This window comes from Streptomyces monomycini, from assembly GCF_022271435.1.
Classification (GTDB): Bacteria; Actinomycetota; Actinomycetes; order Streptomycetales; family Streptomycetaceae; genus Streptomyces; species Streptomyces monomycini.
The window spans coordinates 283,680-340,314 of the sequence record NZ_JAFIQY010000006.1 but is presented as its reverse complement, the minus strand read 5'-3'; the positions used below and the strand labels follow the sequence as shown (position 1 = coordinate 340,314).

Here is a 56,635-nt window from a genome sequence, read left to right as displayed (position 1 = left end):
AACTCGGTGGCCCCGATGCCGGCGATGGCGGCCCGGCCGCCGAGGGTGTCCGCGCGGTGGAGGGTCATGGGGTGGGCTCCGGGGTGGTGCCTGTGACGGTGACGGTCACCGTGCCGGTGACGTGGTGGCCGAGGCTGTTGGCGCCCACCACCCGTACGTCCGTCGTGTCACCGTCCCGGGCGAGGACCGTTCCGCGCAACTCCATCGCATCGCCCGGGTAGTTGGGCGCGCCGAGCCGGATCGCCACCTTGCGGAGTACGGCGCGGGGGCCGAAGAAGTCGGTGATGTAGCGGCCCACGAGGCCGTTCGTGGTCAGGATGTTCATGAAGATGTCGGGGGAGCCTTTGGCCCTGGCCGCCTCGGCGTCGTGATGCACGTCCTGGTAGTCGCGGGAGGCGACCGCGCCCGCGACGATCAGGGTGCGGGTGACGGGGACGGTCAGCGGGGGCAGTTCGTCGCCGGGCCCCACCGGTCCCGGCAGCCCGCTGAAGACGGGCAGTACGAGGTCCTCGTCCACCGTCCGGAAGTCCAGCCGCACAGGCATCCCGATCCGCACCTCCTCCGGCCGCAGACCGGCCAGCCCGGCCACCACCCGTACGCCTTCCTCCAGTTCGACCAGGCCCACCACGTACGGCGGATCGAAGGCCGGGAAGGGCGGATGATGCATCACGACGTAGGAGAAAACCGTGCCGGAACCGGCGGCCGCCACGGTGTCCCAACCCTCCCCGCCACAGCTGTTGCAGCCTGGCAGCCAGGGGAAACGCAGCGTCGCACAGTCCGTACAGCGCTGAATGAGCAGCTCGTGGCGGGCGACTCCGTCCCAGAAACCGGCGTTGTCGCGGTTGATCACGGGGCGGGGGTGGGGGCCGCGGGGCCGGTCGCCGCTCCCGCGGCCGCCCTGGGAGCGGGGCTCCCGTCGCGCGGCAGGCGCGTACTTGAGAATACGGAAACGGTGCGTCCCGGCCGGTTCGCCGTCCGCCCACACGTCCGTCCGCGTCGTGACGAAGTACCCCGCCCCCAGCTTCGTCGTCTTGCGCGGGGACACCGACTCGATGACGGAGTCGAAGGTGATGCGGTCGCCGGGGCGGAGCGGACGCAGGTACTCCTGCTCGCAGTCGGTCGCGACGACGGAGGTGCAGCCGGCCTCGTCCAGCAGGGCGAAGAGCGCCTCGTGTGCCGTCGAGCGGCCCGGGTGCCCGGAGAGGCCGCCCATCGTCCATGCCTGCAGCATGGTGGGCGGGGCGACGGCGTCGGGGCCCTGGTACGCGGGACCGGTGTCGCCCATGGCCTCGCACCAGTGGCGGATCATCGGCTCGTTGACGGGGTCCTTGCCCACGCCGACCGCCACGGCGGCCTGTCCTTCGAAGGCCTTCAGCCGGACGTAGAGATCGTCGTCGGCTATTCCACCGGCGCCTCTGGGCCCACGGTCACCGTCAACACCGTTCTGCCTGTCGCTATGTGGTGCCTGGCGCGCGACCACATCCCATCCCTCCCACCCCCATCTACCCGCAGTCTCAACGTTTCCTGACTGTCCGTCAGGAACTTTTCAAAGTCAAGAGCGGAGTGGACCGGGCGGCGTTCGAGGCTCCGGGGCCATTCGCGACCTGCGGCGAAACGTTCCCGTACCGTTCCGGCCGTTCCTGGCCCGGGCCCCGCGCACCCCTTCCCCGAATCGAACGCACATACGAAAATGGACCCATGGCCTCTCCGCACCCCACAGATACCGCCACAGCCACCGCCGCAGCCACCGCCACCGGAAGCCACCCCTCCCGCCCCGACGACCAGCCCGCCCGGCCGCTCACCCGGCGGCCCGCCCGGCGGTCCACCCGGCCCGCTCGCCCCGGAGACGCCCACGCCACGGCCCTCACCCACGCCCTCGTCGCAGCCGGCCGCGGCTACTCCGTCCTCCCGCTCACCCGCGCCAAGCTCCCCGCCGTACGCCCCCCGCACCACGCCGACCCGTCCCCCACCCCCACCCCCTGCCGCGGCGAATGCGGCCGCCCCGGGCACGGCATCCACGACGCGACCTCGGACCCGCTCGCCGTCCGCCGCCTCTTCGCGGCCGCGCCCTGGGCCACCGCGTACGGCATCGCCTGCGGCGTCCCTCCGCACCACCTCATCGGCATCGACCTGGACACCAAGAACGGCGCGGACGGCCTCACCGCCCTGCACCTCCTCGCCGCCCAACACCGCTTCACCCTCCCGCCCACCGTCACGGTCCGCACCCCGAGCGGCGGCCGCCACCTCTACTTCTCCGGCCCGCCGGCCCCGCCCGTACCCAACTCCGCGGGCCGCCTGGCCCCGGGCATCGACATCCGCGGCACCGGCGGCTACCTGGTCGGCCCCGGCTCCCGCACCTCCCGCGGCGAGTACCACCTCACCCCCGGCACCCCACGCCTCCCCGCCCCGGCACCAGCCCCCCTCCTCTCCCTCCTCCCACCCCAGTCACCACCCCACCCGCACCCCCACGCCCTCCACCACCCCTCCGCCCTGCCCTCCCCACTCCCACACCCCAACCCGGCCCCCGCCCTCCTCCGCTTCGTCCGCACCTCCCCGGACGGCCAGCGCAACGCCCGCCTCTACTGGGCCGCCTGCCGCGCCCACGAATCCGGCCTCGGCCAGGAAATGACCACCGCCCTGACCACCGCGGCCCTCCACACCGGCCTCACCGAACGCGAGGCCCGCGCGACGATCGCTTCGGCGGCCCGGCACTGAGGGCAAGAACTGAGCCATTGTTACGTCAGCTCAGTGGCGGGCCACCTGGTCCAAGGCTTACGTGAACTGCTGAGGACCGTCAGTCGACCGATACGCGCGCCACCGCTTCACCTTTCGTCACAGACGTCCTGCTGACCTGCGGGGCGTGAAGCCCACCAAGATCTGAAAGCAGGCGATGCCCTGCCCCGCACCATGCCCGCTGTCGGGTCGCCAAGACCTTTCTCCGAGTACACCGGCTCTCCCCCCAGGGCTGGCCGATAGGGGTGGCTGGTTGAGTGACACCCGTCGCTTCGTATTAGTGCACTGCGTAACCTTCTCGGACGCAGCGAAGGCATCAGCGCCGGGGGGACGCATGACGCAATTCCAGAGGCTCGTGTGTTTAGCGAACTCTCGCAAGGGTGGGGGGCGATGTGTCGCGGGCGTGCTTGTCGATTCAGGGGAATGGGTGCGCCCCGTCAGCGCACGAATCAACCACGAGATATCCAGACAAGAACGGCAATACAAAGACGGGTCGGACCCGAGAGTCCTCGACATCATCGACGTCCCGCTCCTCCACCACCAGCCGAGCTGCTACCAGAGCGAGAATTGGCTTCTTGACCCCCGCTCTCACTGGCAGCGAGCCGGCCGGGCCGAGTGGAGCCAACTGTTGACGATGGAACAGCACCCTGACAGCTTATGGATCAATGGGCACAGCACGCCGGGCCGCCTCAACGACCGAATACCGATTGAAGAAACAGAAACTTTACCGGACTCCCTCAAGCTCATCCGGGTGAGCCGCATAACGTTGCGCGCGCCCACCCCGCGCGCAGGTTCCGACGACGCGAAGCGCCCCCTGGACGCAGTGTTCAGACACGCCGGCCGCCTTTACATCATGCGAGTGACCGACCCCGAGTACGAACAGCCTCACGTGAACAACCCTCGAAGGGTTCACGAATTAGGCGAATCTTTTGTCACGGTGAGCCTAGGCGAAGAGTTCAAAGGCTATGCTTATAAATTAGCAGCATCCATCACCGAGCGAGCCAGGATCGAAGCAGGCAGCAAAACATGACGACAAGCACCGTGTACACAGTCGGCCATTCCACACACAGCATGTCCCAGTTTTCAAGCCTGCTGCAAAAACATGGGATCACAGCAGTTGCCGATGTACGGTCGACGCCCGCCAGCAGATTCACCCCCCAGTTCAACCGGCACTCGGTGACGCCCGCCCTGCACGACGCCGGCATCAAATACGTCTTCCTCGGCAAGGAACTCGGAGCGCGCCCGGACAACGGCGCTTGCTACGTCGACGGCCAGGTGCAATTCAGCCGTCTCGCACAAACCACTGACTTCAATAGCGGCATCGACCGCCTGCTGAATGGTGCACAGAACGAGCGAATCGCTGTCATGTGCGCCGAACAAGAGCCTCTTGACTGTCATCGTTGCATACTCGTATCGCGAGTGCTCGAAGAACACGGAACCACAGTCGAACATATTCACAGCGACGGACACATCGAGAGTCACACCATGGCCATGCGGCGCTTGCTCGCCCTTTTCGGTCTGGATCAGGCCGAACTGTTCCGTACGTCGGCCGAGCGACTCCAGGAGGCGCTCGGCCGCCAGGAGAAGCGGATCGCATACGTCGACGAGGAACTTCACGACAATGGGGCGCCGAAAAAATGAAGCTTTACACTATCGGCTTCACAAAAAAATCCGCCGAAAGGTTTTTCGGGTTACTGCGCGAGGCCGGAGTGTCCACGCTGGTCGATGTGCGGCTGAACAACGTCTCACAATTGTCCGGCTTCGCCAAACGTGATGACCTGAAGTATTTCCTGAGTGAGCTTTGCGGTACGCAATACACCCATCGTAACGATCTGGCACCTACCCAGCACATGCTCGACGACTACAAGAAGCGAGGCGCCGGCTGGGCCGCCTACGAAGCACAGTTCCTGGACCTGATGCAGAGTCGCCGCATCGAGGACACCGTCACGCACGAACTGCTCGACAACGCGGTCTTGCTGTGCAGCGAGCACAGTGCGCAGCACTGCCATCGTCGACTGGTCGCGGAATACCTCGCACAGCAGTGGGGCGACGTCTCCATCGATCACCTGACATGAGTCCCGGCCACCGCGGTCCGGGGCACCGGGGACGACGGGTCCCGGCGCGCCGCTCCGGAAAGCGAGCGGCCCCCGACCGAACTCGCTGGTCGGGGGCCGTTCCGTGGTGCTGAGCTGCGGAGGCTGTGGGATTTGAACCCACGGTGAGGGGTTACCTCACGACAGTTTTCAAGACTGTTCCCTTAGGCCGCTCGGGCAAGCCTCCCCGCGCACCGCCGCGACGGTGGCGCGGGGATCAGACTAGCGCGTCACTTGTCGCCCGTGCGTTGGCCCAGGGTCACCTCGGCGGTGTGCTCCTTGCCGCCGCGCTTGTAGGTGAGGGTCACCTTGTCGCCCGGCTTGTGCTGGTAGATGGTGCTGATCAGGGTGGGGCCGCTGTCGATCACGGTGTTGTCGAGCTTGGTGATCGTGTCGCCGGGCTTCAGGCCGGCCTTGTCGGCGGGGCCGTTCGGGGTGATCGCGGCGGAGCCGTCGGCGCCGCCGTTCTGGGGGATGGTCGCGCCGTCGCCGGTGTCGCGCATCAGGACCTGCGCGCCGATCTGCGGGTAGACCGGCTGGCCCTTCCTGATCAGGTCCTCGGCGACTCGCTTGGCCTGGTCGATCGGGATGGCGAAGCCGAGGCCGATGCTGCCGGACTGCTGGCTCTCGCCGCCGAAACCGCCGCCGCCGTTGCCCGCGGACTGGATGGCCGAGTTGATGCCGATGACGCTGCCGGAGGCGTCCATCAGGGGGCCGCCGGAGTTGCCCGGGTTGATCGAGGCGTCCGTCTGCAGGGCGCTCATGTACGAGGGGGTGGCGCCGCCGCCGTCGCTGGAGGCCACCGGGCGGTTCTTGGCGCTGATGATGCCGGTGGTGACGGTGCCGGAGAGGCCGAAGGGCGCGCCGATGGCGATCGTCGCGTCGCCCACCTGGACGTTGGCGGACTTGCCGAGCGGGAGCGGGACGAGGTTGGCGTCGGAGGGGTTCTTGAGCTTGATGACGGCGACGTCGTAGCCCTGGGCCCGGCCGATGACCTCGGCGTCGTACTTCTTGCCGTTGGAGAACGTGGCGGTCAGTTTGCCGCCCTGGGCGGCACTGGCGACGACGTGGTTGTTGGTGAGGATGTGGCCCTGCTTGTCGTAGACGAAGCCGGTGCCGGTGCCGCCCTCGCCGGTCGCGCCCTGCGCCTCGATCGTCACCACGCTGGGCAGCGCCTTCTGCGCTATCCCGGAGACGGAGGTGGGCTTGCGGTTGAGCGCCTCGGGGTCGCCGGAGGCGGAGACCGTCGTGGAGTTCGTGTCGGCGCGGTTGGCGGCCCAGAAGCCGATGCCGCCGCCGATGCCGCCGGCCACCAGCGCGGCGACGAGTACGGCGGCGACCAGGCCGCCGTTGCGGCGCTTCTTCGGCGCGGGCGTGCCCGGGGCGCCCCACACGCCGTCCGGGCCGCCCGCGCCGCCGCCTCCGTAACCGGGCGGGGGGCCACCCCAGCCGCCCGCGGAGGCGCCGTGCGCCGCCGTCGCGTACGAAGGCGGCGTGGTCTGGTGGGTGGGGGAGCCGCCCGGGTGGGGGGCGCTGCCCGGGTGGTGCTGGGTGTCCGAGTAGGGGTGGGCGCCCGGGTGGGACTGGGTGCCCGGGTGGGGCTCGGTCTGGTTTGTCTGGCCTGCCGGGGGCGTCTGGCCGGCCGTCGGTGCGAATTCCGGCGGTGGCGGCGCGGAGGGCGGGGTGGCGGCAGGAGCGGGCGAAGGGGCGGGGGCGGAGGGCGCTCTGGGCGCGTCGTGCGCCCCCGATGCGCCCGGCGCGTCGTGCGCCGCTGGTGCGCCCGGCGCGCCTGCCGTGTCCCGTGCGCCCGCGCCGTCCGCAGAACGCGCACCGGACTCGGGTGCGCTGTCCGACGCCTGGGGCGCCGACGGCGGCTGGGCCTCCGGCGGGACGGCGGCGCCCTCGTTCTCGGTGCTCACGGCTCTCTCCTCAGCTTCACGACGGTGCCGGGCCACGGCCCGGCCTCTCCTTCAGGATGCGGTCCGGTGTCCAGGATGCGGTGCGGAACCCTGGCGTACGGGCGACGGGCAGGCTGTACCGGCTGTACCGGCGACTGTCACAGGTGCAAGCCTTTCCCACCGCGCGTCAGGGCGCTGTAAGCCGAGGCTGTGACTCCGTCTCCATCCTTTATGCCGGACAAAAGCGGCGCATCTATTGTTATGCGGATCAGGTAGTGCACAAGGCGATCCTCCCGCGGGCGATGGCACGATAACCCGGTGACCACCGCGCACCCGCTCCGGGACCGCACCCCGGGCTCCTCCCCCATTTCCGTCATCGCCCATCGTGGCGCGTCCGAAGACGCTCCGGAACACACCCTGGCCGCCTACCGCCGGGCGATCGAGGACGGCGCCGACGCACTGGAGTGCGATGTACGGCTCACCGCCGACGGCCATCTCGTCTGCGTGCACGACCGCCGGGTCAACCGCACCTCCAACGGGCGCGGCGCGGTCTCCGCACTGGAGCTGGCCGACCTGGCCGCGCTGGACTTCGGCTCCTGGAAGGAGGACGAGGACGCCACCTGGGAGGCCCCGGACCGCCAGCACGAGGACCCGGAACGCACCTCCGTCCTGACTCTGGAACGACTTCTCGAACTCGTGTCCGACGCCGGCCGCCGCGTCGAGCTGGCCGTCGAGACCAAACATCCCACCCGCTGGGCCGGTCAGGTGGAGGAGCGGCTCGTCGCCCTACTGGCGAGATTCGGCCACACCCGGGCATCGGCCGAGGGTCCGCCGCCCGTCCGCGTCATGAGTTTCTCGGCCCGGTCGCTGCACCGCGTACGGGCCGCGGCCCCCGACATCCCTGGTGTCTACCTGATGCAGTTCCTGACACCGCGCCACCGCGACGGGCGGCTGCCGCCCGGCGTGGGCATCGCGGGGCCGGGCGTCCGGATCCTGCGCGCACACCCCGACTACGTCTCCAAGGCGCACCGCGCGGGCCACCAGGTGCACGTCTGGACCGTCAACGACGAGGCGGATGTCGAGTTGTGCGAACGCCTGGGAGTGGACGCAATCATCACCAACCGCCCCAAACAGGTACGAACCCAACTAGGTCTCGGCTAGCAGCCGTCACGGGGAGTGCACCGGCGCATTCGACCCGTATTCGATCGTCACGAGTGCGTCACCGCATCAGGACTGGCCGGTTTCCGGTCCAGGCCATTGGGGCATCCATCCCGTGGCGTGGGGCGAAGGAGGTCTCGGGGGTGGCGTTGATGGTGGCACAAGAGGTGCCGACGGCGTCGGTCATGGCCGTACCCCATGGTCCGTCAGGGGTCGGGTCGGCCAGGCGGCGCATGCGGGCCGAGCTGCTGGCAAGCGGCGTTCAGGACACGGTCGTCGACGACGCGGTACTCATTCTTTCCGAACTGCTGAGCAATTCGTGTCGGCACGCACGTCCGATATGCGTGCTGGAGGCGCCGGGTTGCGTACGGGACCCGGCACACGACGCGGTGCCGGACGCGATACGCGCGGCGTGGCGTATCGACGGACACGGCCAGTTGACCATCGCGGTCACCGACGGAGGCGGCCCGACCCGGCCGCAGCCGGCCACACCGTCGGTCACCGCCAAGGGAGGCCGCGGACTGGCGATCATCCGGTCCCTCGCCAAGGAATGGGGCGTGGAGGAAGCGGGGGGCGAGGTGACGGTCTGGGCCCTGCTCGCCCTGCACGGCCTCCGCAGCACGTTCGCTACGCGCGTGGACCTGCCCGTGGAGCTGTCCGCCGACTTCTCCGGCGGGGGGCTCAACGGGCGGCCCAACGGCGTGGTGCAGGGGCGCGCTTCCGCAGCGGGGCGGGACACCGCAGTCGGCCAGGAGATCGCAGTCGGTCGGGAACCCTCAGTCGGTCGGGACACCGCAGCCGGGCGGGGCCCGGCGTCCGGGCGGGATACGGCCGTCAGGGCAGAACTGTCGCTGGTGGAGTGCGACTGCTGAACGGGGCTGTACGGCTGAACGGCTGAGGGGCAGGCGGCCCAGGACTGGGCCGGGGGGCGGGCCCGAGGCCCTGGGCCCGAGCGATGGCGAGGGCGAGTCCCGCAGCCCGCGTGGCGAGGGCGCGGGCGCGGGACGGTCAAGAATGGCCGCCCGTACGCACCGCGCCGTACCCCCGCCGTCCCGTACGCCGACACGGTGGTACGGAGGCGAGCGGTCGCGCGGGACCAATTCCGTTGGCCTGCACGGCCGTGGGCGGTGGACGGACGACGGACGTACGGCGGAGCGGCGGCTTACGGACGGCGGAACGGCGGCGTACGGACGGCGGGCGGGCGTCAGGCGAATCGTCCGGGGGCAGCCCCAGGGCGCCGTGCCACCCGCTTCCCGAGCAGCGCGCGGCCACCGGCCGCAGCGCGCGCCGCGTGTGCGGGGCCCAGTCGTCTAGGCTCGCGCCGGAACGCGACCGTACGCCCAGGACCGACCAGGAGAAAGCCTCGCCATGGCCAAGAAGCGCCGTCCCCAGACCAAGGCCGCAGCACCGCAGATCAAGGACGGCGAGGTTCCCGTCGTCGGGCCGCGCGAGCCCTGCCCCTGTGGCTCGGGCCGCCGCTACAAGGCCTGTCACGGCCGGAGCGCGGCGCACGCCGTCACCGAGCTGGTGCAGCGCCCCTTCGAGGGCCTGCGGGGCGAGTGCGACTGGGTGGCACTGCGGGAGCTGGTGCCCGCCGCCACCGTCGAGTTGCAGCTCAAGGACGGGCTGCCCGAGGGCGTGCCGTCGGTGACGCTGGCGACCGTCCTGCCCATGGCCTGGCCCGCGCTGCGCCGCGACAACGGCGCCGTCCTGCTCGGCCTGCAGAACGACACCGCTTCCGGGGACCTCAGCCGCGACCTCGCCGACACGCTGCGCCGCGCGCTGGCCGCCGAGCCGGGCACGCCGGTCGCCGCCGAGCGTGCCGCGGCGGACGGTCCGCGCCTCCAGGACCTGCTGGACCCGGCCGCGCCCTTCGAGCCGCAGGTGCACTCCGGCTTCGAGTTCTGGGTGGAGGACGCCGAGAACGCGACGGGCGAGGTCGCCGCCTCCCTGGAGCGGGCGAACGCCGCCGCCATCCCGACCGCCCGGCTGGACGGTCTGGAGGGCGCCTACTGGTGCGAGACGCCCGAGAAGAACCACCTGCGCTGGGTGATGGACCGCCCGGAGGAGAAGCTGCTGGACGCGCTGGCCCGGCTGCACGCCGCCGGTACGTCCTCGCTGGGCGAAGGCACCCGTCTGGTCGGGTCGTTCCGCGCGCACGGCCTGACCGTGCCGGTCTGGGACCTGCCCTCCGGGATGAGCGCCGACGACGTGGCCAAGCCGGCCGGCGCCTTCGCGGAGCGGCTCGCCACGGCGCTCGCCGCGGACACCCCGCTGACGCCGGAGGAGCGCCGTGCCCGCGGTGGCCTCACCAACCGTCAGGTGACGTTGAGCTGAGCGTGACCCGAGGGGCACGGGACGGCGTTCCGGGCGTGACTCCGGTCACAAGTCGCCGTACCGACCGGTAAATACGCGTCCGGAATTCCACGATCGAATTTGCGAACCGCCGATCTCTTGTTACCGTTCTAGGAGCCCGGTCGCTGGTGCATCCCCCGTCGCCAGCGACCGGGCGCTTCCATGCCCGCGTCCGCCCAGGCCGGGCAGCCCGCCCCGGCGCTGCGAGACCGCCGCGGGGCACCCTCCCCGCGAGACCGGCCCACCGCGCCTCCTGTGCGCCCGCCTCCCGCCACCTCTGGCCCGCCGGGCACATCATGTCGGCCCGCCCACCGCCACGGCCGCCAGCCCCCGCCGGACGCCGTCAGGACCGGGTGGGGACCCGTACGGACGGGGCCGGGCGTCGGCGGCAGCCCTCGGCACTCCGGCCCCACAGCGCGCTCCCACCGCCCCCGCACCGTCATTGGTCCGAACCACCGGCATCCGGTGCGGCGTTGCTGCCGGTGCGCAGCAGTTTGTGCTCACCCCGCTTGTCGGTGACCTCCGCGACCGCGGTGTACGGCGCCCGGTCGCCGCCGACCGTCGCCTCCCGCGGGGTTTCGCAGGTCTCGGGCTCGTCACCGGCCGGCAGGTCGCAGTGCGCCTGTACGGTCCGGCCGTCCGGCCGCATCAGGGACAGGACGGCATGCAGGGGCTTGCCGGAGGTGTTGCGGTAGTACGTGCGCCCCCAGGTCCGGCCCCCCTCGGAGAGAACACACGTTTGAGCTTCCACTCCTTCGGGTGCGGCGAGTTCGGGGCCGCAGCGGGTGATGCGGAGATCGGTACGGGGGTGGGTACCGGGGTCGGTACGGGCATCGGTACGCGCACCCGTGCGGGGGTCGTCACGGGCATCGGCACGGGGATCGGCACGGGAACCCGTGCGGGAATCCGTACGGGGAACCGTGTGCGCGCCGGGTGACGGGGCCGGACCCGCATACGGGCCCGGCGCGGCGGACGCCCTCCTACCGACCGGAACATCAGCATCCGGATGTGTAGCACTCGCGGAGTCATCGGCCGCCGACCGATCGGATTCGGCCGGACCGGCGGTCGCGGCCGCCAGCGGCAGGGCGACGGCGAGCGCGACCGTGCTCGCCAGCGCGATCATGCGGAGATTCGGCGCACGCTCCATGGGACCACCTGGATTGTCAGGGCGACGGAGTTGACCGTCGGATTGACGGCGCGCCGAACATATCGGCCCGGAACGGGCACATAACGGGCCCGAACCCCCGAATCCCCACCACCACCGGGCAGCTCACACCCGTACGAGTGAACCGCCCGCGCGTCCTTTGTCGCGCCGAGCGGTGGGAGGGGTGGCCGGGTGAGGAGGCCGGGCGGTCAGGTCACGCGTCCGTACGCGGTTCAGCAGGCGCGCCAGTGCGCCCCGGCAGACGCGTCCGCACGCGCTCCTGCGGTCGCGTCAGTACGCGAGCCGGCTGCCGCCGTCCGGCGCGCTGGTGCTCGCGGTGACCAGGGCGTCCACGATCGTCTCCACCCGCGGCAGGAACGGCGCGACCTGGCCGGTGCCCGGCGACCGCTCCCAGCGGACCTTGCCCGCGCCGATCTGCGAGGGCGGCAGCACCACATAGCCGCCCTCGCTGTGAAAGCGCAACGAACTGGGCACCCAGTCCCGGGAGTGCAGCAACTCGCCCAGTTCCCCGAGGGAGTACGGGGCGACCAGCAACGACCATCGGGTGGGGGTGGCGACGACCGGACCGGTCCGGACGCCGAAGTGGTCCAGGGCGGCCAGCGCCTGCGCCCCGGCGACGGCCGGCAGGCTCAGCGCGCAGGGCGCGCGGCCGCCGGTGGCCAGCAGCAGCGGCGCGGTCGGCCGGTTGGTCCACCACCAACGCACCATGCGGGCATCAGTGGTGGCGGCGAACAGCCCGGGATCGAAGGGGTGCGCGCCGGGCACCACGCAGTCCGGGTCCGGGCAACTGCACGGGCGCGTCCCGCGTTCGGCGCGCCCCCGTCCACCGGGCGGCTTGCCGCCCGCCGGTTTCCCGCCGGTCCGCAGTCCGACGCCCGGGAGTACGGGCCACTGCCACTCGGTGGCGCAGTGGAGCGCCGCACCGAGCAGCGCCGACCTTCCGCCGCGCCGGAGCTGGAGCTTGCGTCGCCTTCCGAGGATCTCGCGCATGAGCGCTCGTTCCTTTCCGTTAACGCCGAGGGCTATGTCCATCGCACTACATGCCGGTTCATGCCGCTTCGTGGCGTTCTTCGGTGGCTCCTGCGAACCCCTGACGCCACGTGGATCTCTGGTCACTGCGTGTACAGAGCAGCGCATCACGCCATACGCCGAGCGTGGAACGTGGCGGAGGGTGGCGCACGCATGGCGCTTGCTGTCCCGTGAAGCAGTTCCGCCACTTGGGGGTGCGGTGCGGCGCGGTCGTCGCCGTGTTAGACGCCCGTGCCCGTCGGAGAGTTCCGGCGCGGCCCAACTGACTCCGCGCCTTTCCGAGTACGTACCCGCCATGGTGGTGATGACGCACTGTCGAACGTCGCCAGTCGACCTCAAATTGACGTTCGGGGGGATATTTTCCGGCCAACTTCCTCGTCCCGTTGACACCACAAACCCCATGGGGACAATGCTGGACATCGTGTCACTGCGGCGTGTACATGTGGAGGCATTGATAGCGGAGCAGCATGACATGGGGGTTTGCGATGCTATTGAGGAAATTGAGCAGTTCGACACACTACTCAACATCACTCAACAAAATGCCGCAGCCCTCCTCAACATGCGGCCTGACCTGGGCTTTCACCCGGCGCTACGTAAGCCGTCGGCCATGACCACCCCTCACGTCCCGAAAGTGGCTGGAATCGAACCAGCACTTCCCGCCCCCACGCACACTGCCGAGTCCGCCACCTCGTCCACCCCGGCGGACGCCCCGCCCGAATCCCGCCACACGGCCGTCCAGGACCGCCTCGCCGCCTGGGCCTCCGACCTCACCGCGCTGCACGGCCTCACCGGGCAGCTGGCCCGTACGCGGACCCTCGAAGCCGCCCTCCGGGAACTGCTGCGCGCCGGGGCCTCCCTGATGGGGGCCCGACGCGGGCTGGTGGTCCTCGAACCGTCCGACGGGCTCGGGCCGGACACCACCATCGGCCTCGGGCTGGGTCAGGCGGACATCGGTGACATCGAGACCGTGCCGCGCCGCGCGCAGTCCTTCGGCCGGATCCTCGACGGGCTGCCGGTGACGGGCGGACGGACGGCGACGGGCGGACGGACCGCGACGGACGGGCTGCCGGTGACGGACGGCCTGACCACGAACGACGGCCTGCCCACGCAAGACGGCCTGCCCACTGACGGGTGTCCGGCCGGCGCGCCCGTCGATCACGGTGCGGACGGCCCCGAGCCGGACGCCTCCGGCCCCGACGTCCCCGGCCCCGACGTCCCCGGCCGGGACGGCTCCGGCTGCGTCGCCTGCGGGCGCGGCCACGTCGCCCAGCCCGACATCCCCGGCGAGCCCGGCCTCGACCCCCGCCTGCGGGAGGTCGCCGCCCGCCTCGGATACGCGGCCAGCTACGCCGTACCGCTGGAGGCCGGCTCCGTCGGCCGGTTCGGCGCGGCGGTCTGGCTCTACGACGAACCCGCCGCCCCCGCCGAGCGGCAGCGCCACCTCGTCGGCCGCTACCTCGCGTACGCCACCGAACACCTCGCCCGCCTCCTCGAACTGCACCGCCAGCGGCAGACCGTGGCGACGCTGCGCGAGGAGCTGCTGCCCAGCAGGCTGCCCCGGGTCCCGGGTGTACGGCTCGCGGTACGGCACAGTTCCGGGCCGCTCGGCGGCGGCGACTGGTACGACGCGCTCCCGCTGCCGGACGGCGCGCTGGGCCTGGCGGTCGGTTCCGTCACCGGCTCGGGGCCGGGCGCGGTGGCCGCCATGGGCCGCCTGCGCGCCTCGCTTCGCGCGTACGCGGTGATGGAGGGCGAGGACCCGGTCGCGGTCCTCTCCGACCTGGAACTGCTGCTGCGGCTGACCGAACCGGCTCGTAGCGCGACAGCCCTGTTCGCCTTCGCCGAAGCACCGCCGGGCGTACCGGGGGTCGGTATGGGTCCTGGGGTCGGCTTGGGACCGGGCATCGGTACGGGACCGGGAGCCGGCATGGGACCGGGCATCGGTACGGGACCGGGTGCCGCGTCCGGGTCGGGTGCCGCGTCCGGGCCAGGTGCCGGACCAGGTACGCCCCCGCCCGGACTGCCGGGCCCGCCCGGGCGCCGCATCGTGCTGGCCGGTGCCGGGCACTGCCCGCCGCTGATCATCGGCGACCGCCGTACCGAGTACGTGGAGACCTCGCTGTCCGCGCCCCTGGGCATGCTCGCCTGCTGGGAGGCGCCGAGCGTGGAGCTGCGCCCCACGCCAGGAGAAACCCTTCTGCTGTACAGCGACGGGCTGCTGCGCCGCACCGGCGAGCCGATGGACCGCGCCTTCGCCCGGCTGCACGCCGCCGCCGCGGGCGTCCCCCGGGCCGTACGCCACGACCCCGAGGCCCTGACGGACCACCTGCTGCGCACCCTCCTGCCGGAAGGGCTGGACGCCCCGGAGTCCCCGGAGGACGTGGTGCTGCTCACGGCGTACTTCGAGTGACGGCGAGGGCGCGCGGACGGACCGTCGCGCGCCCGGAGTGTCTGATAGCTCACCGCTTGCGGCCCCTGGACCCCGTTCTCTCCGCACTTACGATGGAATGTGGTGCAGTCGTACAAGGAGGCATAGTGACGGACGAGCTCACGCCGGAGACCCCGGGCGAGGACGAGCAGCCGATCAAGCAGCGGAAGAACGGCCTTTACCCGGGCGTATCGGACGAGCTCGCGAAGAACATGCAGTCGGGGTGGGCCGACACCGAGCTGCGCGGCCTGGAGCCCGACGAGCAGGCCCCGTACGCGGCCCGGCGGCGCGCGGCGCTGTCCCGCCGCTTCCCCGGCGAGCGCCTGGTGATCCCGGCGGGCAACCTGAAGACCCGCTCCAACGACACCGAGTACGGCTTCCGCGCCGCGACCGAGTTCGTCCACCTCACCGGTGACCAGACCGACGACAGCGTGCTGGTCCTGGAGCCCCGCGAGAGCGGCGAGGGCCACGACGCGACGCTCTACCGGCTGCCCCGCTCCGACCGTGAGAACGGCGAGTTCTGGCTGGACGGCATGGGCGAGCTGTGGGTCGGCCGGCGCAACAGCCTGACCGAGGCCGCGGCGCTGCTCGGCGTCGACTGCGCGGACGTGCGCGAGCTGCCCGACGCGCTGCGCGCGGCGAGCGGCCCGGTCCGCGTGGTGCGCGGCCACGACGCCGGCATCGAGGAGGCCCTGGCCGACAAGGTCACCGCCGAGCGCGACGAAGAGCTGCGGGAGTATCTCTCCGAGGCGCGTCTGGTGAAGGACGACTTCGAGATCGGTGAGCTGCGGAAGGCGGTCGACTCGACCGTGCGCGGCTTCGAGGACGTCGTGAAGGTCCTGGACAAGGCCGAGGCGACCAGCGAGCGCTACATCGAGGGAACGTTCTTCCTCCGGGCCCGCGTCGAGGGCAACGACGTCGGTTACGGCTCGATCTGCGCCGCCGGACCGCACGCCACCACGCTGCACTGGGTCCGCAACAACGGCCAGGTGCGCTCCGGCGACCTGCTGCTGCTGGACGCGGGTGTGGAGACCACCACCCTCTACACCGCGGACGTCACCCGTACGCTGCCGATCAACGGCACGTACAACCCCCTCCAGCGCAAGATCTACGACGCGGTGTACGAGGCCCAGGAGGCGGGCATCGCGGCGGTCAAGCCGGGCGCCGCGTTCCGCGACTTCCACGACGCGGCGCAGCGCGTGCTCGCCGAGAAGCTGGTCGAGTGGGGCCTGGTCGAGGGCCCGGCGGAACGGGTGCTGGAGCTGGGGCTGCAGCGCCGCTGGACGCTGCACGGCACCGGCCACATGCTCGGCCTGGACGTCCACGACTGCGCCGCCGCCCGTACGGAGACGTACGTCGACGGGGCGCTGGAGCCCGGCATGGTGCTGACCGTCGAGCCCGGCCTGTACTTCCAGGCGGACGACCTGACCGTCCCGGAGGAATACCGCGGCATCGGCGTCCGCATCGAGGACGACATCCTCGTCACCGAGGACGGCAACCGGAACCTGTCCGCCGCGCTGCCGCGCCGCGCGGACGAGGTCGAGGCGTGGATGGCGGAGCTGACCGGGCAGAAGGGCTGACCGGACGCCGGGGCTGATCCCGCAGACGGTCACCGTCGTCGGACACCGTCGTCGGCAGGCGGCCGGTGCGCTCCCACGGGAGCCACCGGCCGCCTTCGGCGTTTCCGGGGGCCTGGGCGGCGTTACAGGTGCGGTGTTACGGGGTTACGGGGCCGCGTTGCTCCCGTAAGGGCCCGCGACGCCTCATGCGGGGTCCGCGGTGTCCCCTACGGAGCCCGAGGCGTCCCGTACTGAGCCCGCGGCGTCCCGCACCGCATCCGTGCCGTCCCGTACCCCGTCCGCGGTGCCCGCCGCGGGCGCGAAGACCCCGGCCCGTGCCGCCACCCAGGCGGCCTCGGCGGCGCGGTCGGCCAGCCGGATGTCGACCGGCCGGCGGGCGATCAGCAGCCGGTAGTAGAACGGCGCGCCCAGGGCGGCCACGACCTCGTCCGGATCGGCGCCCTCGGGCAGTTCGCCGCGCGCCGCGGCACGGGGCACCATGCTGCCGGCCAGCCGCAGCCGCTGGTCGAAGAACTGCCGCAGCACGTCGGCGGCCTCGGGCTGGCGCGCGGCGGCGGACACCACCGCTTCCAGCAGTCCGCAGTACCGCGGTTCCGTGTAGAAGGCGGCGATCGAACGGGCCAGCGCGCGCAGGTCACCGCGGAGCGTGCCGGTGTCCGGAAGCGGAATCCCGCCACTCAGGTCGGCCATCAGCTCGCAGACGAGCCCCTCGACGGAGCGCCAGCGGCGGTAGATCGTCGCGACGTGGACCCCGGAACGCCGGGCCACCCCCTCCATGGTGAGCGCAGCGTATCCGCCCTCGCCCAGCTCTTCGAAGACCGCGTCCAGTACGGCTTGTCTCGTACGCGCGGTACGTCCCCCCGGCCGGGACGCTCCGGGAGGGGGCTGCGCTGTGCTCACGGCGGCTCCGTATTGCAGTGCGGGTTCAGGCCACGTATCGTCCAGAACACGCTAACGCGAGTCATCTCGCGTTAGGTCGGGTGTGCGTGGCTCCCGCGGCAATCGGGGACGCGGCGGGGGACGTCCTTCCCCTGCGGGACCGCGCGACCCGGCACCGGACGGACGCCGGCCGGGCACCGGCAGAACGCTGTTTCCCGGATGCTTCTTCGGCACGTCGGTTCCTCGGCACATCGCCGGTGCGGGTCGCCGACGCATCGGTGCGGCCCCTGTACGGGATCCACCTGCCCGACGGGGAGGTGCTGCGCGGGCGGACGGGAAGGAACTGTGCCGTCCCTGCTCCTGTGGCTGGTGATGCTGCCGCTCGTCCTGATCTGCCTGATCGGTCTGACACTCTCCGACATGCCCGCCGACGAGGTCGGTTCCCCCTTGCGTACGGCCTGGAAGCGGCCGGGCGGGCTCATCGGCCGGGTGGTCATGACCGAGTCCGCGCGCGGTCGCTTCCGTGCCCCGGGTGAGGGGCCCGACCACCGGGTGGCGTACGCGCAAGCGGTGGCGAAGTTCTGGAAACAGTGACCCGGGCCCGCTGACCGGTCTGCCGTGGAGCGCCCGGTCCCGTTCACGACGCCATCAGCGGCACCTCCTCCTTCCACTTGAGGATCTTGTCGAAGCTGACCACCGCGCCGCGCCGCCCGGTGCGGTTGCGGTAGCGGACGTGGTCGGTCAGGGCCTCGATCAGAAACAGCCCCCGTCCGTGCTCGGCCTGGGCCGGGGCGGGGGCTGCCATGGGTGGGGGCGGCGCGGGATCGGGCATCGCGCTCAGCCCGGGGCGCTTGGGCCTGCGGGCCCGGCCCCGGAATCCGGGGCCGGAGTCGGTGACTTCGATACGACAGGTGTCGCCGTTGATGAAGGCGGTGACCCGGTAGTCCTCCGTAGCGGCGTCGCCACCGTGTTCGACGGCGTTCGCACACGCTTCGGAGAGGGCGACGGACAGGTCGTGGGAGACGTCCGGGTCCACGCCGGCCGTCTCCATCGTTCCCAGCAGGAGCCGCCGGGCGAGCGGCACGCTCGCGGCCTCGCGCCGCAGATGCAGGGACCACCAGATGCTCATCGCTGCAGCCTCCTGGTCGCGGCTCGACATATCGATACGTATTGCCGGGGCGCATGGTCCGTAAGCGTGCACGGGACGTGACTCCGCTCATTCGGCGGATGCGCCCCGACGCCTGCCGGTGTAACGAGGCCCTCCGTGCGCCCGCTCACGCTCCGGCGCGCTCTCTGAGCGCTCCGGCGGCGCCCCCTTCCGCACCACCTCCCCGTACCCCTTCCCGCACCTCGCAGTCCGGAATGGCACGATCCGTCGGGTGCCGAAGTGGCGGACCTGCCGTATGCGAGCCGTAAGGGCAGTGGGATGATGGCGCGGCCATGACTGCCCCGTCCGACCCCGGAGCGCGCGCCGCCGCCGACCTGCGGCTGCTGAGGGCCGCGGTGTTCACCGCGGTCTGCGTCGCGCTGTCCGCGGCCGGGCACATGATCGGGTCCTGCGCCGCCGTCCCCCTGTGGACGCTGGGCGTGGGTTGCGCGGCGGTGTTCGCCGTCGCGGCACCGCTGGCCGGGCGGGAACGCTCGCTGCCCGGCATCGCCGTGGCGCTGGCCGTCGGCCAGCTCGCGCTGCACACCGTCTTCGCGCTGGGGCAGCATCGGATGGCCACCGCGCCGGAGGCCGCCACGGCACCGGCCGGCGGCGGGCTCTCCGGCGGCGGGCTCTCCGATCAGGCGGCCATCTCCCTCGCACGGCACATCACCTGCGGTCTCGGCGCCGGGCAGCTGGACGGCGCGGCAGCGCGCCGCATCCTGCACACCTCGGTCATCGGCCCGGGCGGCCCCGCCTCTTCGGCCGGCGGCGCCGGGCACGCCATGGACCCGGCGGCCACCGCCTCCACGGCGGCGCACGGGCTGCTGCCCTCGCTGCCGATGCTGCTGGCGCACCTGCTCGCGGCGCTCGCCGCCGGCTGGCTGCTGCGCCGCGGCGAGGCGGCCCTGTGGCGGCTCGTACGGCTCTCGGCGCCCGCGGCCCGGGAGGCTTCGGCGGTGGCGGAAGCTCTCGTGAGCGCGCTGCGCGGCGCGCTCACGTTCGTACGCGCCCTGTGCGCCGGGCTCCTGGCGGCCGACGTACGCCCCGTGGCGCGTTTTTCGTACGGGGACGACCAACCCCGCCCGAAGGAACTCGCGCTCCAGCACAGTGTCGTCAGGCGGGGCCCGCCCGCCCTGGCCCTCGCGGCCTGACGACCACGCACCGCACTCCCCGCAACAGGGCCGGAACGCCCGGCAGGACCGGAACGGACCGGCAGCACCGGAACGGACCGGCAGGACCGGAGCGAACCGGTACGGCCGGACTCACTCCGGCGCGCGGGCCGGACGCGCTCCGGCGCACGGGAGGCAGCGGCGTGCGCCGTCGTCGCCGCACGCGCGCCAGCCGTTCCTTCCCCGTCCCTCCTGCCTGTGGAGTGCATTTCCGCCATGTCTGAGACCACTGCCGTACCGTCACCGTCCCCTGCCGCACCGTCACAGGGCGCCGCACCGGCCCCGGCCACCGGCCGCCGCGGACGGCTCGCCCGCCGGCTGCCCGTCGTGGGCGGCCTCGCCGCGGGCGGCGTCCTGCTGCTCGCCGGACCGGCCTTCGCGCACGTCAGCGTGCAGCCGGGGCAGGCCGAGCAGGGCGGCTACGCGACCATCAACTTCAAGGTCCCCAACGAGCGCGACAACGCCTCGACCGTGAAGCTCGAAGTGACCCTGCCGACCGACCACCCGCTGGCGTCCGCCATGCCGCAGCCGGTGCCGGGCTGGAAGGTGGACGTCACCAAGTCCAAGCTCGACAAGCCCCTCGAAACGCACGGCAAGAAGCTCACCGAGGCCGTCTCGAAGATCACCTGGACCGCGGACGGCAGCAAGATCGAGCCGGGGCAGTTCCAGCAGTTCCCGGTCTCCGTCGGACAGTTGCCGAAGGCCGACAAGATGGTCTTCAAGGCCCTCCAGACGTACGACAACGACGAGGTCGTACGGTGGATCGAGCCGACCAAGGAGGGCGGCCCCGAGCCGGAGAACCCGGCGCCGGTGCTCGAACTGACCCCCGCGTCCGGCGACGGCCACGGCTCCGGCACGGCCGACGCGAAGAACGCCGGCGGCGACGCGGGCAGCACCCAGCAGGCCGCCGCGGACGGCAGCGACACCACGGCGCGCGTCCTGGGCGGCGCCGGCATCGTCGTCGGCATCATCGGTGTCGCGTTCGGCGTGCTCGCCGGCCGGCGCCGCGGCGCCTGACCCGACCCTGTGCCCGCCCCCGGCGCCCGGCCTCCCGGACGCCGGACCGGCGCACCCTTCCTGAAAACGGAAAACGTACATGCGTAAGAGGAACCTGACCGCCGCCGGTATCGCGCTGGTCTCGGCGCTGACACTGGCCGCCTGCGGCAGCGGCGACGACAGCGACCAGCCCGCCGCCAGCGTCTCCGGCGGCACCCGCTCCGAGCCGATCGTCACGCTCGACCGGCCCATGGAGAAGCCGGACCTGGTCCTGACGGACACCGAGGGCAAGAAGTACGACCTGATCGAACAGACCAAGGGCCACCCGACCCTGGTCTACTTCGGCTACACCCACTGCCCGGACGTCTGCCCGCTGACGATGAACAACATCGACGTCGCGATGCGGCAGCTGCCCAAGGCCGAACAGGACGACCTGCGCGTCGTCTTCGTCACCTCGGACCCCGAGCGGGACACCCCCGCCGCGCTCAAGAAGTGGCTCGGCGGCATCAACAAGAAGTTCGTCGGCCTGACCGGCTCCTTCGACACCATCCAGGCCGGCGCGCGCAGCGTGAACATCGGCATCGAGAAGCCCGTCAAGAAGAAGAACGGCGACGTGGTCTCCACCCACGGCGCGCAGGTCCTGCTCAGCTCCCCCAAGGACGACAAGATCCACTGGATGGGGATGCAGGACGCCGGCGTCGACCACTACTCCAAGGCACTTCCGAAGATCACCAAGGGGCAGAACCCGTGAACCGCCGCACCACCCTCGCCGCCGTACTCGCCCTCACCGCCGGATTCGCCCTCGCGGGCTGCGGCGGGGACAGCGCTCCCGAGCTGAAGGTCTCCGGGGCGTACCTGCCGCAGCCGGTCGACCAGAGCATGGCCGGCGCGTTCATGGTCGTGGAGAACTCCGGCGGTACGGCCGACAAGCTCACCTCCGTCACCAGCGACCTGAGCGACGACGTCACCATCCACACCACGAAGAACAACAAGATGGAGCAGGTCAAGTCCCTGGACATACCCGCCAACGGCAAGCTCGAACTCGCCCGCGGCGGCAACCACCTGATGTTCATGGGGCTGAAGAAGAAGCCGGCCGAGGGCCAGACGGTCAACGTGGAACTGCACTTCGCCACGGCCGAACCGATCAAGGTCCAGGTGCCGGTCCGGTCCGCCACCTACGTCCCGAAGAACGGCGGGGGCCAGGGCGGGGACAAGGCCGGGGACGGGGGCGGCTCCGGCCACGGCGGGGCCGCCGACCACGGATCGATGCAGCACGGCGGCTCGCAGCACGAGGGATCCATGGACGACCACGCGCAGCACCACGCCGAGAAGTAGGGGGCGCCTCGCCATGACCACCACCGTCCTCTGCGCACCGGGCTCCGGCGCCCGCGCTCCGAGCGCACGCCGGAGCGGCGTGCCACGCGCCCGCCGGTCGTCCGTGCTGCGCCTTCTGGTGCTCGCGGCGGCCGTGCTCGGCGCGCTCTTCGGGGGCGCCGCCCCGGCCTCCGCCCACGCCGCGCTGACCGGCAGCACACCCGCGCAGGGGTCGGTGGTGCAGAGCGCACCGGAACAGGTCACCCTCACCTTCTCCGAGGGTGTCGCGATGAGCGACGACTCGGTGCGGGTCCTGGACCCGCAGGGCAAGCGGGTGGACCGCGGCAAGCTGCGCGACCTGTGCAGCGGCGAGACCGTCAAGTACGGCGCCGGGCTGCCGCCGGGGCTCCCGGACGGCACGTACACCGTCGCCTGGCAGGCGGTCTCCGCCGACAGCCACCCGGTCTCCGGCGCCTTCACCTTCTCGGTGGGCGCGCCCTCCGAGACGAGCGCGCCACTGCCGCAGCAGGAGGCCGGCGGCGGTGTGGTCGGCGCGCTGTACGGCATCGCCCGCTATCTCGCGTACGCGGGTTTCGTCGTCCTGGTGGGCGGGGCGGCGTTCGTCCTGATCTGCCGCCCGGCCGCCGCGCGCGTACGGTCCGTGCAGCGTCTGGTGGCCCGTGGCTGGGCCGTGCTGACCGCCGCGACGATCGCGATGCTGCTGCTGCGCACCCCGTACACGACCTCCGGTGACCTGGCCGACATCTTCGACCTCGGCGGACTCCGCCAGGTCCTGGAGACCAAGCCGGGGGCCGCACTGGTCTCGCGGCTGCTGCTGCTCGCGGCCGCGGCCCTGTTCGTGGCCGTCCTCTTCGGCGCGTACGCCCGCGCGCAGGAGGACGAAGGGCGTGCGGGGCAGGGCGAGGGGCGTACGGACGCGGAGGGGGCGGACAAGGCAGTATCGGGCGCCCCGTCCGCCTCGGACCTCCTGGCCGCCCCGGCCGCCTCGGATGCCTCGGGCGCCCCGGACGCCCCGGCCGCCGACGCCAAGCGCCGCAAGGACCTCACCTTCGGGCTCTCCGTCGGCGGCACCATCGTCGCCGTGGGGCTGGCCGCTACCTGGGCGATGGCCGAGCACGCCTCGACCGGTCTGCAGACCGCCGTCGCCATGCCCGTCGACGTCCTGCACCTGCTGGCCGTCGCCACCTGGCTCGGCGGCCTGACGGCGCTGCTGGTCTCCCTCTACCGGGGGCCGTCGGTGGCCCGTTCCGGCGTACGCCGCTTCTCGCGGCTCGCGTTCGGATCCGTCCTGGTGGTGGTCGCGACCGGCGTGTACCAGTCGTGGCGGCAGGTCGGCACGTGGCAGGCGCTGACCGACACCTCGTACGGGAAACTGCTGCTGGTCAAGGCGGCGCTGGTCGTCGTCCTCGTCGGCGTCGCCTGGTTCTCGCGGCGCTGGACGGCGCGGCTGGGCGAGGGCCCGGCGCCCGAGGCGGAAGCCACCGCCGTACTGGAGAGCGTGGCGGCACGTACGGAAGCGACGACGGCACGTACGGAAGCGAGGACGGCGCGGGACGAAGCGGCGCCGGACGGAGCGACCGCACCGGCCGGCGGGGCCGGCACCGACGACCCCACGGCGGAAGCCGACCCCGCGCGCGCCGCGCAACTCGCCCGGCAGCGCGCCGCGCTGGCCACCGCACGGACGAAGCGCATCCGCGACGCGGACCCCGAGCGTTCCGGACTGCGCCGCTCGGTCCTCGCCGAGGCGACGGTCGCCGTGGTGGTACTGGCCGTCACCACCGTGCTGACCTCCACCGAACCGGCACGCACGGAAGCCGCCGTGAAGGCGGCCGGCGGGGCCGGGCAGTCGGCCGACGCCAACCAGCCGAAGGTGCTGAACATCCCCTTCGACACCGGCGGCCCGCGCGGCAAGGGCACCGCGCGCGTCGACCTGGACCCCGGGCGCAGCGGCAGCGGCAACGCCCTGCACCTGCGGCTCGCCGATCCGGACGGCCGGACGGTCGACGTCCCCGAGGTGAAGGTCTCCTTCACCCTCCCGGACAAGGACCTCGGGCCGCTGCCGGTCACCCTCGACCATGTCAGCGAGGGACACTGGAGCGCGCGTGACGTCCAGTTGCCGGTGCCCGGACAGTGGCAGCTCTCCCTGGTCGTACGGACCTCCGACATCGACCAGGTGACCGAGACCAGGAACGTGAAGATCAACTGATGACGACCACCGCTTCTCCCTCCGACGACACCTCCGGGGCAGACGGGCGCCCCGAACCCCTCGAACTCTCCCGCCGTCGCCTGCTCGGCACCGTCGGCGCCGCGGGCGCGGCAGGCCTCGTCGTCGGTGCGGCCGGCGGCGCGATCGGTGTCGCCGCCGCCCAGGACGACCCGCCCGCCGCGCTGAGCAGCGTCGGCTCGACCGCGGTCGCCTTCCGCGACGAGCGCGCCAAGCAGCAGGCGGGCATCACCACGCCCCTCCAGGCACGCGGCCATCTCGTCGCGTTCGACCTCGCGCCGGGTACCGGGCGCAAGGAGGCGGCCGCGCTGCTGCGCCGCTGGTCGCGTACGGCCGAGGAGCTGATGGCCGGACGGACACCGGCCGCCGACACCGGCGTCGCACTCGACGCGGGCCCGTCCTCGCTCACCGTCACCTTCGGCTTCGGCCGCACCTTCTTCGACCGTACGCAGCTGACCGCGCGCCGCCCGGTCCAGCTCGGACCGCTGCCGGACTTCTCCGCGGACGTGCTGGACGCCGGGCGCAGCAACGGCGACCTGTGGGTCCAGATCGGCTCCGACGACGCGCTGGTCGCCTTCCACGCGCTGCGTGCCCTCCAGAAGGAGGCCGGGGACACCGCGCGGCTGCGGTGGCAGATGAACGGCTTCAACCGCACGCCCGGCGCCACCGCGGACCCGATGACCGCCCGCAATCTGATGGGCCAGGTCGACGGCACCAACAACCCCAAGCCGGCGGACCCGGACTTCGACGAGCGGATCTTCGTCGGCCGGGACGCCGCCAGCGGGCCGTACGCCTGGATGCGCGGCGGCTCGTACGCGGTGGTCCGCCGCATCCGCATGCTGCTGGACGACTGGGAGAAGCAGCCGCTGACCAAGCAGGAGAAGGTCATAGGCCGCCGCAAGGCCGACGGCGCGCCGCTGACCGGCGGCGACGAGCACACGAAGATGGATCTCGACAAGAACGGCCCCGACGGGCTGCCGGTCGTTCCGGCCGACGCGCACGCGCGGATCGCGGCGCCGGAGTCCAACCAGGGCGCGGCCATGCTGCGGCGGCCCTTCTCGTTCCACGACGGGTTCCGGGACGACGGCGCACCAGACGCCGGGCTGCTGTTCGTCTGCTGGCAGGCCGACCCGCTGCGCTCCTTCATCCCGATCCAGCGCAAGCTGGACCGGGGGGACGCGCTGTCGCCGTTCCTGCGGCACGAGGCGAGCGGGCTGTTCGCCGTGCCGCCGGCGGCGGTGGCGGGCGGGTACGTGGGGCAGCCGTTGCTGGAGGGGTGATTGTTGGTACGTGCGTTTCACGGGGCCGGGGAGGCTGGGGGCGGCTCCGGGGCCCGTGGGCGGCGGCACCGCGGGGCGTGAGCAGCGGCTCCGGGTTCCGCGAGCGGCGGCACCGAGGCCCGTGGGCGGCGGCACCGAGGCCCGTGAGCGGCGGCACCGAGGCCCGTGAGCCGATTCGGGCTTCCCGGCCGGGCCGGGCGGCCGGGCGGGTAACGTGGCGAGCGGGTGATCGGCGAGTCGGTCCCCACCGGAGCGTGAGGGAGTCAGAGGGACATGTCGGTCAGCCGCTATACGTACCTGGGACCCGAAGGAACGTTCACGGAGGCGGCCCTGCGGACGCTGCCGGAGGCCGCCACCCGCGAGCTGGTCCCGATGGTGTCCGTACCGGCCGCGCTGGACGCGGTACGGGCCGGCGAGGCCGCGGCCGCGCTGGTGCCGATCGAGAACTCGGTCGAGGGCGGCGTGACCACCACCCTGGACGAACTGGCCGCCGGCGAACCGCTGATGATCTACCGCGAGGTGCTGCTGCCGATCGCGTTCGCCCTGCTCGTACGGCCCGGCACCCGGTTGGCCGACGTCAAGACGGTCACCGGGCACCCGGTGGCCCAGCCGCAGGTGCGCAAGTGGCTCGCCGGGCACCTGCCGGAGGCGGTGTGGGAGTCGGCGGCCTCCAACGCGGACGGCGCCCGGCTGGTCCAGGAGGGCCGGTACGACGGCGCGTTCGCGGGCGAGTTCGCGGCGGCGACGTACGGCCTCGAACCGCTGGTCACCGAGATCCACGACGCGCAGAACGCCGCCACCCGCTTCGTGCTGGTCGGCCGCCCGGCCCGGCCGGCGGCGCGCACCGGTGCCGACAAGACCTCGGTCGTGCTGTGGCTGCGCGAGGACCACCCGGGTGCGCTCCTGGAGCTGCTCCAGGAGTACGCGGGCCGCGGCGTCAGCATGATGCGCATCGAGTCCCGGCCGACGGGTGAGGGCATCGGCCGTTACTGCTTCTCGGTGGACTGCGAGGGACACCTCACGGACCGCCGGGTCGGCGAGGTGCTGATGGCGCTGAAGCGGGTCTGCCGCGAGGTGCGCTTCCTCGGGTCGTACCCGCGCGCCGACCAGGTGCGGCCGAACGTACGGCCGGACACGGTCGACGCGGCGTTCACGGACGCGGCGGACTGGCTGACGCGTTGCCTCGACGGGCGGGCCTGAGGCGTCCGCAGCGGGCGGTGGAGCGGCCGGACCGCGTTCCGGAGGGCTCGTCGGGGGCCGGTCCGGGGTCTGGTCTGGGGTCTTGGGGTTGTCCACAAAGTTATCCACAGGCCCTGTTCTCGACCTGGGGATAAGTCGACACGACGGCCCTCTCGACGCGGCCGGAGTCGACATGTTGCTCTACCGACCCCCAGGACCTTCCACAGCACCCCACCCCGGCCCGCGTCAGCACAAATTACGCGAACAATCCTTTAGGGCGAGGAAATCCCACACGAAAGAGCGTCCACTTGGGGTTTCTCCGGTGAATCCCTGGCAACGCATTCTTGAAACGGAACCCACTCTTCCGACTTCCACAGATTCCACACACAGCCTGTGGATAAGATTCCGCAACACCCCCACCCCTGTGGACAACCCTGGGTACAACCCTCGTCGCCCACCGTTCCGGCCCGTCCGCCAACTCCTCCCGCACACAAGGGAAGCCGGTCGGCCCGTACGGAGCGACTACCCCCGCACCGGTGTCGGCGCAAGATTTTCCCACCACTATTTCCCGCCACTTTCCGCACGCCCGAACGATCCCCGTCCGCACTTCCCGTACCTCCACCCGCACCCCGCCCTCTCCCCGCGCGCCCCTTATGCGCCCCTTATGAACCCCGCCACTCCGCCTTACCGGGCCGTACCGCCCGGAATAGCCAAACCCACTAAACATCAACAAACCGGACAAAGCGCCACGCGGGGAATATGGCGTCGAAGGTCCGGGCCGGGCCCCGGTAGCCTGGTGGGGTGATTGACCTTCGCCTGCTCCGTGAGGACCCCGACCGTGTGCGCGCCTCCCAGCGTGCCCGTGGAGAGGACGTCGCACTCGTCGACGCACTGCTCTCCGCCGACGAACGGCGCAGGGCCTCAAGCGTCCGCTTCGACGAGCTGCGCAACGAGCAGAAGTCGCTCGGCAAGCTCATCCCCAAGGCCGCCGGCGACGAGAAGGCCGCGCTGCTGAAGAAGGCCGGGGAGCTGTCCGCCGCCGTCAAGGCCGCCGACGCCGAGCAGGACCAGGCCAAGGAGGAGACCCAGTCCCTCCTGCTGAAGCTGGGCAACATCGTCCACCCCGACGTCCCCGTCGGCGGCGAGGAGGACTTCACGGTCCTGGAGACGCACGGCACGATCCGCGACTTCGCCGCCGAGGGCTTCGAGCCCAAGGACCACCTGGAGATCGGCCAGGCGCTGGCCGCGATCGACGTCGAGCGCGGCGCCAAGGTCTCCGGCTCGCGCTTCTACTACCTGACCGGCATCGGCGCGCTCCTGGAGCTCGCGCTGGTCAACGCCGCCATCGCGCAGGCCACCGAGGCCGGTTTCACGCCGATGCTCACCCCGGCCCTGGTGCGCCCGCACGCCATGGAGGGCACCGGATTCCTCGGCCAGGCCGCGGAGAACGTGTACCACCTGGAGAAGGACGACTACTACCTCGTCGGCACCTCCGAGGTCCCGCTCGCCGCGTACCACATGGACGAGATCCTCGACGCGGACAAGCTGCCGGTGCGCTACGCGGGCTTCTCGCCGTGCTTCCGCCGCGAGGCCGGTACGTACGGCAAGGACACCCGGGGCATCTTCCGCGTCCACCAGTTCGACAAGGTCGAGATGTTCTCGTACGTCGACCCGGAGGACGCGCAGGCCGAGCACCAGCGCCTGCTGGACTGGGAGAAGCAGTGGCTGACCGGCCTGGAGCTGCCCTTCCAGGTGATCGACGTGGCCACCGGTGACCTCGGCGCCTCGGCCTCGCGCAAGTACGACTGCGAGGCGTGGATCCCCACCCAGGGCAAGTACCGCGAGCTGACCAGCGCCTCGAACTGCGACGAGTTCCAGGCCCGCCGCCTGTCGGTCCGGATGCGGACGAACAAGGACGGCAAGCAGCAGGTCAAGCCGCTCGCCACGCTCAACGGCACGCTCTGCGCGGTGCCCCGCACCATCGTGGCGATCTTCGAGAACCACCAGCAGGCGGACGGCTCCGTGCGCGTACCCGAGATGCTCCGTCCGTACCTGGGCGGCCGGGAGATCCTGGAGCCCGTCGACCGGTGACCACCGCCCCCGTGCCCGCGCACCGGGCCGACCAGGCCCGCCCGCTGCCGTACAGACTCGTCGCGACCGACCTCGACGGGACGCTGCTGCGGCACGACGACACGATCTCCGAGCGCACCCGCGCCGCCCTGGCCACGGCCACGGCGGCGGGGGCGGCGCACATCATCGTCACGGGCCGCGCGGTGCCGTGGACCCGGCACATCCTCGATGCGCTGGACTACGACGGCATAGCGGTGTGCGGGCAGGGCGCGCAGGTCTACCACGCCGGCGAACACCGGCTGCTGACCTCGGTGACCCTGGACCGGCAGCTCGCCGGACTGGCCCTGTCCAAGATCGAGGCGGAGGTCGGCCCGCTGTTCCTGGCCGCGAGCCGGGACGGCCTGGAGGGCGAGGTGCTGGTCACCCCCGGCTACCGCATCCAGGAAGGCCCGCTGCCGAACCTGGAGATCCAGGACCCCGGCGACCTGTGGGCAGCCCCCATCAACAAGATCTACATCCAGCACCCGACTCTCGGCGACGACGAACTGGCCCGCGCGGCACGCGAGGTCTCCGGCGACCTGGTCGGCGTGATCATGGCCGGCGAGGGCGTCGTCGAACTCCTCCCGCTCGGCCTCTCCAAGGCCACCGGCCTCTCCCTGGCCGCCCGCCGCCTGGGTGTGAAGGCCGCGGACACCATCGCCTTCGGTGACATGCCCAACGACATCCCGATGTTCGGCTGGGCCCGGCACGGCGTCGCCATGGCCAACGCCCACGCCGAACTCAAGGCCGTCGCGGACGAGACGACGGCCTCCAACGAGGAGGACGGCATCGCGGTCGTCCTGGAGCGGTTGTACGGAGCCTGAGCCCGAGGCATCCTCCGACCCGGCCCCGGCGGCCGGGTCGGTCTTCTTTTCGGAACGTACGCGCGAAGTCATGCCCGGGACGGGGTGACTGTACGTTTATCGACTCGTTGTCCCCTGTGCGTGGAGGCAACTGGAGTTCGAGGCGTCGAGGGTTCGTGAAGTGCTGGGGTTTGCCGGCGACGGTCGTGAAGCGGTGCAGCCGTACGACTGGGAACCGGACACAGAGGTAGTGGCATCCGTGAGCAGCCTCCGCTCCTGGGCCCTGGATACGGGCGTTCAGTTCAGAGGGACAGCGTGTCCCTCTGAAGCCGTTCCGGTGTGAATGGAGGGCATGTACATGCCACCCGAAGCTGTACTGCTGGAGTCGCGGGCCATGCGCGACAGTGTGATGGGGCTGGGACGCGTCGGCGTCCTGGACAAGGTGAAGGCGCTGGTGCTGCTGCCTGATGGGCTGCATGTCACGACGCGGATGGTCGCCGACTATTTCGAGGTGGGCGACCGCGCCGTCAACAGCCTGATGCGGCGGCACCGAGCGGAGCTGTCCGAGAACGGCATGCACGTTCTCAAGGGCTCTGACCTGCGGGTCTTTGAAAGCTCCAACGTGAAGCTTTCAGGCGAAAGTTATCCACAGGGCCGCGCCCACCTCACCCTCTACACCCGCCGGACCCTCCTCAACATCGCCATGCTCCTCCGCGACAGCGAGGTCGCGCGGGCGGTCCGTACGTACCTCCTCGACGTCGAGGAGGACGCGCGGACGCGGGTCGAGGTGCCCCGGCCCCGGCAGGCCCGGCCGGCGCCGACGCTCGAGTCGCTCGACCACCGGCTCACGCGCGTCGAGTCGTCGCTCGCCGGCATCGGCCCCGCCCTACGGGACCTGGGCCCGGTGATCGGCCGGATCTCCGGGCGGCTGGACCGGCTGGACCGGCGGCTGGACGCCACCAACCGTGTCGTGTGCGCGATGAGTGAGCGGCTCAGCGATCTGGCGGAGGATGTCCGGGAGTTGCGTTCCGACCCGCGTCCCCTGCCCCGCCCGCAGCCCCGTCCGCACCGGCACCCGGGGTCAAGGCCCAAGCGGCGAGACCAAGGATGAGCGCGATGGCGTGTCCGATATCGGTGAACGTGGCGCCTGACAGGAGCGGGATGCCGAAGAAGCCGACGACGGCCGCCAGGTAGAGGTAACGCCAGGGCGGCGGCAGCCGGTAGGTGAGCAGACCGGCTGCCGCTGCCAGGCCGTAGGAGACACCGATGTCGACGACATGCGACATGGAGCGGGGCAGCCGGTGGCCTTCGATGGCGAGCAAGAGCAGTTCCTGGCTGGCGAGGGTGGCGGTGATGTGGGCGGCGCCGACGGTCAGCAGCCAGCGCCAGGTGCCCAGCCAGCGTTCGACGTTGGCGTGCACCAGCTCGAAGAGGACCGCGTACAGGACGAAGGAGGCCGGGTTCTCGATCCAGAAGCCGCTGATGAGGAGGGAGGAGAGGGGGTGCCGGTTCAGTTCGTGGATGTTGCTGCTGGTGCGGTGGAGGAGGAAGTGCTCCAGCCCCTCGCTGGCACCGGCGATCACGAGGCTGGTCACGCCGATGATCAGCAGCCAGATGTGGGTGCCGGGGGCGGACCGTACCCAGGCGGCCACCCGGTCGACGGGCGGGGACGGGAGCACCGGCCTCATCGCACGGACACCATCCTCATCACGTACGCACCGACCTCATCCTGTGAACACCGCCCTCACCGCCCCCGGGCCGGTGCCGGCGCGGAGGTGATCGGACCCGTGCCGGCCCGTCCGTAACCGTGCGGCCCGGGGCCCTTGAGGCGGCGGATCAGGGGGGCCGTCTCCATGTTCTGTACGGCGGGCAGCGCCGCGATCCGGGTGGTCAGGTACGTGTAGAGGGCGCGCACGTCCGGGCACAGGACCGACGCGAAGAGGTTGTGCGGCCCGGTGGTGGCGCAGGCGAAGGCCACCTCGGGGTGGCGGGCCAGCGCCGCGCCGGTGGCGGCGAGTTCGCCGGGGGCGACGGAGAGCCAGAGGGAGACCATGACGCCGAGCCCGAAGTGCCGGGCGTCGTAGTCCACGTCGTAGTAGAGGACGCCGTCGGCGCGCAGTTCGGACAGCCGGCGGCGGACGGTGGTCTGGGACCAGCCGGTGGCCGCGGCCAGGTCGCCGAGGGCGGCCCGCCCGTCCTCGGCGAGGACGTCCAGGAGCCGGCGGTCGGCGTCGGTGAGTGTGACGGGCACCGTCTGTCCGGGCGGTGCGGCGGCGCGCGCGTCGGCCGCCGCGGACGCCGGGTGGCGCAGCTGCGCGGCCTGTTCCTCGGTCAGCGCGCCGGACTTGTTGACCAGCCCGAGCGGACCGCCGAAGAACTCGTGCACCATGCAGTGCGCCGTCACCCCGACCACGCTGGGCGTCCGCGGGAGCTTCTGCAGGAGGAGCGCGTCGCTGTCCCGGCTGCTCGCGGAGCGGCAGACGACGCCGATCTCGGTGCCGCCGGACATCAGGCTCACCCAGGACGTGTCGGGGCGCCGGGCGAGCGCCTCCGCGACGGCGACGGCCGCGTCGGGGGTGCACTGGACCCGTACGATCCACTCGATCTCGCCGAGGGAGGTCGGGTCCGTCAGCCCCATGACCTTGATCATGCCCGCACCGCGCAGCCGCCCGTAGCGGCGGGCGACGGTCTGGTCGGAGACGCCGAGGACCTCGGCGATCCGGCTGAAAGGGGCCCGGCCGTCGAGCTGGAGGGCGTGGACCAGGCTCCGGTCCAGTGGGTCGAAGCCGTCGGTTTTCACCAGCACAGGCTAACTCGTGTCGGATCGCGCCGCGCGGAACGGCGTGGTTGGGAGATGCGGGGGCCGGGCCGGACTCTGGTCGGACCACGACATACGGAACACCGATCCATCTCAGAGGTTCTTTGATGCACAACGGGCGGAGCAGATGGTGGCCCCTGGTCGCCATCACCCTGGGCAACTTCATGTTGCTCGTCGACGTCACGATCGTGAACACCGCGCTGCCGCGGATCGCCGACGGTCTGGACGCCTCCTTCACCTCCCTGCAGTGGGTGATGGACATCTACGCGCTGGCGCTGGCCGCGCTGCTGATGGTGGCCGGTTCGGCGGCCGACCTCCTCGGGCGCCGCAAGCTGTACCTGGCGGGTCTCGGGCTCTTCGCGCTGGCCTCGCTCGCCTGCGGGCTGGCGCCCGACGAGGGCGTGCTGATCGCCGCGCGCGCGGTGCAGGGCGTGGGCGCGGCGGCCATGTTCGCCACCAACACGCCGCTGCTGATGGCCGCCTACCAGGGCCGTGACCGCGGGGTGGCCTTCGGCATCTGGGGCGGTACGAGCGGCGCCGCGGCCGCGGTCGGCCCGGTGCTGGGCGGCGTGCTGACCCAGTACGTGGACTGGCGGGCGATCTTCCTGGTCAACCTGCCGCTGACGGCGGTGGCGGTCTGGATCACCCTGCGGTCCGTCCAGGAGTCGCACGGCGACCGTACGGCGCGCATCGACTGGCCGGACGCCGGCGCGTTCACCCTGTGCGCGGGCGCACTGACGTACGGGCTGATGCGCGGTGGCGAGGAGGGCTGGACGGAGTCCGGCACCCTGCTGGCGCTGGCGGTGGCGCTGCTGTCGCTGGTCGCCTTCGTCGCCGTGGAGCGCCGCGCGCGGCAGCCGCTGCTGGACCTGAAGCTGCTGCGCCGTCCGGCCTTCGCCGTACTGATGGCGGCCGCGCTGCTGCTCCAGGCCGCGGCGTTCCCGTACCTGACGTATGTGGGCCTGTGGGTGCAGAACATCCTGGGCCTGAGCCCGGTGATGGGCGGTGTCGCGGTACTGCCGATGGCGGTGGCGTCGATGGCCGTGGGCATGTTCGGCGGCCGGTTCCTGCACCGGCTGGCGCCGCGGCTGCCGATCGGCATCGGTCTCCTGCTGATCGGCGCGGGCCCGCTGCTGCACGTCCTGCTGCTGAACGACGACTCCGGCTGGGCGGTCCTCGTCCCGGGCCTGCTCATCAGCGGCCTCGGCATCGGCATGGCGATGCCGGTGCTGGTCTCGGCGGCACTCGGCGCGGCTCCGCCCCAGCGGGCCGGCATGGCCAGCGGCGCGGTGAACACCTTCCGCCAGCTCGGCTACGCGCTCGGCATCGCGATCCTCGGCATGGTCTTCACGCAGGGCCTGCGGGCCGCGGGCGCGCACGCCGCTCCCGGTACCGCGTACGTGCACGGCCTGACCCGGGTGTCCCTGGTCGCGGGCGTGGTGGCGGTGATCGCGGGCCTGCTGGTCCTGGCCGTCGTACGCCGCCCGGAGGCGGAGCAGGCGGCTCCGGTCGCCGGGGGCACGGCCGGGCGGGGTACGGCGAAGCCGGACGCGGTGACGTCTGGTGCGGCAGAGCCGGACGCGGTGACGTCTGGTGCGGCAGAGCGGGCCGGTGACGTGCCCGTCGGCGCCGACCAAGGCTGAGGCCTGAACCGTACGGACAAGGCCGAGGGCGTACGGGTGAGGCCGGACGCGTCAGGCTGAGGCCATAGACGTACGGCATGGTCGTACGACGGCATCCCTCCCCGGGGGCCGGCCCATGGCGGGTCGGCCCCCGGAACCGTACGGCGCCGTAGCCGGTTCCGGGTGGCCGCCCTGGGCCCTGCACCGATCCTCGTCCCGTCCGCACCCCCAAGTCAATCCTCGGGTTTCCTTCCAATTACCCCAGCGATACCTTGGGTTGGTGACCCTTGACGACCTCCGCGCCTTCGTCGCCGTCTGCGAGGCGGGCAGCCTCAGCGCCGTCGCCCGTGACCTGGGCTGTACGCAGTCGGCGGTGAGCCAGCGCGTCAAACGGCTCGAACGCGAGGCGGGCATCGCCCTGTTGGAGCGGCGGCCGCGCGGCGTGGCCCCCACCCAGGCGGGCCGCATCCTGTGCCGCGCCGCGACCGGCTCGCTCGCCGAACTGGACCTGGCCCTGCGCCGCCTGGCCGACCTGCGCCACGGCGACGGCGGCACGCTGAGGATCACCACGGGGGCCACGACCGTACGGCACTTCATGTCGGCGGCGGTGGTCGCCTTCCGGGCCCGCCACCCGCACGTCGACCTGGAGTTCCAGACCGAGAACTCCGGCCGCCGCTGCTTCGAGGCGGTGGCCGACGGCACCGCCGAACTGGCCTGGATCACCATCGGCCCGCCCGTACGCGGTATCGAACAGCGCCCGGTGCTGGAGCTGCCCTGGGTGCTCGCCGTACGGTCCGACGACCCGCTCGCCGGGCGCGACCGCATCGAGCCGGCCGAGCTGGCGGGCGGCCTGTCCGGCATCCGGCACATCCGGCTGCCGGAGAACTCCGTCTCGCGGATGCGCCTCGACGGCCATCTGGCGCGGCCGGAGACCGGCCAGGGCCCCGCCGCCGCGCCCGCCAGTTCCACCAGTGTGGCCGACTGGGACACCGCGATCCTGCTGGCGGAACTGGGCGTCGGGCACGCGGTGGTGCCGGACCTGCCGGGCTGGCGGGGCGCCGGGCACCCGTCGCTGCGGCTGATCCCGATTCCGGGGCTGCCGCCGTTGGCGGCCGGCTGGGCGGTACGGCAGTGGGCGGCGCTGAGCCCGGTGGCGGTGGAATTCGCCGAGACGGTGAACGGCTCGCTCGGGGCGGGCGCGGCCGTAGGAGCGGCGGCAGGTACGGCAGCGGGCACGGTCGCCGCCCCGGGCGCAAGGCCTCGCGCACGACGGCTCTCGGACGTCGAAGCAGATGGGCCCGCGTGCGCCCCTGCGTGCGCCGGCGCGTCCAAGGGGCACGAAGGGGCCGGGTAGAAGCCGGGGAGGGACCGGTCCGGGCACCGGCCCGAGCGACGTACCGCCCGCCCCACCGGCCACTCCACCAACCACCTCACCAGCCGCCGCCCCCTCCCCGGCTCAGCGCTCCACAGTGATCGGCTCCTGTAGTTCGGTCACCCACGCCTCCCGGTCCTCCGGACATTCCAGCGTCAGTTCCCGCGGGTACCCGGCGGACCGGTAGGGACTGTCGTCGAGCCAGCGGGCCAGCACCTGGGCCGTGGGCAGCACCCGCTCCATGGGCCCGCGGTGCACCACCGTGGCGGCCTGCGCGAGCGGCGGGAGGTCCACGACGGCGAAGTCGTGGGACGGCTGCGGCGCGGCCGCGACCACGACCGCCGCGTGCACCGTGATGCGGTCCCCGCCGCCGGGCGCGTCCGCGTAGTGCGCGATGCCCGGGCCCGTCGGCTCGACGCCCGCGGCGGCCAGCCGCCGGAGCAGTTCGTCGTACAGCGGTCCGACAACCGGGCCGATGTCCTCGGGCCCGAAGCTCGCCGCGGTGCCCGTCAACTGGGCGACCCGTACCGCTTCGACCCGCTTGACCACCACCTCCTCGGCGGCCATCCGCCCCTCGCCCTCGATCGTCCGCAGCCGCGCCTCGACCCGGGCCAGCCGGGCGCCGGCCGCCGTGACCGCCGCCGCCAGCTCGGCCCGGCGCAGGCGCAGCATGCCGCGCAGTTCCGCGGCGCTGACCTGTTCGTCCAGGATGGCCGTCACCTGCTGGAGGCTGAAGCCGAGGTCCTTGAGGGCGATGATGCGGTTGAGGCGGGCGAGCTGTCCGGCCTCGTAGTAGCGGTAGCCGGTGACCGGGTCCGTACGGGCCGGGCGCAGCAGCCCGATGGTGTCGTAGTGGCGCAGCATCCGGGCCGACACACGGCCGTGGCCCGCGAACTCTCCGATGGTGAACATGATTCTCCCAGTGCAGGGCTTGCCACGGTGTGAAGGTCAAGGGGCGGAGGGGCGGGCCGCCCGCCGTCGGGCAGCGGTCGGGGCGATCCTCCCGGACGGCGGGCGGCGACGTGCCGTGATCGGGCCGATGACGAGGCGCGTGCACGGGCCCGCGCCGGGGCGCACGTCGTCTCCGTGCACCGGGGCATGCGCCGGGGCACCAGCATTCCGTCAAGGGGCGTCCACGGGCCGTCAACGATGCGTCAGTACGCCGCCGTGCGCATGCCGGTACGGGCATAGCGTCGAGGAGGAGCCCCGGCACTTCTCTTCCCACCGGGCCGGGGCCATTGCTGCGCGAGGAGCGACGCCGTGCCCCAGCGACACCTGTACGCGGAAGACCCCGAACCCGCCGAACGCATCCCGGCCGGACTGCTGTTCGTTCCCGTCCGGCCGGGCCCCGCGGGCTGTACGGCCCGCCTGTTCCGCACCCCGCTCGGCGGCCGTACCGCCGTCGGTTTCACCTCCGTGCAGCGGCTCGCCGCGGCGCTCGGCAGCGACCAGCCGTGGATCCGGCTCGCCGAGCCCGCGCTGCGGGCCCTCGCCGAACCGCTCGGCGCGGCCGTCCTGACCGTGGACCCCCGCCTCGCCCCCGGCACTCCCCGTACACCGCTGCTGCGGGCCGTCTGAGAAGGGGCGTACGACCACCATGACCGTGACGACCACCTCATCGCAGCCCCCCGTAGGACAGCGGACCGACCCGCCTCACCCGCACCCCGCCGACCCCTCGTCTCTCACCAACACCACGGCTCCCGCTGATCCCGCCACCTCCACTGATCCCGTCCCCCCCAACGACTTCGGCGTATGGCCCGCCTCCACGGCCGAACTCCCCGACGCCGACCTGACCGTCGGCGGCGTCCCCCTCACCGAACTCGCCGCGCGCTTCGGCACCCCCACGTACGTCCTGGACGAGGCCGAGGTACGCGCCCGCTGCCGCGCCTACCTGCGGGCCTTCCCCGATGCCGACGTCCTGTACGCGGCCAAGGCGTTCCTGTGCCGCGCCATGGCCCACTGGGTGCGGGAGGAGGGCCTGGGCCTGGACGTCTGCTCCGCGGGCGAACTGGAACTCGCCGTCACCACCGGCTTCCCACCCGGCCGGATCGTGCTGCACGGCAACGCCAAGAGCCCCGAGGACCTGCGCACCGCGCTGCGCCTCGGGGTCGGCCGGATCGTCATCGACAGCACCTCCGAGATCGCCCGGCTCGCCGCCGCGGTGCCCGCCGGCACCCGGCAGCAGGTCCTCGTACGGGTGGTCCCGGGCATCGCCGCCGGCGGCCACGCCAAGATCCGTACGGGTACCGACGACCAGAAGTTCGGCCTGTCGCTGGCCGACGGTTCGGCGCAGCACGCCATCACCCGCATCCTGGGCCAGCCGCGGCTCCGGCTGGTCGGTCTGCACTGCCACCTGGGCTCGCAGATCACCACCGTGAAGCCGTACCTGTCGGCCGTACGGCGGCTGGTCGGACTGCTGGCCCGTATCCACGAGCAGCACGGCGTCACGCTGCCCCAGCTGGACATCGGGGGCGGCCACGGCGTCGCCTACCGGCCCGGCGAGGACAGCATGGACATCGCGGCGCTCGGCGCGAAGGTGCGCGCGGAGCTGGCCGGCGGCTGCGCGGCGGCCGGGCTGCCGGTGCCCCGGCTGACCGTCGAGCCGGGCCGCGCCATCGCGGGGCCGTCGGGCATCGCCCTCTACCGGGTGCTGTCGGTCAAGCGGACCGGTGACCACACCTTCGTCGCCGTCGACGGCGGGATGAGCGACAACCCGCGGCCCGCGCTGTACGGGGTGCGGTACGCGCCCCGGCTGGTCGGGCGGCGGTCGTCCGCCGCGCCGGTGCCGGTGAGCGTGGTGGGACGGCACTGCGAGGCGGGCGACGTGCTCGCCGCCGGTGTGCCGCTGCCCGGGGACGTGCGGCCGGGGGACCTGATCGCCGTGCCGGTGGCGGGCGCGTACCACCTGTCCATGGCCTCGGGGTACAACCTCGTGGGCCGCCCGCCGGTGGTCGCCGTCGCGGACGGGCGGGCGCGGGTCCTCGTACGGCGCGAGTCCCTGGCGGACATCCAGGAGCGCGACATCGGCCTGTGACGGCGGGCACGGCGCGGTGAGCACGGCGCCGTGAGCACTGCACGGTGAGCACGGCGCGGTAGGCGCGCACGGTATGCACGGAGCGAGACTCCGTGCATACTGCACTCAACAGTTGTAGGATGACCGGGCAACCGGGCGACCGCCTGTGCCCGTACCCGACCGGCCAGGGTCGGCCCGCGATCAAACAAGGAGACGCGCATGGCATTGCAGGCAGCGGGACGGCAGTCCCTAGTGGACACCGTCGTCGACGCCCTGCGCGCCCAGCTGGCCGCCGGCACCTGGCCGGTCGGCGAGCGCATCCCCACCGAACACGCGCTGGCCGAGCAGCTCCAGGTCGGCCGCAACACCGTCCGCGAGGCCGTACGCGTCCTCGTGCACGCCGGCATGCTGCGCTCCCGGCAGGGCGAGGGCACCTTCGTCGTCTCCCAGGCCGACCCGGGCGACATCATGCGCGGTGTCCAGCGGGCCGGCGTCCGGGACGTGCTGGAGCTGCGGATCGCCCTGGAGGCGGAGGCCGCCCGGCTGGCGGCGCAGCGGCACCGGCCGGACGACCTGGAGCGGATGCGGGCCGCGCTGGACGCGCAGGCCGCACTGGAGGCGGACAGCGGGCAGCCGTTCGGCGGCGACCTGGAGCTGTACGCCGATCACGACGTCGCCTTCCACCGGGCCGTCGTGGAGGCCGCGCACAACACCGCGCTCACCGCCACGTACGCCTGGTTCAGCAGCTCCGTACGCGAGGCGCTGGTCTCCTCGCTCGGCGACGAGCTGATGCCGCGAATCGTGCACGGCGACCACCGCGCCGTCCTGGACGCGATCGCCTCCGGCGACCCGGAGGCCGCCGAGAAAGCCGCCCGCGCGCTGCTGGAGCCCCCGAAACGGGCGGTGGAGAAACTCCTCGCGGAGCGGTGAGCGGGCCCGGTTCCGCCGGAACCGGAATACGGCGGGCTTCGCCCTGCCCCGCCCCGACGTACGGAGCTGCGGACCCCGTACGTCACGTACGTACGCCCACCACCTTGCAGAAACGTTTCCCCTCTCTCCTGGCAAAGGCTCTGAGCCATCCGCCCCCACCCCTCCCCTCCTTCCCCCCACCCCCTCACTCAAGGAGCGTCACCCACCCATGTCAGGGACCCGGCCCGAAGCACCACTGATCGACGCCGAGGAGGACCTCGCCCCGGCCCCGCCGGTCGCCGCGGCCCGCCGCCGGCTGCGCGCGCACCCGGTCCTGGTCCTGGTCGGCATCGTGCTCGCCTCACTGAACATGCGCGCCGCGCTGGCCGGCGTCTCGCCGCTGGTGAGCGAGATCGGCGACCACTTCCACCTGGCCGCGACCGCGAGCAGCCTCGTGACGACCATCCCGCTCGTCTTCATGGGCCTCGGCTCGATCGCCGCGCCGCGCCTGGCCCGCCGCTGGGGCACCGAGACGGTGCTGTGCGGCGCGCTGGTGCTGCTGTGCGGCGGCATTCTGCTGCGGATCGCCCCGCCGGTCGTCGCGCTGTTCGTGGGCTGCGCGGTGGTCGGTACGTCCATCGCGCTGCTGAACGTCCTGATGCCCGGCCTGATCAAGCGCGACTTCCCGGAGCAGGCCGCGGGCATGACCGCCCTCTACTCCACGGCGATGATCCTGGGCGCGACCGTCTCGGCCGCCTCCGCCGTACCGCTGGAGAACGCGCTGGGCGGCTGGCAGGGCTCGCTGGCCTCGTGGGCGCTGCTGGCCGCGGTCGCCGCCCTCGTCTGGGTCCCGCAGGCGGTGATCGCCCGCCGCGGTACGCGTCACGGCCAGGCCGCCGCGACACCGGCGCACGCCACCGAGGACGGCCCGAACCTGAGCCGTTCCCCGCTGGCCTGGCAGGTCACGCTCTTCATGGGCTCGCAGTCCCTGATCGCGTACGTGATGATCGCCTGGATGCCGACGATCTTCACCGACCACGGCATGAGCAAGGCCACGGCCGGACTGGTCTTCGCCTTCAGCACCCTGGTGCAGATGGCCGGCTCCTTCGTGGTGCCGATGCTCGCCGGCCGGATGCGGCGGCAGCGGCTGCTGGCCGTCGCCGTCACCGCCCTGATGGCCTGCGGCATCGTCGGCCTCCTGGTGGCCCCGGTGGCGGGTGCCTGGGTCTGGGCCGTACTCCTGGGCATCGGCCAGGGCGGCGCGCTCGGCCTGGCCCTGACGATGATGGTGCTGCGCTCCGGAGACGCCCACACCGCCGCCCGCCTCTCCGGCATGGCCCAGACCTGGGGCTACCTCCTCGCCGCCGCCGGCCCGCTCGTACTCGGCGCCGTGCACCAGGTGACACACGGCTGGACGGTGCCGATCGTGCTGCTGCTGGTCGTCTGCGCGGGCTTGGTCCTGCTGGGCCTGGGCGCAGGGCGGGATCGGCGGATCGGGGCGCAGGCGTAACGGGACCCGTCCCTCTTCCCCCTCGCGAGCGCTGCCGGAGATCCTGTGGTCTCCGGCAGCGCTTGTCGCGTTCTGCGGTGTCACGGCATCGGGGCTACCTGACTGAGGCCACTATTCATCTGCTGCGGCCAACCGCTCGCCCCGTAGCTCAGCGACGTTCAGCGCGTCCATCAGGCATTCAGCTGTCCGGCGCAACATGAACCAGCCCTTCTCGGCGGTGAGCTGGGGACCGTCCAACATCGTGCGCACGAGTGCCAGGACAACGGCCGCCGACTCGACCAAGCCGTTCTCGATCTCATCGCTCATGGCGGCAACGACTCCTCCCGGTCGGCAGAACCCGGTGTGTCCGTCCGACATTCCCGGCATACGTCGAAAGCCGCTCATGGACTATGTCGGTACCTCGATAGCAAACTGAGTGAATCCGTCGCACGCTGACTAGGTGGAGATCGACAGAGCCCTACCGCATTGGCCACAAGTCGCAGCGGAGATCCGGCGGCGCATTCAGGACGGCACCTACCGCGCCGGACAACGTCTGCCCGGCACGGTGGCGCTCGCCGCCGAGTTCGACGTCTCCCAGTCGACGGCTACCCGCGCCGTGGCCAGCCTTCGCGCTGAAGGGCTCGTGTACGTGGTGAGCGGTCGAGGCTACTTCGTCACCGACTGAACCAACTGGCCAGAGGCCACGGAGTTTCGGCGCGCGGCCACTGCGATGGCACCCTCGGCCGACCCCGCCCCGCCCCCGATACCGACCCGTTGTCAGTCGCGGTAGGTATAACTACCCCCATGGCACTGACGTGGAAGTTGGTCATCGACAGCAGTAACGCCCCCGCCCTCGCGGACTTCTGGGCCGCTGCTCTGGAATACGAGGTCGAGGACCCGAGCGTGCTCGTCGAGCAGTTGCTGGCCGCCGGACACATAGGCGACGAGGCGGTCGCCGAGCACCGGGGCCGTAAGACCTTCCGGGGTTACGCCGCGATCCGCCACCCGGAGGACCCGTTCGACGCAGCCAGCGGTGTCGGCCGCGGTCGGCGAGTGCTCTTCCAGGACGTGCCCGAGGGCAAGACGGGCAAGAACCGCCTGCACATCGACGTCCACAGCGAGCCCGGCGGGCTCGACGCGCTGGTGGCCCGGCTGGAGAAGCTGGGGGCGTCCCGTATCCGTGAAGTCGACCAGGGGATCGAGGGGCACTGGTGGCTCATGCGGGACCCGGAGGGGAACGAGTTCTGCGCGGTGTGAGCCGCCTTTGACGCGCGCTCGCGTGTGCGTGAATGCAGGGAGCCCGGCCGCGCCGTAAGACGGCAGCGGCCGGGCCTCCCTGTACGTCTCCCCCTTACTCCTCCCCCGCCAACGTCAGCGAGCGCAGCTTCCGTGCCGCGTACCAGGTCGCCAGGCCGGTCACGGCCACCAGGAGGATCACCGCCAGCGGCAGTCCCACCTCGGACGTGATCGCGCCCTCCGCACCGATCTTCTGGCCCACCGCGAGGGCCCACTGCTGGACGCTCAGCGTCCGCGCGCCCGGGACCAGATTGCCGAACAGGGTCTCCCACACCAGGGCGTAGACCAGGCCGAAGACGACCGCGTGCCGGCTGATCGTGCCGAAGAACAGGAACAGGGCGCTGTACGCGACGGAGGCCACGGCCGCGGCGACGGCGTACGCGACGGCGATCTGCTGGCTGTTGCCGTTGAGGACGAAGCCGGCGATCAGCACCGGGATCGCGGAGAAGGCGGCCGTCACACCGATCGCCACCACCAGCTTGGTGAAGATGATCGAGGACCGGCGCAGCGGCTTGGCCAGCAGGTAGACGACCGAGCCGTCGTCGATCTCGGGGCCGATCGCGCCCGTACCGGCGATGACGCCGATCAGCGGCACCATCGTGGCGAGCGCGAAGGTGCCCAGGACACCGTTGGCGGTGGAGTCGTCGGCACCGGCGAGTGCCCGTACGGCGACGGAGATGACGATCAGGAGGGCGGGCAGCGCGAAGAGGATCAGCGCGCGGCGCCGCCCGAGGAGGGCCCGGTAGGTGAGCCGGGCGACGGTGGGGTGGAAGAACGCCAGGGTCGTCGAGGGGCCCGCGGCGGGCGCCGGGGACGGGTCCGGCCGGACCGATGAGGTCGCTGACATCGCTTTCAGGCTCCTTTCAGGCCGCGACGAGGTAGGAGAAGACCGATTCCAGGGACTCGTCGGAGGGCGAGACCGTCAGGAGGCGGATGCCGTGGTCGCGGGCGACGCGCGGCAGCAAGGCGGTGAAGCGGGGGAAGTCGACGGCCTGGACGCGCAACGCGCCCTCCTGGAGGTCCACCTCGATACCGGCCGTGGAGGGGTCGGCGATCAGGGCGGCGGCCAGCGCGCGGTCGTCGTCGGAGCGGATGAGGTAGCGGTGCGGCCGGTCCGTCATCAGGCGGCGGATCTTGCGGAAGTCACCGGACGCGGCGTGCCGCCCCGCCACCACCACCTCGATGTGCGAGGCCAGTTGCTCGACCTCTTCGAGGATGTGGGAGGAGAACAGCACCGTACGGCCCTCGTCGCCCATCCGCCGCAGCAGCTCCATGAGCTGCATCCGCTGGCGCGGGTCCATGCCGTTGAACGGTTCGTCCAGCAGCAGCACGGAAGGGTCGTGGACCAGCGCCGACGCCATCTTCACGCGCTGGCGCATGCCCTTGCTGTACGTGGAGATCTTGCGGTCCTGCGCGTACTCCATCTCGACGGTGGCCAGCGCGCGCCGCGCCGCGTCCCGTCCCAGGCCGTGCAGTTCGGCGTTGGCGACGACGAACTCGCGGCCGGTGAGGAAGTCGTACATCGCCTCGCGCTCGGGCACGATACCGATGTCGCGGTATATGCGTTCGTTGCGCCAGATGGCACGGCCGTCGAGGGTGACGGTCCCGCCGGACGGGGCGAGGAAGCCGCCCATCATGTTGATCAGGGTGGACTTGCCCGCGCCGTTGGGGCCGAGGAGGCCGGTGACACCGGGTCCGATGGTCATCGTGATGTCGTTGACGGCAACGACGTTGCCGAACCAGCGGGAGACGTGGTCGATCTGGATGGTCGTCATGGGCGCGGCCCGTTCCTCCGGGAGCTGATGGCGGGCGTCGTCGGGTGCGCCTTCGGGGGCGCGGGGCGGGCGGTCACAGGCCGGCCTTCCGGTAGCGGCGCATCAGCAGGGCGTACGAGCCCGCGACGGCGACCAGCGTGACCAGGAGGGCCACCAGCCCGGCGGCGGTGGACGGCTGGACCTCGTCGGGGAACGACGCGGTGCCCCCGAGGAACGTCGCCTGCACGCTGTCGATCAGGGTGACGGGCGAGAACAGGGCGAGCCAGCCCACGACCCCTTCCTGGCCCTGTACGGCGGCGATGCCCTGGACGGCGCTCACCGCGGCGTAGGGGATCGTCAGCGCGGCGATGACGGCTGCCACGCCGAAGCCGCGGCGCGGGGTCAGTGCGGAGATCAGCAGGCCGACGCCGGCGAAGAGGAGGGAGAGCAGCGCCACCGAGACCAGGCCCTGGGCCATCCCCTTGGTCTGGTCGACGAAGTCCATCTTGGCCAGCAGCGCGCCGATGTAGAGGATCAGCAGCGGCGCGGCGGTCAGGATGAACAGCGCGCCGGCCATCGCCGCGAACTTCGCCACCACGTAGTCGACCCGCTCGATCGGGCGCGAGAAGTACAGCGGCACGGTCTTGAAGCGCAGGTCACGGGAGACGGACTGGGGCGCCTGGGCGGCCAGGTAGAGGCCGATGACGGCCTGGAGGAAGATCGCGTACCGGGTGTACGCCACCGGCAGGTCGTTCATCTTGGTGAACACCGCGACCGCCACCATGATGCCCGCCGGCAGGCACATGACGGCGAACAGCAGCATCGGCAGGACTTTGGACTTCGTCGAGCGGCCGAGCCCGTAGGCGCCGCGCAGGCTCTGCGAGAACAGCGAGCGGCGGGCGTAGCCGCGGCCCAGGCGGGGACCGTCGAAATGGCGGTAGCCGATGTCGTGGATGACGTCCTGCGCCGCTCCGGCGGTGGCGGGGTTCCTGGTCTCAGGCGGCATCGGGGGCGCCTCCGTCCTTGATGGCTCGGTGGGCGGTCGTCGCGGAAGCGGTCGTCGCGGGGGCGGTGGGGCGGGGCGCGGCCGGTTGCCGGCCCGGGGCCTCCGGGGCGTCCGCGGTCGCCGTGTCGTCGCTCTGGAAGACCTCGGAGATGCGGTGCCTGCGCTGTTCCATCCGGACCAGGCCGAGGCCCAGGCCGGCGACGGTGTCGCGCACCAGGTCGTACGTTTCTTCGCCGGTGGCCTCCACGTACAGCACGTGGGCGGTGGACGCGCCGCTCTCCGAGCCGGGTGCCGCGGTGGTCACCGCGACACCGGTACGGGCCAGAGCCGCGCGCAGCGAGGCCGTGCCGTCCGGGTGCTCGTCGGTGTCCGTGACCTCGACCGCGAGGGAGGCGGTGAGCTGGGTGAAGTCGTCGGTCGAGGAGGAACGCAGCAGCTTGCCGCCGTCGATGACGACGACGTGGTCGCAGGTGCGCTCCAGCTCGCCGAGGAGGTGGGAGGTGACCAGGACCGATATGCCGAATTCGGTGTGCACGCGGCGGATCAGGCCGAGCATCTCGTCGCGGCCGACCGGGTCCAGGCCGTTGGTCGGCTCGTCCAGGAAGACCAGCTGCGGGTCGTGGACCAGCGCCTGGGCCAGCTTGACGCGCTGCTTCATACCCGTCGAATAGCCGCCGATGGGGCGGTAGCGCTCCTCGTAGAGGCCGACGTGCCGCAGCGTGTCGGCGGTGCGCTCACGGGCCGCGGTCGGCGGCAGGCCCGACATGCGCGCCATGTGGACGACGAACTCGGTGGCCGAGACGTCGGGCGGCAGACAGTCGTGCTCCGGCATGTAGCCGACGCGCTCCCGGATGGCGCCGCCCTCCCTGGCCACGTCGAGGCCGAGGACGGTCGCAGACCCCTCACTGGCCGGGGCGAGGCCCAGCAGCAGCTTGATCAGGGTGGACTTGCCGGCGCCGTTCGCACCCACCAGGCCGGTCACGCCCGGGCCGATGTCAACGGTGAGCCGGTCCAGCGCGGTCACCCTCGGGTACCGCTTGCTCAGGCTTTCGGTCACGATCACAGTCACGTCAACGACGGTAGTGGTGCTCACTACACCGGTCGTCAGACCTGGCGGCTGGATCGGCGTCCGACCACAGGTGGAGGGGCCCGTAGGGGAGGTCCGGCTTTCGGCCCATGGGTGTCGGGGGCGGTGGGGCGGGGGAGCGGCCGGGGAGCAGCCGGGGGAAGGTGGGGCGGCGGCGGGCGGGCGACGCGCCGGCTCGTGGGCTGCGGGCGCTGGGCCGCTCCGGCCGCTCCGGCCGCTCCGACCGCTCCGACCGCTCCGACCGCTCCGACCGCTCCGACCGCTCCGACCGCTCCGACGAGTTTTCCACAGGCCCGTGCCGACCCCTTGACGCCGCCGCCGAGCATTGTCACATTCATCAGTGTCAAGTTACGGGCACGTACCGCGATGAACGGCATACGGGACGGACGGTTGGCGATGACCTCAGCGACAGGGGCCGCAGCGGCCCGGAGGGGCGGCGGGGCGCGTGAACTCCCGGCGGACCTGCGGGGGTTCAGAGAAGTGCAGCGCCTGGCGTACGACTGCGCCGAGGCGGTCGCCGCCCAGCTCAGGCCGGGGGTGACGGAGCGGGAAGCGGCCCGGATGCAGCGCGAGTGGCTGCACGAGCGGGGCGTACGGGACTGGTTCCACCTCCCCTTCGCCTGGTTCGGCGACCGTACGGCCTTCACGAACTTCCGTATACCGCTGCAGTTCTTCCCCACCAACCGGCGCCTGGAGCCCGGGATGGCCTTCATCCTCGACATGGCGCCGGTCCACCAGGGCTGCACGGCCGACATCGGCTACTCCGGCTGCCTCGGGCTGAACCCGGTGCACGACCGGCTGCTGGCCGATCTCGAAGCGCACCGCGACCTGATCCTGCGCGAGGTGCGCGAACGCCGTCCGCTGCGCGAGATCTACGAGGACGTCGAGCGGCTCATGATCCGCCAGGGCCACGCGAACCGGCATCGCGCCTATCCCTTCGGCGTGATCGCCCACAAGATCGACCGGGTGAAGGAGCGCCGCTGGTCGCCCACGGTCTTCGGGTTCGGCACACAGGCGCTCAAGGGCCTGGCCTCCGACGCGCTGCACGGTCACCGGGACGGCTGGTCACCGCTGTGGAGCCCGTACAAGTTCTCCGACCACCCGCCGCAGCCGGGGCTGTGGGCGGTCGAACCACACCTCGGATTCCGGGGCACGGGCGCGAAGTTCGAGGAGATCCTCGTCGTGACGGACTCCGCCGACCCGCAGGAGAGCGCCTTTTGGCTGGACGACGATCTGCCGCACGTGCGGCGCTGGCAGGAGGAGAAGGCCGCATGAGCAGGACGGCAGGGACCGGAGCGGGAGCGGAAGCCGGCGTGGGAGACGGGGCCGGCGCGGGAGACGGAGGTGGGGCCGTCGTGGCTGGTGCTGGGGCCGGGCTGGACGGAGCCCGGGAGCGCTGGGTCCGCACGGGCGGGGTGGAGCTGTGCGTCGCCGAACTGGGCGACAGCGCGCGCCCCACGGTCGTGCTGGTGCACGGCTACCCGGACAGCAAGGAAGTGTGGTCGGAGGTGGCCCGCGGTCTGGCCGACCGTTTCCATGTGGTGCTGTACGACGTCCGGGGCTGCGGCCGGTCCACCGCGCCCAAACCGCTGCGCGGCGGCTTCACGCTGGAGAAGCTGACCGACGACTTCCTCGCCGTCGTGGACGCGGTGAGCCCGGACCGGCCGGTCCACGTGGTCGGCCACGACTGGGGCTCGGTGCAGGCCTGGGAGTTCGCGACGGCCCGGCACACAGAAGGCCGGATCGCCTCCTTCACCTCGATGTCCGGTCCGTCGCTGGACCACTTCGGGCACTGGATCAAGAAGCGCGCCTCCCGCCCCACCCCGCGCCGCGCCGCACAACTGCTCGGCCAGGGCGCCAAATCCTGGTACGTCTACATGCTGCACACCCCCGTCCTGCCCGAGCTGGCCTGGAAGGGTCCGCTCGGCAAGCGCTGGCCGAAGATCCTCCAGCGGGTGGAGAAGGTGCCCGCGGGCGACTACCCGACGGCGTCCCTGCCCACGGACGCCGCGCACGGCGCATGGCTCTACCGCGACAACGTCCGCGCCCGGCTGCGCCGCCCGCGCGCCGACGCCTACGCCCACTGCCCGGTGCAGCTCATCACGCCCACCGGCGACGCCTTCCTGTCCCAGCGGCTCTACGACGACCTCGACCACTGGGTGCCGCAGCTGGTGCGGCGCACCCTCCCGGCCAAGCACTGGGTACCGCGCACCCGGCCTGATCAACTTGTCGCCTGGATCAGCGCATTCGTGACGTCCAAGGAGGAGGGCGACCCGGCCAGGAAGACCGTCGCCACCGGCCCGCACGCCGACCGGTTCGGCGGCCAGCTGGTGCTCGTCACCGGCGCCGCCAGCGGCATCGGGCGGGCCACCGCGTTCGCCTTCGCCGAGGCGGGCGCGCGCGTCGTCGCCGTCGACCGGGACGCCGAGGGGGCGGCCCGTACGGCCGACCTGGCGCGGCTGGTGGGCGCCCCGCAGGCCTGGGCCGATACGGTGGACGTCTCGGACGAGGCCGCCATGGAGAAACTGGCCGGCAAGGTCGCCGCCGAGTACGGCACCGTCGACGTCCTGGTCAACAACGCCGGGATCGGCCTGTCCGGCTCCTTCCTCAGCACGACCACCGAGGACTGGAAGAAGGTCCTGGACGTCAACCTCTGGGGCGTCATCCACGGCTGCCGCCTCTTCGGCCGGCAGATGGCCGAGCGCGGCCAGGGCGGCCACATCGTCAACACCGCCTCGGCAGCGGCCTTCCAGCCGTCCAAGATCCTGTCCGCCTACGGCGCGTCGAAGGCGGCGGTGCTCATGCTCAGCGAGAGCCTGCGCGCCGAACTGGCAGGCCAGGGCATCGGCGTCACGGCCGTCTGCCCCGGCATAGTGAACACGAACATCACCACGACGGCCCGCTTCACGGGCCTCTCGGCGGACGAGGAGAAACGCCGCCAGACCAAGGTGGCCCGCGCGTACGGGCTGCGGAACTACCCGCCGGAGAAGGTCGCCGACGCGATCCTGCGCGCGGTCGTCCGCAACGAAGCGGTGGTCCCCGTCACGCCCGAGGCGCGCGGCGCCCACCTGCTGTCCCGCTTCGCCCCACGCGCACTGCGCGCGCTGGCCCGCCTCGACCCGCCCGTGTGAGCCGTCCTCCCCCTCCCGCCCTCTTCCCCCTCACGTCTTACGTCAGGAGTACAGCGTGAGCACGAACCCCACCGAACCGGAGGAGCACTACACGATCGCCCCCCGCCGGGTCTCGTTCGACTGGCGCGAGACCCCGCTGCACTGGATACCGGACGAGCCCACCGCCACCCATGTCATCAACGTGCTGCACCTGCTGCTGCCCGCGGGAGAGCGCTGGTTCGTCAAGGTCTTCAAGGAAGCCCTGCCACTGGTCCGCGACCCCGCGCTCCTCAAGGACGTCAAAGGCTTCATGGGCCAGGAGGCCACCCACAGCGTCCAGCACGCCTACGTCCTGGAACACCTCGCCCACCAAGGCCTGGACACCGCCCCCTATACGCGGCACGTCGACTTCCTCTTCGAACACCTCCTCGGCGAACGGCCCCCCTTCGCCGCCCCGATACCCACCCAGGAGTGGCTGCGCTTCCGGCTCTCCCTCATAGCCGCCATCGAGCAGTTCACCGCCGTCCTCGGCAACTGGGTGCTGCACGCCGAGGGGCTGGACCGGGCCGGCCCCGACCCGGTCATGCTCGACCTGCTGCGCTGGCACGGCGCGGAGGAGGTCGAGCACCGCGCCGTGGCCTTCGACATGTACGAACACACCGGCGGCGAGGGCCTGCCCCGGTACGCCCGCCGCGTCCTGGGCATGGCCGTCACCGCACCCGTCCTCCTCTACCTGTGGGTCTGGGGCGCCGCCTACCTCCTACGCCACGACCCGCAGCTGGCCGGCCGCCTGCGGTACTCCCTGCGCGCACACAACCGGGCCGTACGCGCCCAGCTCCTGCCGACCTGGCGCGAGCTGGGCGCCGCCGTACCGCGCTACCTGAAGCGGTCGTACCATCCCTCGCAGGAAGGGTCGCTGCGCAAGGCCGTCGCATACCTGGCGTCCTCCCCGGCCGCCCGCGCCGCGGCGGGCGCGGTGGGCCGCGCGGCCATCTCGTAAGGAGCACCGCATTGACCGACCAGTCGCCGCCGGCCGAGTACCGCATCGAGGACCTGGCCCACATCAGCGGCACCTCGGTCCGCACGATCCGCGCCTACCAGGACCGCGGCCTGCTGCCCAAGCCGGAGCGCCGCGGCCGGGCCAACGTCTACGGCGACGAGCACCTGGAACGCCTGCGCCGCACCGCCGACCTGCTCGACCGCGGCTACACCCTCGCCAGCATCAAGGAACTCCTGGAGGCCTGGGACACCGGCCGCGGCCTCGGCGGAGTACTCGGCCTGGTCGCCGAGATAGACGGCCCGTGGAGCGACGAGGAAGCGGCCCGCATCACGCGCGAGGAACTGGACGCCGCGTTCGGCGGCACGCCGGACGCGGCGGCCCTGGCGGACGCCGTCGAACTGGGCGTCCTGGAACGCCTCCCCGGCACCGACGACGCCTTCCGCGTCCCCAGCCCCCAGGAACTGGCCGTCGCCGCCGAGCTGCACTCCGCCGGCGTCCCCCTCACCGCCATCTCCGGCCACCTGCGCGAACTCCGCGGCCAGGTCGAGCACATAGCGGCCCGCTTCCTCGACTTCACCACCGAGTACGTCTTCCACCCCTACCTCGACCACCAGCCCACCGACGCCGAAGCCACCGAGGCCGCCGGCCTCGTACGCCGCCTCCGCCCCCTCGCCCAACAAACCGTCGACGCCGAACTGGCCCGCGCCATGCGCACCATGGCCACCCGCTACATCCATCACCACCTGGGTGACATCGGCAATGTCAGCGACATCAGCCCCGTCAACGTCAACGCCAACGCCAACGCCAACGTCGACGCCATCAGCGAACAGGGCGATGCGTGGGCGGTGCGGGACACGCAGGGACCGGCGCGGGACACGCAAGGGCCGGCACGGGATACGCAAGGACCGGCACAGGACACGCAGGGACCGGGAACGGAGGCACCGGGAACGGAGGCACCGGGCGCGGTAGTTCAGGACGCGGTGGTGCGGGACGCGTTGGTGCGGGACACGGCGATGCGGGACGCGGCGGGCTCGGGTGTAGGGCCGGACCGGGCGAGCCAGGAGCCGAGTGCGGCGGAAGGCCCGACGCCCGCCCCCGCTCCCTCCCCCGCTGCCGCAGTCACACCCCATTCCCCCGCCGATGCCCAGGCCAACGCCAACCCCCACGCCGACACCGACGCCCACACCGGTGCCCAGGCCGACACCGACGCCCACACCGATGCCCAGGCCGACACCGACGCCCACACCGGTGCCCAGGCCGACACCGACGCGATCATGATCGCGCTCCCCGCCGAGGCCTTCCACGCCGTATGCGATCTGGTCGGCCAGGAGAACGTGGCAGCCTTTGTCACCGCGGCCACCCGACGCGAGGTCCACGCCCGCACCATGGACGAGTTGGCAGCCCGCCGCCCCCCGCCCCACTGACCGCCGAGCCCTTGTACGGCCCCGCCCCGGATCCGTTCCCGGCCAGGGTCCAGTCCCGCCTCCGGACCCAACCCCAACCCTGGCTCCGCTCCCGGCCCCAGCCCTGGCCCCGGGCCTGGCCCCGGTCCCGGTCCCGGCCCTGGCCCCGGTCCCGGCCCTGAGCCCGGGCCTCGGATCCGACCCCACCCCCGGACCCGATCCCGTCCCCAACCCCCGACCCCGGAACTCGGCCCGGCTCCAGACCGGTTCAGTCGAGTTTCATGTCACCAAAGACGACCTTGCTGTTCCAGTTGTTCCCTCCCCAGTTGTGCGATGCGACGGACGGTGCATAGGTGTACTTGCCGATGGTCACGGCGCCGGCGCCCCGGCCGTCGTGGCCTCCGGCCCGACCGACGTGTCCGGGCCGGCCGAGGTCGTCCACGGGGCCCGTCCGGCCGATCCAGCCGTCGTGGCTGTCGGCCATGGCCGGGGCGGTGATGAGCAGCGGGGCCGAGACGGCCAGCGTCAGTGCGCCGAGGGTGGTGGCGGTACGTACACGCATGGGCTTCTTTCCTCGTCTGGAGCCGGGCGGAAGCGGCCGGTCCCGGCCAGGCCGTCGTCGTGGACATCGCCCGGACGCGGCAGTCGGGCCTCGTCGGAAGGCGGCACCCGCATCCGTCCCAGCCGCGCCGACCGGTGTGAACGCCCTCATCCGACACCGCCGCGTCCCCGGCCGCCATTCAGGCGCAGCCACTCGGGGGCCGGGCGCGGTCCGCCACGTCCCCTACTGCGCCGGGTCCGGGATCCAGTTCCCGTGGAACCCGTAGGGCACTCGCTGGGGCAGGTGGACCGTGGCCACCGGCCCCTTGGCTATGTCCTCCGCGTCGAGGATCCCCAGATCGCTGGAGTCGCGGGCCGCGTCATAGACGTAGGTGAGCAACCACCCGGGGCCGCCCGGCCGGTCGTCCGCCGGGGCGAAGGCCGCCTCGGCGGGTGTACGGCCGGAATCGAAGTCGTACCGGGTGCTGGTGCCGGTGTGCAGGTCGTAGCGGATCAACGCGCTCGGCGTCGGACCGGCGCCGGGGCCGCCGCTCCGCGTGATGTGCCCGAACCTGGCGTCCAGCCCCGCCAGCCGGTCGTCCATACGCGGGAACTCGCCCGACTGGTCGTCCACCTGCTCCTCGACGACCTTGCCCGACGCGAGGTCGATGGTCCATCGCCACAGCGTGGGCAGCGACTTCAGCTCCAGTGCCGGGTACCGGCAGACGTAGAGGACGATGCGCCCCGAGCCGTCGTCGTACGCGTTCAGGGAGTGGAAGACGTAGCAGGGGTCGATGGCGAACCAGCGGACGTCACCGTGCGGATCGTCACGGCGCAGCACACCGAGCCGGGCACCGTACGCCGGATCCCACACGTACGGCATGCCGGGAGTTCCGCGGTCGTAGACGAGCGGGAGGTCCATGAAGACGACGTGCCCGGCCGTCAGGTGGAAGTCGTGCATCATCGTGGACGCCGCCACCTCGACGGGGCGGCTCAGCTCCAGCGCGCCGGAGGCGTCCGCACGGTGGTAGGTCAGATACGGCGGCTCCGGAGCCCCGTATCCGAAGAAGTGCAGCTCTCCCGTGGTCGGGCAGGTCTTGGGGTGAGCGGTCATGGCGGTGGTCAGCCGGCCGTCGAAGTCGTACGGGCCGACGGTCTCCAGTTCGTGGCCCGGGCTGCAGTCGAGCTCGTACGGGAAGGACGACTCGACCAGGGCGAGGGTGCGGCCCGCGTGGTGGACGACGTGGGTGTTGGCGACACCGGCGGTCAGGTCGGGACGCCCGTCCCGCCCCCGGACCTGGGCGCCGTCGGTGAGCGTCGAGGTGCGCACCCAGCGATTGCGGTACGAGACGGCCTTGCCGCCTTCCAGGCGGACACCGTGGACCATGCCGTCACCGAAGAACCAGTGCGCCGACGCGGCGTCCCGCGGGTTGGGGCCGTTGCGCAGGTACCAGCCCACCAGCTCGGGCGGTATCGCGCCGGTGACCGGCAGCTCGTACGCGGTGAGCTCCTTGGTCACCGGGGCGAAGTTCCCCGCCAGGTGCGGGGCCGGGGCGCGGCCGGAGCCGGACACCGGGGCGGCGGATCCGAGGGCGTTGGTCGTCGTCATACGGGTTGTGCCTCCTGTACGTAGGGATGGCCGCCGGCCTGCTCCAGGAAGCGCGCTCGCGCACGCTCCGGATAGCTCGCGGTGAAACGCAACGGGATGACGAAGGCGCTGACATGGATGGAGATCATCGCGGACAGCCCCAGCCCGAGGCCCGTGACCAGCACCTGCCCGGCCGCGGCGAACGTGAAGGACGCCGCCCAGGCCGCGGTGAGCACGTAATTGATCCGCAGGAACAGCCGGGTACGCCACACCTCGGGCGGCGCCTTGCGGCGGGCTATCGCGAGTGTGAAGGGCCGGCGGGCGGCCATCGACCCCCAGGTGACCAGCGCCAGCCAGCCCGAGGACAGGGCCCCGTCGTAGATCCGCAAACCGCTGTCCGGACGGAAGAAGGCCAGGACCGTGATGCCGGCGAAGAACACCAGGCTGCCGTACTCCAGCACCCGGAACGACGGCGCCAGCCCCTCGGCTCGGTCCGCGTAGAGCACCACGGCACCGATCACCAAGGCCAGCAACGCGGCCCACTGCCACGACGCCCAGGCCACTGCTCCGTAGGCGATCCACGGAAAGAACCCCCGCAAGAAGGTCATGACTCTCGACTCCCCCGGCCGTCCCCGGCCATCCAGCGACATTCCAACTCAGACATGTCAAAGCTAGAAGGTCCTCCTTTGACGTGTCAAGACTGGAAGGTAAAGTGATGGACATGAGCCTCCGCCACGCCGTTCTGGGCTTGCTGGCCGAATCACCCGCCAGCGGCTACGACTTGATGAAGACGTTCGACCTGTCGCTCGCCCACGTGTGGCCGGCCACCCAGAGCCAGGTCTACGGAGAGCTGAACAAACTCACCTCGGCCGATCTGATCGAGGTGGCCTCCCACGGCCCTCGCGGCCGCAAGGAGTACGCCATCACCAAGGCGGGCCGGGCCGAACTGCACCACTGGCTCACGGAGGTGGAGCCCGTCGGACCGCAGCGTCACGACGGCCTGCTGCGCGTCTTCTTCCTCGGTGTCCTGACGCCGCTGGAAGCCCGTACGTACCTTCTGCAACAGGCCGAACGGTCCGCCCGCGCGCACGCCGGCTACCGGGCCTTGGCCGACGCCGGCAACTGGGAGGGGGAAATGATCGCGGTCTACGGGCGCATCGCCCTGGAATTCGGCCTGCGGCAGACTGCCATGATGGAGGAATGGGCCAACTGGGCGGCCTCCGAGATCACTTCGGACCAGGCCCGCCGGAGCAGGGAAGCGGCCGGGGAGCAGGGCCCGGAGCAGCACCACGCCATGGAGCTGGAGCAGGCCCAGGGCCAGGCCCAGGCCCAGGATCGGGTTCAGAAGCGGGATCTGGCGCAGGATCAGGAACAGGCCCAGGAAGAGGCGCAGGTCCAGAAGCAAGAACAGTAGCCCCGCCTGCCCGCCTGCCCGCCTGCCCGCCTGCCCGCCTGCCCGCCTGCCCGCCTGCCCGCCTGCCCGCCGAGGCTCCTAGCTCATCACAGCCCCGGCGCGCCCCAGACCGGGAACCACCGGCTCAGGTCCGGCTCGGTCTCCAAGTCGTCGGCGAGCGCGCCCCGGACTTCCAGCTCAAGGGCGTTGTCGCGCTTCTCGGCGGCACCACCCGGCCCTGTCCGCGGCGCAAAGGGGTAGAACGTGCCGCGTTTGTAGAGGTAGACGAGCGCGAGCGGCCTGCCCCGGTCGTCCCGGAAACCCATGAGCGAACACAGCAGTTGCGGGCCGAACCCGGCACTCTCCAGGGAACTGTTGACCGTGTGCAGATCGTTCACCAGCCCCGCACTGTCCCCCGCTTCGTGCCGCGTGAGCATCCATGAGTAGCCGTACTCGTCCTGGCTGAACTCGGCCGGGCTGCCCAGCAGATCGCGCACCTCCTCCTGGATGCCGCGGAACGCGCCGCCCTCGACGCTCGCGAAGCACACCGATCCCAGACCGGTGGGCCGGAATCCGGCCGCGGCCTGGAGGGTGACGGCCGCGGAAGGCAGCGCGAACAGCCGGTCGAGGTCCGGGCGCACCGGCTTGCTGCGTCCGAGGATGGCGTCCAGGAATCCCATACGGTGCCTCTCCTTGATCCGTCTCCGAAGGCCGCCCGGAGAGCAGCCCACCCCCCGCTCCCGCTCCTACGGCCGCCCCAGCTGCGCCGAGATCCGCCCCAGCTGCTCCAGCCGCTGCTCCAGCGTCGGGTGCGAGGAGAGCAACCGCCCGAAGCTCTCCTTCGAGAACGCCGGCGCGAAGAAGAACGCGTTGAACGGTTCGGCCTTGCGCAGGTCCCGCGTCGGGATCTGCGCCATCTGGCCGGTGACCTTGGTGAGCGCGGCGGCCAGCGCCGACGGGCGCCCGGTCAGGATCGCCGCGGCCCGGTCGGCGGACAGCTCCCGGTAGCGCGACAGCAGGCGGGTGAGGAGGAAGCTGACGGCGTAGACCACGGCGCTGACCAGCGTGACGACCAGGACGGCGATCGCCGCGTTGTTGTCCCGGTTGTTGCGGCCGACGCCGCTCCACAGGGCCGCGCGCGTGATGATCCCGGCCAGTACGCCCAGGAACGAGGCGATCGTCATGACCGCGACATCGCGGTGCGCGACGTGCGACAGCTCGTGTGCCAGGACGCCTTCCAGCTCCTCCGGCTCCAGCCGCCGCAGCAGGCCGGTCGTCGCGCACACCATCGCGTTCTTCTGGTTGCGGCCGGTCGCGAAGGCGTTCGGTACGTCGGATTCCGCGACGGCCACGCGCGGCTTGGGCATGTCGGCGAGGGCGCACAGCCGGTCGACTGCGCCGTGGAGTTCCGGTGCCTGCTCCGGAGTGACCTCACGCGCCCCCATGCTGAAGGCGGCGATCCGGTCGCTGAACCAGAACTGCGCGACGAACAGGGCGCCCGAGATGAGCAGCACCACGACCCACGCGCCCTTGAGGAGCACCACCAGCGCGCCCACCACGACCACGTACAGCAGGCCGATGAAGAACATGGTCGTGACCATGCGTGACGTCAGTCCGCGGTCGGGGGCGAATCGGGTTCGTGCCATGCCTCTCAGTCCTCCAAACCGCAGAG

The 56,635-nt window shown here is 71.9% G+C and carries 49 protein-coding genes, 1 tRNA gene and 4 pseudogenes (1 of these 54 running past the window's edge); 33 read left to right on the top strand and 21 right to left on the bottom strand.

What is annotated here, in order from left to right; translation table 11 throughout:
• Positions 1-68 carry the start of a lipid-transfer protein gene (locus JXZ78_RS11120; protein ID WP_030024466.1) on the bottom strand. The gene continues 1,099 nt to the left of window position 1, outside the view, so 68 of the gene's 1,167 nt are visible here — the first part of the coding sequence; its start codon is at positions 66-68; the stop codon falls past the left edge of the window.
• Positions 69-472: 404 nt separating this feature from the next.
• Positions 473-1,402 (bottom strand): annotated as a pseudogene (locus JXZ78_RS11110) (bifunctional MaoC family dehydratase N-terminal/OB-fold nucleic acid binding domain-containing protein); the annotation flags it as partial.
• A 296-nt stretch (positions 1,403-1,698) separates the two neighbouring features.
• Here JXZ78_RS11110 and JXZ78_RS11105 point away from each other — a divergent pair.
• The 4 genes from JXZ78_RS11105 to JXZ78_RS11090 all read left to right on the top strand — a co-directional run bounded on the left by JXZ78_RS11105 (position 1,699) and on the right by JXZ78_RS11090 (position 4,808).
• Positions 1,699-2,715 carry a bifunctional DNA primase/polymerase gene (locus tag JXZ78_RS11105; protein ID WP_238782820.1) on the top strand — a complete coding sequence of 339 codons (1,017 nt, stop codon included), beginning with the start codon at positions 1,699-1,701 and terminating at the stop codon, positions 2,713-2,715.
• Positions 2,716-2,890: 175 nt separating this feature from the next.
• A complete protein-coding gene (locus tag JXZ78_RS41035; RefSeq protein ID WP_372498411.1) occupies positions 2,891-3,763 on the top strand; it encodes a dual OB domain-containing protein in 873 nt (290 codons plus the stop codon).
• On the top strand, positions 3,760-4,374 hold the full coding sequence (locus JXZ78_RS11095) for a DUF488 domain-containing protein (protein WP_078624545.1): 615 nt from the start codon (positions 3,760-3,762) through the stop codon (positions 4,372-4,374). The genes JXZ78_RS41035 and JXZ78_RS11095 overlap by 4 nt, the downstream gene beginning before the upstream one ends.
• Positions 4,371-4,808, top strand: a complete 438-nt coding sequence (locus JXZ78_RS11090; protein WP_030022844.1) for a DUF488 domain-containing protein — start codon at positions 4,371-4,373, stop codon at positions 4,806-4,808. The genes JXZ78_RS11095 and JXZ78_RS11090 overlap by 4 nt, the downstream gene beginning before the upstream one ends.
• A gap of 117 nt (positions 4,809-4,925) precedes the next feature.
• On the opposite strand, the gene JXZ78_RS11085 is transcribed toward JXZ78_RS11090, so the two are convergent.
• Positions 4,926-5,013 (bottom strand) — tRNA-Ser (locus JXZ78_RS11085).
• Between the two features lie 43 nt (positions 5,014-5,056).
• Positions 5,057-6,745 carry a S1C family serine protease gene (locus JXZ78_RS11080; RefSeq protein WP_030022846.1) on the bottom strand — a complete coding sequence of 563 codons (1,689 nt, stop codon included), beginning with the start codon at positions 6,743-6,745 and terminating at the stop codon, positions 5,057-5,059.
• 297 nt (positions 6,746-7,042) lie between these two features.
• Here JXZ78_RS11080 and JXZ78_RS11075 point away from each other — a divergent pair, with 297 nt between their 5' ends.
• From JXZ78_RS11075 to JXZ78_RS11065, 3 genes and pseudogenes are all read left to right on the top strand, one after another.
• Positions 7,043-7,885, top strand: coding sequence for a glycerophosphodiester phosphodiesterase (locus tag JXZ78_RS11075; RefSeq protein WP_030022847.1), 843 nt, complete (start codon positions 7,043-7,045; stop codon positions 7,883-7,885).
• A 53-nt stretch (positions 7,886-7,938) separates the two neighbouring features.
• Positions 7,939-8,529: pseudogene (locus tag JXZ78_RS11070) on the top strand (ATP-binding protein); the annotation flags it as partial.
• A gap of 721 nt (positions 8,530-9,250) precedes the next feature.
• Positions 9,251-10,219 (top strand): DUF5926 family protein, encoded by a 969-nt coding sequence (locus JXZ78_RS11065; protein WP_030022849.1) that lies wholly within the window; start codon positions 9,251-9,253, stop codon positions 10,217-10,219.
• A 457-nt stretch (positions 10,220-10,676) separates the two neighbouring features.
• On the opposite strand, the gene JXZ78_RS11060 is transcribed toward JXZ78_RS11065, so the two are convergent.
• Both JXZ78_RS11060 and JXZ78_RS11055 read right to left on the bottom strand, forming a co-directional pair.
• Positions 10,677-11,384, bottom strand: coding sequence for a hypothetical protein (locus tag JXZ78_RS11060; RefSeq protein ID WP_033039091.1), 708 nt, complete (start codon positions 11,382-11,384; stop codon positions 10,677-10,679).
• Positions 11,385-11,672: 288 nt separating this feature from the next.
• The gene (locus JXZ78_RS11055; protein WP_030022852.1) at positions 11,673-12,392 is read right to left on the bottom strand and encodes a bifunctional DNA primase/polymerase; all 720 of its coding nucleotides are present in this window, start codon (positions 12,390-12,392) and stop codon (positions 11,673-11,675) included.
• A gap of 646 nt (positions 12,393-13,038) precedes the next feature.
• Here JXZ78_RS11055 and JXZ78_RS11050 point away from each other — a divergent pair.
• On the top strand, positions 13,039-14,841 hold the full coding sequence (locus tag JXZ78_RS11050) for a PP2C family protein-serine/threonine phosphatase (protein ID WP_238782818.1): 1,803 nt from the start codon (positions 13,039-13,041) through the stop codon (positions 14,839-14,841).
• Positions 14,842-14,966: 125 nt separating this feature from the next.
• Complete coding sequence (locus tag JXZ78_RS11045; protein WP_030022855.1) at positions 14,967-16,439, top strand: aminopeptidase P family protein; 1,473 nt, start codon at positions 14,967-14,969, stop codon at positions 16,437-16,439.
• Positions 16,440-16,622: 183 nt separating this feature from the next.
• Here the strand turns inward: JXZ78_RS11045 and JXZ78_RS11040 are convergent, their stop codons facing one another.
• Positions 16,623-17,339 carry a TetR/AcrR family transcriptional regulator gene (locus tag JXZ78_RS11040; RefSeq protein WP_078624547.1) on the bottom strand — a complete coding sequence of 239 codons (717 nt, stop codon included), beginning with the start codon at positions 17,337-17,339 and terminating at the stop codon, positions 16,623-16,625.
• A 324-nt stretch (positions 17,340-17,663) separates the two neighbouring features.
• Between JXZ78_RS11040 and JXZ78_RS11035 the strand changes: the two genes are divergently transcribed.
• On the top strand, positions 17,664-17,912 hold the full coding sequence (locus JXZ78_RS11035) for a hypothetical protein (protein WP_238782817.1): 249 nt from the start codon (positions 17,664-17,666) through the stop codon (positions 17,910-17,912).
• A 43-nt stretch (positions 17,913-17,955) separates the two neighbouring features.
• Here JXZ78_RS11035 and JXZ78_RS11030 read toward each other — a convergent pair whose 3' ends face one another.
• On the bottom strand, positions 17,956-18,447 hold the full coding sequence (locus JXZ78_RS11030) for an ATP-binding protein (RefSeq protein WP_030022859.1): 492 nt from the start codon (positions 18,445-18,447) through the stop codon (positions 17,956-17,958).
• 311 nt (positions 18,448-18,758) lie between these two features.
• Between JXZ78_RS11030 and JXZ78_RS11025 the strand changes: the two genes are divergently transcribed.
• From JXZ78_RS11025 to JXZ78_RS10980, 10 genes and pseudogenes are all read left to right on the top strand, one after another.
• Complete coding sequence (locus JXZ78_RS11025) at positions 18,759-19,619, top strand: hypothetical protein (RefSeq protein ID WP_030022860.1); 861 nt, start codon at positions 18,759-18,761, stop codon at positions 19,617-19,619.
• A gap of 234 nt (positions 19,620-19,853) precedes the next feature.
• Positions 19,854-20,654, top strand: a complete 801-nt coding sequence (locus JXZ78_RS11020; protein WP_030022861.1) for a YcnI family copper-binding membrane protein — start codon at positions 19,854-19,856, stop codon at positions 20,652-20,654.
• A gap of 79 nt (positions 20,655-20,733) precedes the next feature.
• Positions 20,734-21,384 carry an SCO family protein gene (locus tag JXZ78_RS11015; protein WP_030022862.1) on the top strand — a complete coding sequence of 217 codons (651 nt, stop codon included), beginning with the start codon at positions 20,734-20,736 and terminating at the stop codon, positions 21,382-21,384.
• Positions 21,381-21,821 (top strand): annotated as a pseudogene (locus JXZ78_RS11010) (copper chaperone PCu(A)C); the annotation flags it as partial. The gene JXZ78_RS11015 and the pseudogene JXZ78_RS11010, both read left to right, overlap by 4 nt.
• Before the next feature lie 160 nt (positions 21,822-21,981).
• Positions 21,982-24,174 (top strand): copper resistance CopC/CopD family protein, encoded by a 2,193-nt coding sequence (locus tag JXZ78_RS11005; protein ID WP_030022864.1) that lies wholly within the window; start codon positions 21,982-21,984, stop codon positions 24,172-24,174.
• A complete protein-coding gene (efeB, locus tag JXZ78_RS11000; RefSeq protein ID WP_238782816.1) occupies positions 24,174-25,472 on the top strand; it encodes an iron uptake transporter deferrochelatase/peroxidase subunit in 1,299 nt (432 codons plus the stop codon). Before JXZ78_RS11005 ends, efeB begins: the two co-directional genes overlap by 1 nt.
• Before the next feature lie 273 nt (positions 25,473-25,745).
• Positions 25,746-26,672 (top strand): prephenate dehydratase, encoded by a 927-nt coding sequence (gene pheA, locus JXZ78_RS10995; protein ID WP_030022867.1) that lies wholly within the window; start codon positions 25,746-25,748, stop codon positions 26,670-26,672.
• Positions 26,673-27,452: 780 nt separating this feature from the next.
• Complete coding sequence (serS, locus tag JXZ78_RS10990) at positions 27,453-28,742, top strand: serine--tRNA ligase (protein ID WP_030022868.1); 1,290 nt, start codon at positions 27,453-27,455, stop codon at positions 28,740-28,742.
• Positions 28,739-29,584, top strand: coding sequence for an HAD family hydrolase (locus tag JXZ78_RS10985; RefSeq protein ID WP_208870209.1), 846 nt, complete (start codon positions 28,739-28,741; stop codon positions 29,582-29,584). The genes serS and JXZ78_RS10985 overlap by 4 nt, the downstream gene beginning before the upstream one ends.
• Positions 29,585-29,921: 337 nt before the next feature.
• Positions 29,922-30,674, top strand: coding sequence for a hypothetical protein (locus JXZ78_RS10980; protein WP_157851699.1), 753 nt, complete (start codon positions 29,922-29,924; stop codon positions 30,672-30,674).
• Here the strand turns inward: JXZ78_RS10980 and JXZ78_RS10975 are convergent.
• The gene (locus JXZ78_RS10975) at positions 30,556-31,251 is read right to left on the bottom strand and encodes a rhomboid-like protein (RefSeq protein ID WP_030022871.1); all 696 of its coding nucleotides are present in this window, start codon (positions 31,249-31,251) and stop codon (positions 30,556-30,558) included. The two genes, JXZ78_RS10980 and JXZ78_RS10975, sit on opposite strands and share 119 nt — an antisense overlap.
• Positions 31,252-31,307: 56 nt before the next feature.
• Positions 31,308-32,363 carry an Lrp/AsnC family transcriptional regulator gene (locus tag JXZ78_RS10970; RefSeq protein WP_030022872.1) on the bottom strand — a complete coding sequence of 352 codons (1,056 nt, stop codon included), beginning with the start codon at positions 32,361-32,363 and terminating at the stop codon, positions 31,308-31,310.
• Positions 32,364-32,488: 125 nt separating this feature from the next.
• Here JXZ78_RS10970 and JXZ78_RS10965 point away from each other — a divergent pair, with 125 nt between their 5' ends.
• Together JXZ78_RS10965 and JXZ78_RS10960 are read left to right on the top strand one after the other, a co-directional pair.
• Positions 32,489-34,024: an MFS transporter gene (locus tag JXZ78_RS10965; RefSeq protein ID WP_030022873.1), complete on the top strand. Its 1,536-nt coding sequence runs from the start codon at positions 32,489-32,491 to the stop codon at positions 34,022-34,024.
• Positions 34,025-34,283: 259 nt separating this feature from the next.
• Positions 34,284-35,357, top strand: a complete 1,074-nt coding sequence (locus tag JXZ78_RS10960; protein ID WP_078624549.1) for a LysR family transcriptional regulator — start codon at positions 34,284-34,286, stop codon at positions 35,355-35,357.
• Between the two features lie 102 nt (positions 35,358-35,459).
• Here JXZ78_RS10960 and JXZ78_RS10955 read toward each other — a convergent pair whose 3' ends face one another.
• Entirely contained in the window at positions 35,460-36,287 is an 828-nt protein-coding gene (locus JXZ78_RS10955) for a MerR family transcriptional regulator (protein ID WP_030022875.1), read from the bottom strand.
• A gap of 348 nt (positions 36,288-36,635) precedes the next feature.
• Here JXZ78_RS10955 and JXZ78_RS10950 point away from each other — a divergent pair, with 348 nt between their 5' ends.
• The 4 genes from JXZ78_RS10950 to JXZ78_RS10935 all read left to right on the top strand — a co-directional run bounded on the left by JXZ78_RS10950 (position 36,636) and on the right by JXZ78_RS10935 (position 40,807).
• Positions 36,636-36,953, top strand: a complete 318-nt coding sequence (locus JXZ78_RS10950) for an SAV_915 family protein (protein ID WP_030022877.1) — start codon at positions 36,636-36,638, stop codon at positions 36,951-36,953.
• A 19-nt stretch (positions 36,954-36,972) separates the two neighbouring features.
• Positions 36,973-38,409 carry a diaminopimelate decarboxylase gene (gene lysA, locus JXZ78_RS10945; RefSeq protein ID WP_030022879.1) on the top strand — a complete coding sequence of 479 codons (1,437 nt, stop codon included), beginning with the start codon at positions 36,973-36,975 and terminating at the stop codon, positions 38,407-38,409.
• 198 nt (positions 38,410-38,607) lie between these two features.
• Entirely contained in the window at positions 38,608-39,318 is a 711-nt protein-coding gene (locus JXZ78_RS10940) for a FadR/GntR family transcriptional regulator (RefSeq protein WP_030022880.1), read from the top strand.
• A 208-nt stretch (positions 39,319-39,526) separates the two neighbouring features.
• Positions 39,527-40,807 (top strand): CynX/NimT family MFS transporter, encoded by a 1,281-nt coding sequence (locus JXZ78_RS10935; RefSeq protein ID WP_030022881.1) that lies wholly within the window; start codon positions 39,527-39,529, stop codon positions 40,805-40,807.
• Positions 40,808-40,918: 111 nt separating this feature from the next.
• Here the strand turns inward: JXZ78_RS10935 and JXZ78_RS10930 are convergent, their stop codons facing one another.
• Positions 40,919-41,113, bottom strand: a complete 195-nt coding sequence (locus JXZ78_RS10930) for a hypothetical protein (protein WP_030022882.1) — start codon at positions 41,111-41,113, stop codon at positions 40,919-40,921.
• A gap of 133 nt (positions 41,114-41,246) precedes the next feature.
• On the opposite strand from JXZ78_RS10930, the gene JXZ78_RS10925 reads away from it, so the two are divergent.
• Together JXZ78_RS10925 and JXZ78_RS10920 are read left to right on the top strand one after the other, a co-directional pair.
• On the top strand, positions 41,247-41,471 hold the full coding sequence (locus JXZ78_RS10925; protein WP_030022883.1) for a winged helix-turn-helix domain-containing protein: 225 nt from the start codon (positions 41,247-41,249) through the stop codon (positions 41,469-41,471).
• 119 nt (positions 41,472-41,590) lie between these two features.
• A complete protein-coding gene (locus JXZ78_RS10920) occupies positions 41,591-42,043 on the top strand; it encodes a VOC family protein (RefSeq protein WP_030022885.1) in 453 nt (150 codons plus the stop codon).
• Between the two features lie 94 nt (positions 42,044-42,137).
• Here JXZ78_RS10920 and JXZ78_RS10915 read toward each other — a convergent pair whose 3' ends face one another.
• The 4 genes from JXZ78_RS10915 to JXZ78_RS10900 form a co-directional block, all read right to left on the bottom strand.
• Complete coding sequence (locus JXZ78_RS10915) at positions 42,138-42,929, bottom strand: ABC transporter permease (RefSeq protein WP_238782815.1); 792 nt, start codon at positions 42,927-42,929, stop codon at positions 42,138-42,140.
• A gap of 16 nt (positions 42,930-42,945) precedes the next feature.
• Positions 42,946-43,857: an ABC transporter ATP-binding protein gene (locus tag JXZ78_RS10910; RefSeq protein ID WP_030022888.1), complete on the bottom strand. Its 912-nt coding sequence runs from the start codon at positions 43,855-43,857 to the stop codon at positions 42,946-42,948.
• 73 nt (positions 43,858-43,930) lie between these two features.
• The gene (locus JXZ78_RS10905) at positions 43,931-44,842 is read right to left on the bottom strand and encodes an ABC transporter permease (RefSeq protein WP_030022890.1); all 912 of its coding nucleotides are present in this window, start codon (positions 44,840-44,842) and stop codon (positions 43,931-43,933) included.
• Positions 44,832-45,911 (bottom strand): ABC transporter ATP-binding protein, encoded by a 1,080-nt coding sequence (locus tag JXZ78_RS10900; protein WP_050502829.1) that lies wholly within the window; start codon positions 45,909-45,911, stop codon positions 44,832-44,834. Before JXZ78_RS10900 ends, JXZ78_RS10905 begins: the two co-directional genes overlap by 11 nt.
• Before the next feature lie 414 nt (positions 45,912-46,325).
• Between JXZ78_RS10900 and JXZ78_RS10895 the strand changes: the two genes are divergently transcribed.
• From JXZ78_RS10895 to JXZ78_RS10880, 4 genes and pseudogenes are all read left to right on the top strand, one after another.
• Entirely contained in the window at positions 46,326-47,204 is an 879-nt protein-coding gene (locus JXZ78_RS10895; protein WP_050502830.1) for a M24 family metallopeptidase, read from the top strand.
• Entirely contained in the window at positions 47,201-49,060 is a 1,860-nt protein-coding gene (locus tag JXZ78_RS10890) for an SDR family oxidoreductase (protein ID WP_372498410.1), read from the top strand. The genes JXZ78_RS10895 and JXZ78_RS10890 overlap by 4 nt, the downstream gene beginning before the upstream one ends.
• A 55-nt stretch (positions 49,061-49,115) precedes the next feature.
• On the top strand, positions 49,116-50,039 hold the full coding sequence (locus JXZ78_RS10885) for a metal-dependent hydrolase (RefSeq protein ID WP_030022894.1): 924 nt from the start codon (positions 49,116-49,118) through the stop codon (positions 50,037-50,039).
• A gap of 11 nt (positions 50,040-50,050) precedes the next feature.
• Positions 50,051-50,788, top strand: a pseudogene (locus JXZ78_RS10880) (MerR family transcriptional regulator); the annotation flags it as partial.
• Positions 50,789-51,710: 922 nt separating this feature from the next.
• Here JXZ78_RS10880 and JXZ78_RS10870 read toward each other — a convergent pair.
• From JXZ78_RS10870 to JXZ78_RS10860, 3 genes are all read right to left on the bottom strand, one after another.
• Positions 51,711-52,004, bottom strand: coding sequence for a hypothetical protein (locus tag JXZ78_RS10870; RefSeq protein ID WP_030022896.1), 294 nt, complete (start codon positions 52,002-52,004; stop codon positions 51,711-51,713).
• 222 nt (positions 52,005-52,226) lie between these two features.
• On the bottom strand, positions 52,227-53,591 hold the full coding sequence (locus JXZ78_RS10865; protein WP_030022897.1) for a carotenoid oxygenase family protein: 1,365 nt from the start codon (positions 53,589-53,591) through the stop codon (positions 52,227-52,229).
• A complete protein-coding gene (locus tag JXZ78_RS10860) occupies positions 53,588-54,178 on the bottom strand; it encodes a hypothetical protein (RefSeq protein ID WP_050502831.1) in 591 nt (196 codons plus the stop codon). Before JXZ78_RS10860 ends, JXZ78_RS10865 begins: the two co-directional genes overlap by 4 nt.
• A gap of 113 nt (positions 54,179-54,291) precedes the next feature.
• On the opposite strand from JXZ78_RS10860, the gene JXZ78_RS10855 reads away from it, so the two are divergent.
• Positions 54,292-54,984 (top strand): PadR family transcriptional regulator, encoded by a 693-nt coding sequence (locus JXZ78_RS10855; protein WP_078624550.1) that lies wholly within the window; start codon positions 54,292-54,294, stop codon positions 54,982-54,984.
• An 86-nt stretch (positions 54,985-55,070) separates the two neighbouring features.
• On the opposite strand, the gene pspAB is transcribed toward JXZ78_RS10855, so the two are convergent.
• Positions 55,071-55,643, bottom strand: a complete 573-nt coding sequence (gene pspAB / locus JXZ78_RS10850) for a PspA-associated protein PspAB (protein ID WP_030022900.1) — start codon at positions 55,641-55,643, stop codon at positions 55,071-55,073.
• A 66-nt stretch (positions 55,644-55,709) separates the two neighbouring features.
• Positions 55,710-56,609 (bottom strand): zinc metalloprotease HtpX, encoded by a 900-nt coding sequence (gene htpX, locus JXZ78_RS10845; protein WP_030022901.1) that lies wholly within the window; start codon positions 56,607-56,609, stop codon positions 55,710-55,712.
• Positions 56,610-56,635 lie beyond the last annotated feature (26 nt).

Bases quoted from the DNA above. Each gene is read 5' to 3' on its own strand.
- JXZ78_RS11105 (WP_238782820.1), top strand. From the start codon at position 1,699: ATGGCCTCTCCGCACCCCACAGATACCGCCACAGCCACCGCCGCAGCC.
- JXZ78_RS41035 (WP_372498411.1), top strand. From the start codon at position 2,891: ATGCCCTGCCCCGCACCATGCCCGCTGTCGGGTCGCCAAGACCTTTCT.
- JXZ78_RS11095 (WP_078624545.1), top strand. From the start codon at position 3,760: ATGACGACAAGCACCGTGTACACAGTCGGCCATTCCACACACAGCATG.
- JXZ78_RS11090 (WP_030022844.1), top strand. From the start codon at position 4,371: ATGAAGCTTTACACTATCGGCTTCACAAAAAAATCCGCCGAAAGGTTT.
- JXZ78_RS11065 (WP_030022849.1), top strand. From the start codon at position 9,251: ATGGCCAAGAAGCGCCGTCCCCAGACCAAGGCCGCAGCACCGCAGATC.
- JXZ78_RS11060 (WP_033039091.1), bottom strand. From the start codon at position 11,384: ATGGAGCGTGCGCCGAATCTCCGCATGATCGCGCTGGCGAGCACGGTC.
- JXZ78_RS11055 (WP_030022852.1), bottom strand. From the start codon at position 12,392: ATGCGCGAGATCCTCGGAAGGCGACGCAAGCTCCAGCTCCGGCGCGGC.
- JXZ78_RS11050 (WP_238782818.1), top strand. From the start codon at position 13,039: ATGACCACCCCTCACGTCCCGAAAGTGGCTGGAATCGAACCAGCACTT.
- JXZ78_RS11030 (WP_030022859.1), bottom strand. From the start codon at position 18,447: ATGAGCATCTGGTGGTCCCTGCATCTGCGGCGCGAGGCCGCGAGCGTG.
- JXZ78_RS11025 (WP_030022860.1), top strand. From the start codon at position 18,759: ATGACTGCCCCGTCCGACCCCGGAGCGCGCGCCGCCGCCGACCTGCGG.
- JXZ78_RS11020 (WP_030022861.1), top strand. From the start codon at position 19,854: ATGTCTGAGACCACTGCCGTACCGTCACCGTCCCCTGCCGCACCGTCA.
- JXZ78_RS11015 (WP_030022862.1), top strand. From the start codon at position 20,734: ATGCGTAAGAGGAACCTGACCGCCGCCGGTATCGCGCTGGTCTCGGCG.
- JXZ78_RS11005 (WP_030022864.1), top strand. From the start codon at position 21,982: ATGACCACCACCGTCCTCTGCGCACCGGGCTCCGGCGCCCGCGCTCCG.
- efeB (WP_238782816.1), top strand. From the start codon at position 24,174: ATGACGACCACCGCTTCTCCCTCCGACGACACCTCCGGGGCAGACGGG.
- pheA (WP_030022867.1), top strand. From the start codon at position 25,746: ATGTCGGTCAGCCGCTATACGTACCTGGGACCCGAAGGAACGTTCACG.
- JXZ78_RS10980 (WP_157851699.1), top strand. From the start codon at position 29,922: ATGCCACCCGAAGCTGTACTGCTGGAGTCGCGGGCCATGCGCGACAGT.
- JXZ78_RS10975 (WP_030022871.1), bottom strand. From the start codon at position 31,251: ATGAGGCCGGTGCTCCCGTCCCCGCCCGTCGACCGGGTGGCCGCCTGG.
- JXZ78_RS10965 (WP_030022873.1), top strand. From the start codon at position 32,489: ATGCACAACGGGCGGAGCAGATGGTGGCCCCTGGTCGCCATCACCCTG.
- JXZ78_RS10955 (WP_030022875.1), bottom strand. From the start codon at position 36,287: ATGTTCACCATCGGAGAGTTCGCGGGCCACGGCCGTGTGTCGGCCCGG.
- lysA (WP_030022879.1), top strand. From the start codon at position 36,973: ATGACCGTGACGACCACCTCATCGCAGCCCCCCGTAGGACAGCGGACC.
- JXZ78_RS10940 (WP_030022880.1), top strand. From the start codon at position 38,608: ATGGCATTGCAGGCAGCGGGACGGCAGTCCCTAGTGGACACCGTCGTC.
- JXZ78_RS10935 (WP_030022881.1), top strand. From the start codon at position 39,527: ATGTCAGGGACCCGGCCCGAAGCACCACTGATCGACGCCGAGGAGGAC.
- JXZ78_RS10930 (WP_030022882.1), bottom strand. From the start codon at position 41,113: ATGAGCGATGAGATCGAGAACGGCTTGGTCGAGTCGGCGGCCGTTGTC.
- JXZ78_RS10920 (WP_030022885.1), top strand. From the start codon at position 41,591: ATGGCACTGACGTGGAAGTTGGTCATCGACAGCAGTAACGCCCCCGCC.
- JXZ78_RS10915 (WP_238782815.1), bottom strand. From the start codon at position 42,929: ATGTCAGCGACCTCATCGGTCCGGCCGGACCCGTCCCCGGCGCCCGCC.
- JXZ78_RS10910 (WP_030022888.1), bottom strand. From the start codon at position 43,857: ATGACGACCATCCAGATCGACCACGTCTCCCGCTGGTTCGGCAACGTC.
- JXZ78_RS10905 (WP_030022890.1), bottom strand. From the start codon at position 44,842: ATGCCGCCTGAGACCAGGAACCCCGCCACCGCCGGAGCGGCGCAGGAC.
- JXZ78_RS10895 (WP_050502830.1), top strand. From the start codon at position 46,326: ATGACCTCAGCGACAGGGGCCGCAGCGGCCCGGAGGGGCGGCGGGGCG.
- JXZ78_RS10890 (WP_372498410.1), top strand. From the start codon at position 47,201: ATGAGCAGGACGGCAGGGACCGGAGCGGGAGCGGAAGCCGGCGTGGGA.
- JXZ78_RS10870 (WP_030022896.1), bottom strand. From the start codon at position 52,004: ATGCGTGTACGTACCGCCACCACCCTCGGCGCACTGACGCTGGCCGTC.
- JXZ78_RS10865 (WP_030022897.1), bottom strand. From the start codon at position 53,591: ATGACGACGACCAACGCCCTCGGATCCGCCGCCCCGGTGTCCGGCTCC.
- JXZ78_RS10860 (WP_050502831.1), bottom strand. From the start codon at position 54,178: ATGACCTTCTTGCGGGGGTTCTTTCCGTGGATCGCCTACGGAGCAGTG.
- JXZ78_RS10855 (WP_078624550.1), top strand. From the start codon at position 54,292: ATGAGCCTCCGCCACGCCGTTCTGGGCTTGCTGGCCGAATCACCCGCC.
- pspAB (WP_030022900.1), bottom strand. From the start codon at position 55,643: ATGGGATTCCTGGACGCCATCCTCGGACGCAGCAAGCCGGTGCGCCCG.
- htpX (WP_030022901.1), bottom strand. From the start codon at position 56,609: ATGGCACGAACCCGATTCGCCCCCGACCGCGGACTGACGTCACGCATG.